The organism is Streptomyces sp. NPDC006261 (genome assembly GCF_040613515.1).
Classification (GTDB): domain Bacteria; phylum Actinomycetota; class Actinomycetes; order Streptomycetales; family Streptomycetaceae; genus Streptomyces.
In genome coordinates, this window is the sequence record NZ_JBEXSI010000019.1 from 1 (window position 1) to 56463 (window position 56463).

Annotated in this window: 55 protein-coding genes, 4 tRNA genes and 1 pseudogene (1 of these 60 only partly in view); 34 read left to right on the forward strand and 26 right to left on the reverse strand. The window is 71.0% G+C overall.

The window, feature by feature from the left end; all coding sequences use genetic code 11:
* Window positions 1-140: 140 nt before the first annotated feature.
* Window positions 141-356, reverse strand: a complete 216-nt coding sequence (locus ABZ154_RS14445) for a hypothetical protein (RefSeq protein ID WP_109164564.1) — start codon at window positions 354-356, stop codon at window positions 141-143.
* A 224-nt stretch (window positions 357-580) separates the two neighbouring features.
* Between ABZ154_RS14445 and ABZ154_RS14450 the strand changes: the two genes are divergently transcribed.
* The 5 genes from ABZ154_RS14450 (at window position 581) to ABZ154_RS14470 (ending at window position 6194) form a co-directional block, all read left to right on the forward strand.
* On the forward strand, window positions 581-1093 hold the full coding sequence (locus ABZ154_RS14450; protein ID WP_356832395.1) for a MarR family transcriptional regulator: 513 nt from the start codon (window positions 581-583) through the stop codon (window positions 1091-1093).
* Window positions 1094-1124: 31 nt separating this feature from the next.
* Window positions 1125-3635 carry a DHA2 family efflux MFS transporter permease subunit gene (locus ABZ154_RS14455; protein ID WP_356832397.1) on the forward strand — a complete coding sequence of 837 codons (2511 nt, stop codon included), beginning with the start codon at window positions 1125-1127 and terminating at the stop codon, window positions 3633-3635.
* Between the two features lie 238 nt (window positions 3636-3873).
* The gene (locus ABZ154_RS14460) at window positions 3874-4689 is read left to right on the forward strand and encodes a YceI family protein (RefSeq protein WP_356832399.1); all 816 of its coding nucleotides are present in this window, start codon (window positions 3874-3876) and stop codon (window positions 4687-4689) included.
* Window positions 4690-4761: 72 nt separating this feature from the next.
* Entirely contained in the window at window positions 4762-5232 is a 471-nt protein-coding gene (locus ABZ154_RS14465; protein ID WP_356832401.1) for a PPOX class F420-dependent oxidoreductase, read from the forward strand.
* A complete protein-coding gene (locus tag ABZ154_RS14470; RefSeq protein WP_356832403.1) occupies window positions 5232-6194 on the forward strand; it encodes an NAD(P)-dependent oxidoreductase in 963 nt (320 codons plus the stop codon). Before ABZ154_RS14465 ends, ABZ154_RS14470 begins: the two co-directional genes overlap by 1 nt.
* Here the strand turns inward: ABZ154_RS14470 and ABZ154_RS14475 are convergent.
* On the reverse strand, window positions 6188-6973 hold the full coding sequence (locus ABZ154_RS14475) for a TetR/AcrR family transcriptional regulator (protein ID WP_356832405.1): 786 nt from the start codon (window positions 6971-6973) through the stop codon (window positions 6188-6190). The two genes, ABZ154_RS14470 and ABZ154_RS14475, sit on opposite strands and share 7 nt — an antisense overlap.
* A 116-nt stretch (window positions 6974-7089) precedes the next feature.
* Entirely contained in the window at window positions 7090-8751 is a 1662-nt protein-coding gene (locus tag ABZ154_RS14480) for an MFS transporter (protein ID WP_356832407.1), read from the reverse strand.
* A gap of 154 nt (window positions 8752-8905) precedes the next feature.
* Between ABZ154_RS14480 and ABZ154_RS14485 the strand changes: the two genes are divergently transcribed.
* Window positions 8906-9751 carry an endonuclease/exonuclease/phosphatase family protein gene (locus ABZ154_RS14485; protein WP_356832409.1) on the forward strand — a complete coding sequence of 282 codons (846 nt, stop codon included), beginning with the start codon at window positions 8906-8908 and terminating at the stop codon, window positions 9749-9751.
* 165 nt (window positions 9752-9916) lie between these two features.
* Window positions 9917-10249: pseudogene (locus ABZ154_RS14490) on the forward strand (serine hydrolase); the annotation flags it as partial.
* A gap of 87 nt (window positions 10250-10336) precedes the next feature.
* On the opposite strand, the gene ABZ154_RS14495 reads toward ABZ154_RS14490, so the two are convergent.
* From ABZ154_RS14495 to ABZ154_RS14520, 6 genes are all read right to left on the reverse strand, one after another.
* The gene (locus tag ABZ154_RS14495) at window positions 10337-11083 is read right to left on the reverse strand and encodes a response regulator transcription factor (protein ID WP_356832411.1); all 747 of its coding nucleotides are present in this window, start codon (window positions 11081-11083) and stop codon (window positions 10337-10339) included.
* A gap of 76 nt (window positions 11084-11159) precedes the next feature.
* Window positions 11160-12041, reverse strand: coding sequence for an amidohydrolase family protein (locus tag ABZ154_RS14500; protein ID WP_356832413.1), 882 nt, complete (start codon window positions 12039-12041; stop codon window positions 11160-11162).
* Window positions 12042-12073: 32 nt separating this feature from the next.
* Window positions 12074-12964 (reverse strand): DUF2797 domain-containing protein, encoded by an 891-nt coding sequence (locus ABZ154_RS14505; protein ID WP_356832415.1) that lies wholly within the window; start codon window positions 12962-12964, stop codon window positions 12074-12076.
* A gap of 59 nt (window positions 12965-13023) precedes the next feature.
* Window positions 13024-13614, reverse strand: coding sequence for a hypothetical protein (locus ABZ154_RS14510; RefSeq protein ID WP_356832417.1), 591 nt, complete (start codon window positions 13612-13614; stop codon window positions 13024-13026).
* Window positions 13615-13715: 101 nt separating this feature from the next.
* Window positions 13716-14396 (reverse strand): excalibur calcium-binding domain-containing protein, encoded by a 681-nt coding sequence (locus ABZ154_RS14515; RefSeq protein ID WP_356832419.1) that lies wholly within the window; start codon window positions 14394-14396, stop codon window positions 13716-13718.
* 670 nt (window positions 14397-15066) lie between these two features.
* A complete protein-coding gene (locus ABZ154_RS14520) occupies window positions 15067-15591 on the reverse strand; it encodes a signal protein (protein WP_356832421.1) in 525 nt (174 codons plus the stop codon).
* A gap of 169 nt (window positions 15592-15760) precedes the next feature.
* On the opposite strand from ABZ154_RS14520, the gene ABZ154_RS14525 reads away from it, so the two are divergent.
* From ABZ154_RS14525 to ABZ154_RS14545, 5 genes are all read left to right on the forward strand, one after another.
* On the forward strand, window positions 15761-16705 hold the full coding sequence (locus ABZ154_RS14525) for an RNA polymerase sigma-70 factor (protein ID WP_356832423.1): 945 nt from the start codon (window positions 15761-15763) through the stop codon (window positions 16703-16705).
* A gap of 105 nt (window positions 16706-16810) precedes the next feature.
* Window positions 16811-18010, forward strand: a complete 1200-nt coding sequence (locus ABZ154_RS14530) for an FAD-dependent oxidoreductase (RefSeq protein ID WP_356832425.1) — start codon at window positions 16811-16813, stop codon at window positions 18008-18010.
* Window positions 18011-18641: 631 nt separating this feature from the next.
* Window positions 18642-20393 carry an AIPR family protein gene (locus tag ABZ154_RS14535; RefSeq protein ID WP_356832427.1) on the forward strand — a complete coding sequence of 584 codons (1752 nt, stop codon included), beginning with the start codon at window positions 18642-18644 and terminating at the stop codon, window positions 20391-20393.
* A gap of 193 nt (window positions 20394-20586) precedes the next feature.
* Window positions 20587-20672: transfer RNA gene (locus ABZ154_RS14540), tRNA-OTHER, on the forward strand.
* Between the two features lie 1218 nt (window positions 20673-21890).
* Complete coding sequence (locus ABZ154_RS14545; RefSeq protein WP_234431512.1) at window positions 21891-22652, forward strand: nuclease-related domain-containing protein; 762 nt, start codon at window positions 21891-21893, stop codon at window positions 22650-22652.
* Between the two features lie 6 nt (window positions 22653-22658).
* Here ABZ154_RS14545 and ABZ154_RS14550 read toward each other — a convergent pair whose 3' ends face one another.
* The gene (locus tag ABZ154_RS14550) at window positions 22659-23123 is read right to left on the reverse strand and encodes an NUDIX hydrolase (RefSeq protein WP_078496328.1); all 465 of its coding nucleotides are present in this window, start codon (window positions 23121-23123) and stop codon (window positions 22659-22661) included.
* Between the two features lie 18 nt (window positions 23124-23141).
* Between ABZ154_RS14550 and ABZ154_RS14555 the strand changes: the two genes are divergently transcribed.
* Window positions 23142-23921, forward strand: coding sequence for a GntR family transcriptional regulator (locus ABZ154_RS14555; protein WP_030718174.1), 780 nt, complete (start codon window positions 23142-23144; stop codon window positions 23919-23921).
* A 134-nt stretch (window positions 23922-24055) separates the two neighbouring features.
* A complete protein-coding gene (locus ABZ154_RS14560; RefSeq protein WP_007452857.1) occupies window positions 24056-24388 on the forward strand; it encodes a hypothetical protein in 333 nt (110 codons plus the stop codon).
* Window positions 24389-24452: 64 nt separating this feature from the next.
* Here the strand turns inward: ABZ154_RS14560 and ABZ154_RS14565 are convergent, their stop codons facing one another.
* On the reverse strand, window positions 24453-24593 hold the full coding sequence (locus tag ABZ154_RS14565) for a hypothetical protein (RefSeq protein ID WP_356832430.1): 141 nt from the start codon (window positions 24591-24593) through the stop codon (window positions 24453-24455).
* Between the two features lie 10 nt (window positions 24594-24603).
* Here ABZ154_RS14565 and ABZ154_RS14570 point away from each other — a divergent pair, with 10 nt between their 5' ends.
* The 10 genes from ABZ154_RS14570 to ABZ154_RS14615 all read left to right on the forward strand — a co-directional run bounded on the left by ABZ154_RS14570 (window position 24604) and on the right by ABZ154_RS14615 (window position 30655).
* Window positions 24604-25740, forward strand: a complete 1137-nt coding sequence (locus tag ABZ154_RS14570) for an FtsK/SpoIIIE domain-containing protein (protein WP_356832432.1) — start codon at window positions 24604-24606, stop codon at window positions 25738-25740.
* 87 nt (window positions 25741-25827) lie between these two features.
* Window positions 25828-26025 carry a hypothetical protein gene (locus ABZ154_RS14575; RefSeq protein ID WP_356832434.1) on the forward strand — a complete coding sequence of 66 codons (198 nt, stop codon included), beginning with the start codon at window positions 25828-25830 and terminating at the stop codon, window positions 26023-26025.
* 79 nt (window positions 26026-26104) lie between these two features.
* Entirely contained in the window at window positions 26105-26791 is a 687-nt protein-coding gene (locus tag ABZ154_RS14580) for a DUF2637 domain-containing protein (protein ID WP_356832436.1), read from the forward strand.
* A 20-nt stretch (window positions 26792-26811) separates the two neighbouring features.
* Entirely contained in the window at window positions 26812-27000 is a 189-nt protein-coding gene (locus ABZ154_RS14585; protein WP_030718186.1) for a mobile element transfer protein, read from the forward strand.
* A gap of 14 nt (window positions 27001-27014) precedes the next feature.
* The gene (locus ABZ154_RS14590) at window positions 27015-27341 is read left to right on the forward strand and encodes a SpdD protein (protein WP_356832441.1); all 327 of its coding nucleotides are present in this window, start codon (window positions 27015-27017) and stop codon (window positions 27339-27341) included.
* A gap of 93 nt (window positions 27342-27434) precedes the next feature.
* The gene (locus ABZ154_RS14595; RefSeq protein WP_356832443.1) at window positions 27435-27620 is read left to right on the forward strand and encodes a hypothetical protein; all 186 of its coding nucleotides are present in this window, start codon (window positions 27435-27437) and stop codon (window positions 27618-27620) included.
* A gap of 5 nt (window positions 27621-27625) precedes the next feature.
* Window positions 27626-27820, forward strand: coding sequence for a hypothetical protein (locus ABZ154_RS14600; protein WP_356832445.1), 195 nt, complete (start codon window positions 27626-27628; stop codon window positions 27818-27820).
* Between the two features lie 2 nt (window positions 27821-27822).
* Entirely contained in the window at window positions 27823-29226 is a 1404-nt protein-coding gene (gene repSA / locus ABZ154_RS14605) for a replication initiator protein RepSA (RefSeq protein WP_356832447.1), read from the forward strand.
* Window positions 29226-29432, forward strand: a complete 207-nt coding sequence (locus tag ABZ154_RS14610; protein ID WP_030562864.1) for a helix-turn-helix domain-containing protein — start codon at window positions 29226-29228, stop codon at window positions 29430-29432. The genes repSA and ABZ154_RS14610 overlap by 1 nt, the downstream gene beginning before the upstream one ends.
* Window positions 29429-30655, forward strand: coding sequence for a site-specific integrase (locus ABZ154_RS14615; RefSeq protein ID WP_356832450.1), 1227 nt, complete (start codon window positions 29429-29431; stop codon window positions 30653-30655). The genes ABZ154_RS14610 and ABZ154_RS14615 overlap by 4 nt, the downstream gene beginning before the upstream one ends.
* 78 nt (window positions 30656-30733) lie before the next feature.
* On the opposite strand, the gene ABZ154_RS14620 is transcribed toward ABZ154_RS14615, so the two are convergent.
* Window positions 30734-30806 (reverse strand) — tRNA-Arg (locus ABZ154_RS14620).
* Between the two features lie 216 nt (window positions 30807-31022).
* A tRNA-Ser gene (locus ABZ154_RS14625) sits at window positions 31023-31113 on the reverse strand.
* Between the two features lie 299 nt (window positions 31114-31412).
* Here ABZ154_RS14625 and ABZ154_RS14630 point away from each other — a divergent pair.
* Window positions 31413-31964, forward strand: coding sequence for an SSI family serine proteinase inhibitor (locus ABZ154_RS14630; protein ID WP_356832452.1), 552 nt, complete (start codon window positions 31413-31415; stop codon window positions 31962-31964).
* 247 nt (window positions 31965-32211) lie between these two features.
* Complete coding sequence (locus tag ABZ154_RS14635) at window positions 32212-36291, forward strand: PAS domain-containing protein (protein WP_356832454.1); 4080 nt, start codon at window positions 32212-32214, stop codon at window positions 36289-36291.
* Between the two features lie 83 nt (window positions 36292-36374).
* Here the strand turns inward: ABZ154_RS14635 and ABZ154_RS14640 are convergent, their stop codons facing one another.
* The 9 genes from ABZ154_RS14640 to ABZ154_RS14680 form a co-directional block, all read right to left on the reverse strand.
* On the reverse strand, window positions 36375-38027 hold the full coding sequence (locus tag ABZ154_RS14640; RefSeq protein WP_356832456.1) for a long-chain fatty acid--CoA ligase: 1653 nt from the start codon (window positions 38025-38027) through the stop codon (window positions 36375-36377).
* Window positions 38028-38161: 134 nt separating this feature from the next.
* On the reverse strand, window positions 38162-38731 hold the full coding sequence (locus tag ABZ154_RS14645) for a SigE family RNA polymerase sigma factor (RefSeq protein ID WP_356832458.1): 570 nt from the start codon (window positions 38729-38731) through the stop codon (window positions 38162-38164).
* Between the two features lie 159 nt (window positions 38732-38890).
* Window positions 38891-40057: a lipid-transfer protein gene (locus ABZ154_RS14650; protein WP_356832460.1), complete on the reverse strand. Its 1167-nt coding sequence runs from the start codon at window positions 40055-40057 to the stop codon at window positions 38891-38893.
* Window positions 40054-40470, reverse strand: coding sequence for a MaoC family dehydratase (locus ABZ154_RS14655; RefSeq protein ID WP_356832462.1), 417 nt, complete (start codon window positions 40468-40470; stop codon window positions 40054-40056). The genes ABZ154_RS14650 and ABZ154_RS14655 overlap by 4 nt, the downstream gene beginning before the upstream one ends.
* Window positions 40467-41513: an acyl-CoA dehydrogenase family protein gene (locus ABZ154_RS14660; protein WP_356832464.1), complete on the reverse strand. Its 1047-nt coding sequence runs from the start codon at window positions 41511-41513 to the stop codon at window positions 40467-40469. The genes ABZ154_RS14655 and ABZ154_RS14660 overlap by 4 nt, the downstream gene beginning before the upstream one ends.
* A 1-nt stretch (window position 41514) precedes the next feature.
* The gene (locus tag ABZ154_RS14665; protein WP_356832466.1) at window positions 41515-42474 is read right to left on the reverse strand and encodes an OB-fold domain-containing protein; all 960 of its coding nucleotides are present in this window, start codon (window positions 42472-42474) and stop codon (window positions 41515-41517) included.
* Entirely contained in the window at window positions 42474-43652 is a 1179-nt protein-coding gene (locus ABZ154_RS14670) for an acyl-CoA dehydrogenase family protein (RefSeq protein WP_356832468.1), read from the reverse strand. Before ABZ154_RS14670 ends, ABZ154_RS14665 begins: the two co-directional genes overlap by 1 nt.
* A gap of 302 nt (window positions 43653-43954) precedes the next feature.
* The gene (locus ABZ154_RS14675) at window positions 43955-44269 is read right to left on the reverse strand and encodes a hypothetical protein (RefSeq protein WP_356832470.1); all 315 of its coding nucleotides are present in this window, start codon (window positions 44267-44269) and stop codon (window positions 43955-43957) included.
* A 243-nt stretch (window positions 44270-44512) separates the two neighbouring features.
* Window positions 44513-44743: a hypothetical protein gene (locus ABZ154_RS14680; protein WP_356832472.1), complete on the reverse strand. Its 231-nt coding sequence runs from the start codon at window positions 44741-44743 to the stop codon at window positions 44513-44515.
* A gap of 176 nt (window positions 44744-44919) precedes the next feature.
* Between ABZ154_RS14680 and ABZ154_RS14685 the strand changes: the two genes are divergently transcribed.
* Window positions 44920-45810 carry a bifunctional DNA primase/polymerase gene (locus ABZ154_RS14685; protein WP_356832474.1) on the forward strand — a complete coding sequence of 297 codons (891 nt, stop codon included), beginning with the start codon at window positions 44920-44922 and terminating at the stop codon, window positions 45808-45810.
* Between the two features lie 146 nt (window positions 45811-45956).
* On the opposite strand, the gene ABZ154_RS14690 is transcribed toward ABZ154_RS14685, so the two are convergent.
* A tRNA-Ser gene (locus tag ABZ154_RS14690) sits at window positions 45957-46046 on the reverse strand.
* 512 nt (window positions 46047-46558) lie between these two features.
* On the opposite strand from ABZ154_RS14690, the gene ABZ154_RS14695 reads away from it, so the two are divergent.
* Window positions 46559-46684: a hypothetical protein gene (locus ABZ154_RS14695; RefSeq protein ID WP_356832476.1), complete on the forward strand. Its 126-nt coding sequence runs from the start codon at window positions 46559-46561 to the stop codon at window positions 46682-46684.
* Window positions 46681-47214: a hypothetical protein gene (locus ABZ154_RS14700; RefSeq protein ID WP_356832478.1), complete on the forward strand. Its 534-nt coding sequence runs from the start codon at window positions 46681-46683 to the stop codon at window positions 47212-47214. Before ABZ154_RS14695 ends, ABZ154_RS14700 begins: the two co-directional genes overlap by 4 nt.
* A 92-nt stretch (window positions 47215-47306) precedes the next feature.
* On the opposite strand, the gene ABZ154_RS14705 is transcribed toward ABZ154_RS14700, so the two are convergent.
* Complete coding sequence (locus ABZ154_RS14705; RefSeq protein ID WP_356832480.1) at window positions 47307-48941, reverse strand: trypsin-like peptidase domain-containing protein; 1635 nt, start codon at window positions 48939-48941, stop codon at window positions 47307-47309.
* A gap of 201 nt (window positions 48942-49142) precedes the next feature.
* On the opposite strand from ABZ154_RS14705, the gene ABZ154_RS14710 reads away from it, so the two are divergent.
* The 3 genes from ABZ154_RS14710 to ABZ154_RS14720 all read left to right on the forward strand — a co-directional run bounded on the left by ABZ154_RS14710 (window position 49143) and on the right by ABZ154_RS14720 (window position 51796).
* Window positions 49143-49979: a glycerophosphodiester phosphodiesterase gene (locus tag ABZ154_RS14710; RefSeq protein WP_356832590.1), complete on the forward strand. Its 837-nt coding sequence runs from the start codon at window positions 49143-49145 to the stop codon at window positions 49977-49979.
* A 106-nt stretch (window positions 49980-50085) separates the two neighbouring features.
* Window positions 50086-50694, forward strand: a complete 609-nt coding sequence (locus tag ABZ154_RS14715; RefSeq protein WP_356832482.1) for an ATP-binding protein — start codon at window positions 50086-50088, stop codon at window positions 50692-50694.
* Window positions 50695-50830: 136 nt separating this feature from the next.
* On the forward strand, window positions 50831-51796 hold the full coding sequence (locus ABZ154_RS14720) for a DUF5926 family protein (protein WP_128848740.1): 966 nt from the start codon (window positions 50831-50833) through the stop codon (window positions 51794-51796).
* 222 nt (window positions 51797-52018) lie between these two features.
* Here the strand turns inward: ABZ154_RS14720 and ABZ154_RS14725 are convergent, their stop codons facing one another.
* Window positions 52019-52381, reverse strand: a complete 363-nt coding sequence (locus ABZ154_RS14725) for a hypothetical protein (protein ID WP_356832485.1) — start codon at window positions 52379-52381, stop codon at window positions 52019-52021.
* A 419-nt stretch (window positions 52382-52800) separates the two neighbouring features.
* Complete coding sequence (locus tag ABZ154_RS14730) at window positions 52801-53484, reverse strand: bifunctional DNA primase/polymerase (protein ID WP_356832487.1); 684 nt, start codon at window positions 53482-53484, stop codon at window positions 52801-52803.
* A 547-nt stretch (window positions 53485-54031) separates the two neighbouring features.
* Between ABZ154_RS14730 and ABZ154_RS14735 the strand changes: the two genes are divergently transcribed.
* The gene (locus tag ABZ154_RS14735; protein WP_356832489.1) at window positions 54032-55519 is read left to right on the forward strand and encodes a PP2C family protein-serine/threonine phosphatase; all 1488 of its coding nucleotides are present in this window, start codon (window positions 54032-54034) and stop codon (window positions 55517-55519) included.
* 106 nt (window positions 55520-55625) lie between these two features.
* On the forward strand, window positions 55626-56463 hold the 5' portion of the coding sequence (locus tag ABZ154_RS14740; protein WP_356832491.1) for an aminopeptidase P family protein. Its footprint extends 644 nt past the window's final position; only the first 838 of its 1482 coding nucleotides appear in the window; its start codon is at window positions 55626-55628; its stop codon lies beyond the right edge, outside the window.

Consider the following 56463-nt stretch of genomic DNA (forward strand, 5'->3'; position numbering starts at 1 on the left):
TCCAGCTGATCTTCCAGGACCCGTTCGCCTCGCTGAACCCGGTGCACACCGTGCGCTACCACCTGACCCGCGCCCTGAAGATCCACGACCGGGCCCCACGGGCGTTCGGGTCGTCCTACGTCGTTCTGCGGGTCCGTGCGTCAGCCCAGTGCGAGCCACGCCACCGCGCCGAGGACGACGACGACCGCGACGACCGCCGCGATCACCCCGACTCTCGGCCCGGACGAGGTCGCGGCCGGCTGCGCCCGGCGCTGCGGCTCGCCGTCGTCGACGAAGGCGCGGAACATCTGCGTGCTGCCCGCCGGATCAGGGGTGCCCTCGGGGCCCGGCTGAGGGGCGTGGGGGTTGTGTGCCATGGGGCAGGACCCTAGCGAACTCGGGCCTTCCGCCCAACCCCCGGGCCGCCCCGCACCCCGTCCGGCCAGGGGCACAGAGCGAGGAAACCGGGCTTGACCGGGACCCTACGGAGGCTTTTGCGTTCCTTTACTTCTGCAAGCCCGTTTTCGTTTGCCTGTAGCAACCAACGGCTTTTATGGTTGCCCTAAGCAACAACATAGGCATCAGTGCGTTGGGGGTACCGGTGGCCGCACGGAGTCGGTACGAGGAACTGGCCCGGCAGCTCAGCGCCGTCGGGGCCGTCAAGCGCGGACTCGCCCGCGCACTGCCCTCGGAGTGTCCCGGTGGCTCCGCCGCCGTGCTGACGCTCCTGGACCGGCACGGCGAGATGCGGATCAGCAGACTCGCCGAGCTGATGGCCGTGGACCTCTCGGTGACCAGTCGCCACGTGGCCCATGTGGCCGAGCACGGCTGGATCGAGCGGTCCCCGGACCCGGCGGACAAGCGGTCCCGCATCCTGCGGCTGACCCCCGGCGGTCGCGCGCAGCTCGACGAGCTGACGCGGCGGACCACCGAGATGTTCGCCCGCAATCTTGTCGACTGGTCCGACGAGGACGTCGGCCGGCTCAACGCGCTGCTGTCCCGGCTGCGCGACAGCTTCGCCTGTCGCAGACCCGGTGGCTGTGCCCCCGGTAGCCACTCCGGCGAGTGCCGGAACGGGCTCGGCGACGACGCGTACACCCGTACACCTGTGTAACAGAAGCAAATACGCACGGATAAGGAACTCAATGGCTACGACCACACCGACCGGTGTGCGGGGCGGCCACGCCAAGCACGGGGGTCACGGAGGCCACAGCGGCCCCGGCGCCTTCGACGGCACGCCGATGACACACCGGCAGATCATGGAGGCGCTGACCGGGCTGCTGCTCGGCATGTTCGTCGCGATCCTGTCGTCGACGGTCGTCTCCAACGCCCTGCCCGAGATCATCTCCGACCTCGGCGGCGGGCAGAGCGCCTACACCTGGGTCGTCACGGCCTCGCTGCTGGCCATGACCGCCACGACCCCGCTCTGGGGCAAGCTCTCGGACCTGTTCAGCAAGAAGCTGCTGGTCCAGATAGCCCTGATCATCTACGTCCTCGGATCGGTCGTCGCCGGCCTGTCGACCAGCAGCGGCATGCTCATCGCCTGCCGCGTCATCCAGGGCATCGGCGTCGGCGGTCTCTCCGCCCTCGCGCAGATCGTGATGGCCGCGATGATCGCCCCGCGCGAGCGCGGCCGCTACAGCGGCTACCTGGGCGCGGTCTTCGCCGTCGCCACCGTCGGCGGCCCGCTGCTCGGCGGCGTCATCACCGACACCAGCTGGATGGGCTGGCGCTGGTGCTTCTACGTGGGTGTGCCGTTCGCGGTCATCGCCCTCGTCGTGCTCCAGAAGACCCTGAAGCTCCCCGTCGTCAAGCGCGAGGGCGTCAAGGTCGACTGGACCGGCGCGTTCTTCATCAGCGCGGCCGTCTCGCTGCTGCTGGTCTGGGTGACCTTCGCCGGGGACAAGTACGACTGGCTGTCGTGGCAGACGTACGTGATGGTCGCGGGCTCGGTCCTGCTCGGCCTGATCTTCGTCTTCACCGAGTCGCGGGCCAAGGAACCGATCATCCCGCTGCGCCTCTTCCGCAACCGCACCATCACCCTGGCCTCGATCGCCTCGCTGTTCGTCGGTATCGCGATGTTCGCCGGCACGGTCTTCTTCAGCCAGTACTTCCAGCTGGCGCGCGGCAAGTCGCCGACGATGTCCGGCGTCATGACCATCCCGATGATCGCGGGCCTCTTCCTCTCCTCGACCATCTCCGGCCAGGTCATCACCAAGACGGGCCGCTGGAAGGCATGGCTGGTCAGCGGTGGCTTCCTGGTCACGGCGGGGCTCGGACTGCTGGGCACCATCCGGTACGACACCGAGTACTGGCACGTCGCGATCTACATGTTCGTCATGGGTCTCGGCATCGGCATGATGATGCAGAACCTGGTCCTCGCCACGCAGAACCAGGTCGCCCCCGAGGACCTCGGTTCCGCGAGCTCCGTCGTCACCTTCTTCCGGTCCCTCGGCGGCGCGATCGGCGTCTCCGCGCTCGGCGCCGTCCTGGGCAACCGTGTCACCCATTACGTGCAGAACGGCCTCGCCGCACTCGGCCCCGAGGGCGCCGCCTTCGGTCACGGCGGTACCGGCGGCGGGGGCATCCCCGACCTGGACAAGCTGCCCGAGCCCTTCCGTACGGTCATGGAGGCCGCGTACGGACACGGCGTCGGCGACGTCTTCCTGTACGCCGCCCCGTGCGCACTGGTCGCCTTCATCGTGACGCTCTTCATCAAGGAGGTCGCCCTGAAGACCAGCGCCGGGAACGACAGCCGGGAGACCGACCCCGTGGAGGCGGAAGTTCCGGCTGCCGTCGGCGCCACCGCTCTCGTCTCCGAGGGCGCGGCCGGGGCCACCTCCATCGACACGGCCACCGTGGCTGACGAAGCCCCGTACGACAGTGTTCCGGGCACCCCCGTACACGGAGTGGTGCGCGGCGCCGAAGGGGCTCCGGTCCCCCGTGCGGCCGTCACCCTGATCTCGCTGGGCGGCCGTCAGCTGGGGCGTTCCGTCGCCCGGGGCGACGGCGGCTACACCCTGGACGCGCCGGGCTCCGGCAGCTACGTCCTGATCGCGTCCGCCGACGGCTTCCAGCCGCAGGCGTCCACGGTGGTCGTCGGCGAGGAGCCGCTGGCCTTCGACATCCTGCTCTCCGGTACGAGCGGACTGGCCGGAACCGTACGGGCCGCCGAGTCCGGAACGCCGGTCGAGGGCGCGATGGTCATCGTCACCGACGTACGGGGCGATGTCCTGGCCACCGGGACGTCCGGCCAGGCCGGGGAGTTCACCTTCGGCGAGCTGGTCCCGGGCTCCGTGACCGTCGCGGTCAACGCGGCCGGGTTCCGCCCGCTGGCGCTGCCGGTGGAGGTCGGCGGCCAGGGTGTCACCCGCGTCGAGGCCGCACTGCGGTCCGGCGCGCTGGTGCAGGGCGTCGTACGGGCCGGGTCCGCCCGGAACCCGCTGCCCGACGCCCGGGTGACGCTGATCGACGCGGCGGGCAACGTGGTCGCCACCGCGACGACCGGCGAGGACGGCGCGTACGCCTTCACCGACCTGGACACGGGCGACTACTCGGTCATCGCGACCGGCTACCCGCCGGTGGCGGGCGCTCTGACGGTGACCGGTACGGGAGTCGACGGGCACGACATCGAGCTCGCCCACCCGGGTGAGTGACCGGTCCCGCGGACTGATCCCTCCAGTACGTGCGCGCGTGCACCTATAGGGAAGCGCGTGAACACGTGAAGGGATCGCGAAGACCCCTGGTCGGACGGCACTTCTTGCGGAGAGGCTGTCGCGACCGGGTGGAAATGGGCCACGGCGGTGGGTACGGCAGGCAGGGGACGGCCTGCCGTGCCCGCCCCGGGGCCCGACTCATGTGACCCGGGGTCATGGAGCTAGGAGAGAGATACGGATGGGACTTCGCGCACAGGTACGGACGCGGGACGGCTGGGCGGTCCAGCACGCCGTCGTGACGGTCACCGACACGACCGGCACCCAGGTGCTGCGGGCCGCGGCCGACGAGGACGGGGCCGTCCGCACGGACGGGTCCCTGCCGGCCGGCGCGTACACGGTGATCGTCACGGCGGTCGGGTACGCCCCCGCCGCCTCCACCGCCCTCGTCACGGCGAGCGGCCGGATCGAGGGCGGGCAGATCGTGCTGGCCCGCCAGGGCGGGGTTCAGCTCCCGCCACCGGGCGCCTGGTCGCTGGACCCGGCCCACTCCTCGGTCGGCGCGGTCGCCCAGCACCTGGGGATCTCCAGCGTGCACGGCCGGTTCACCGAATTCGGCGGCCGGATCGCGATCGCCGAGGACGTCTCCCGCTCCCGGGTCGACGCGGTGATCGGCGCCGCCAGCATCGACACGGGCAACGGCATGCGGGACAAGCACCTGCGCTCGTCCGACTTCCTCGACGTGGACCGCTACCCGGAGATCACCTACCGCTCCGCCGGCCTCACCCCGGCCGGCCCCGACCGCTGGACGGTCCACGGCGAGCTGACCATGCACGGTCTCTCCCGCCCGGTCGACCTGGACCTCACCTACCTCGGCACCGGGCCCGACCCGTGGGGCGGGGTGCGCGCCGCCTTCCACGCCACGGCCGAGCTGCGCCGCGACGACTTCGCGATGAACTACAACCAGGTCGTCCAGGCGGGCATCTCCGCCATCGGCACCACCCTGCGCGTGGAGCTGGACATCCAGGCGGTCCAGGGCGAGGCGCTGCCCGGGTAGCCGGACAGCCGGGTGGGGATGCGGTGGTTCGCTGCCCGGGCGGGGCTCGTGGCCGGTCGTAGGGTGGTGACCATGGCTCCCCACATCGCGACCAACACCGCCGTGAACCTCGATGAGTTGCTGGCGTTCGTACGGCCCCGGCACCGGGCGATCCTGCTGACCGCCCGGGCCGACGGCCGCCCCCAGGGCTCCCCGCTGACCTGCGGGGTCGACGACGCGGGCCGGATCGTCATGTCGACGTACCCGGAGCGCGCCAAGACCCGCAACGCCAAGCGCGACGAGCGGGTCAGCGTGATCGTCCTCTCCGACGCGTGGGACGGGCCGTGGGTGCAGGTCGACGGCGTGGCGGAGGTGCTCGACGCCCCGGATTCGGTCGAGCCGCTCGTCGAGTACTTCCGGAACATCTCCGGTGAGCATCCGGACTGGGACGAGTACCGGGCCGCCATGGTGAAGCAGGGCAAGTCGATCATCCGGGTCACCCCGGAGCGCTGGGGACCCGTCGCCACGGGCGGCTTCCCGGCCCGCCTGGCGCCGGGCCGGTGATGCGCGCGGTGGCGGGGGTGCCCGCGCCGGAACTCCTCGGGCGGGCCCGGCTGCTGGTCGCGCCCGAGCTGAGCGCCCCTCTCGTACGGGAGCTGGAGCGGATCACCGGTCGTGGCGCCGAGCCCCTGGGGGGCGGGGAGCCGGCCGGTGGTCCTCTCCTCTGCGTGGGGGCCGAGCTGCCTGATGCACTGCCTACCGACCGGCTGCTCTGGTTCCACAGCGTCAACGCCGGTACGGATCCGCTGCTCGCCGCCGGGCCCTGGCCCGCCGGGGCGCTGCTGACCCGGACCGTGGGGCGGATGGGCGAGCGGATCGCCCAGTACGTCCTGGGCTGGGTGCTCGCCGAGTGCCAGTCCGTCCCCGAGTACGCCGCCCAGCACGCCCGGGCCGAGTGGCGCCGCCTGCCCTCCGAGCTGGTCGCCGGGCAGACCGCCCTCGTCTACGGCACCGGGCACATCGGCGGAGCCGTCGCCGCACTGCTGCGCGGCTGTGGCGTGCGCACGGTGGGCGTGGCCCGCTCCGCGCGGACCGGGCCGCCTCCGCCGGGCTTCGACCGGGTGATCGGGGCGGACGAGGACGCGGAGGAGCTGGCCGGGGCGCGGTGGGTGATCGCCGCCCTGCCGTTGACCGGGACGACGGAGGGCTTCTTCGGGGCGGGCCGGTTCGCGGCGGTGCGGGGCGCGACGTTCGTCAACGTGGGCCGGGGCGCGACGGTGGACCTGGGGGCGCTGGAGGCCGCGCTGCGGGGCGGTGGGGTGCGGCGCGCGGTGCTGGACGTGCTGCCCGAGGAGCCGGCCGCGCCCGGCGACCCGGTCTGGCGGCTGCTCCGTACGGTGATCACCTCGCACTCCGCGGGGATCACCGCCGACGAGGACGTGGCCGGGGACTTCGCCGCCTGCTGGGACGCCGTGCGGGAAGGGCGCCACCCCGAGCTGACGGTGGACGTGGAGCGCGGTTACTGAGCAGCTGTCGTCGGGGAACCCGTCCGCTCGCACATCGTCTCGATGCCCGCGATCAGCAGGTCCAGCGCGAAGACGAAGTCCCGCTCGCGCATCTCCTCGACCGTGTCCCCGCCCCGGGCCGCCATCAGGTCGTCGGAGGTCTCGACGATCTTCCGCAGGTGCGGCTGGGCCCGGATCGTGCCCATGGCGTGCCGGTGGTACGCGTCCTGGGTGAGCCCGGTCGCGTCGCACCGCGCCTTGAAGTGGCCCTCGACGGTGCCGAATCCGTACACGAACTGGAAGACCGCCGCGAGCGCGCCCGTCTGCCGTTCCAGGGGCAGGCCGGTGGCCCGGATGACATCCATGACGGCGGAGGAGAACAGCATCGAGTTCGGGCCGATGTTGAGGAAGGTCCCGGCCAGGGGGGAGATCCAGATGTGGCGGACGATCAGCTCGCGGTAACTGCGGGCGAGCTCGCGCAGCCGCTCCCGCCAGCCGGTGTCCTCGGGCGGCGGGGCGATCTCCGCGTAGACCGAGTCGAGCGCCAGCTCCAGGAGGTCGTCCTTGGTGTCGACGTACCAGTAGAGGGACATCGCGGTGACGTCCAGTTCGGCGGCGAGCCGGCGCATGGAGAACTTGGCGAGGCCCTCGGCATCCAGCAGCCGCACCGACGCCTCGGTGATCCGGTTGCGGTCCAGGCCCGCCGGGGACTCGGTCCTGCGGGTCCGCGAAGGGGTCCGTCGGTCGAGCCACACGCTGGTCCGCGGGGGGTTCTTCACACGGTCGGACGCGGACACCATGGCGCACTCTCCTCGTCTTGCGGGCACCGGCCCGCCTGTACGGTCCCGCCCTGCCCTTGCCGGTGGGACGGGCCGTACCGGACGTCAACGGTCCGGTACGCGCGTCCCCTCCGATGCTATGCCGCCGGTCCCGCGGAGTCTGCCCGGCCTCCCGCCATCTCAGCCGCGCCGCCCGACTCGGTCTTCCCGGCCGTCGTCTCCGCGTTCCCGCCCGACTCGGTCTTCCCGGCCGTCGTCTCCGCGTTCCCGGCCGTCGCTGCCTTCCCCGACGCTTCCGTCCTTCCGGCCGTCTCGGTCCGTTCGGCCCGGCGCAGCAGCATCGCCGCGAGCAGACCGCCCGCCAGCACCGCGACCGCGCCGACCAGCTGGCTGGCCTCCAGGCCCGACGCGAAGGCGTCCTTGATGGTCGCGCGCTCACCCGGGCCGTCGGCGGCGGCCAGAGCGGCCGGCAGCGAGGCGGCGCCGACGGCGGCCGGTACGAGGGCGGCGAACCGGATGTTCAGGACCGCCCCGAGCACCGCGACGCCGAGCCCGTTGCCGAACTCCGCGAGCGTGCCGTTGATCCCCGCGCCCACCCCGGCCTTGGCCGGCGGAATGGCGCTCATGATGGCGTTGGCCATCGCGGGCATCGCGAGGGAGATCCCCGCGCCCATCACGACCAGGCCGAGCAGCATCCCGGTGTACCCGTCGCGCCCGAGCACCGCGATGGCCCCGAGGCCGGCCGCCAGCGCGCTCATCCCCGCCGCGATCGTGGCGGGCGTCCCCATCCTCCGGACGAGCCGGGCACCCAGGCCCGTCAGGTTGAGGGCGACCACGGTGAGCGCCATCGGCGCCGTACGCAGACCCGCCTCCAACGGCCCGTACCCGAGAACGAACTGAAGGTGCTGCGTGAGCAGAAAGAGGGAGCCGCCCATGCCGAAGGCAACCAGGATCGCGCCCGCCACCGCGCCGATGAACTTCTGGTTCCGGAAGAAGTGCATGTCGAGCATCGGGTGCGGGATGTGCAGCTCCCACAGGACGAACCCGGCGAGCACGGCGACCCCGACGAACGCCGTGAACAGCACCCGGCCCGACGTCCAGCCGTGTTCGGGCCCGGAGATGATCGCGAACACGACCGCGGTCATCCCGATCGTGGAGAGCAGCGCGCCGAGCAGGTCGGGCCGCTCCCCGCGCGGGTTCTTGAACTCCGGTACGAGCCGGACGACGGCGACCAGGCCGATCAGGGCGACCGGGATGTTGATGAGGAAGATCGCGCCCCACCAGAAGTGATCGAGTACGATCCCGCCGACGAGCGGCCCTGCCGCGAACCCGAGGGAGTTGACGGTCGCCCAGAGGCCGATCGCCTTGACCCGCTCGGAGTCGTCGAAGATCTGGACGACGACGGCGAGGGTGGTGGTGATCAGCAGGGCGCCCCCGATCCCCATGCCGGCGCGGGCCGCGATGAGCTGGCCGGAGGACTGCGCGAGGCCGGCCGCCAGCGAACCGATGCCGAACAGGGCGAGGCCCACGACCAGCATCTTCTTGCGCCCGTAGCGGTCGGCGGAGCTGCCCGCGGTGAGCAGCAGACCGGACTGGACGAGCGAGTAGGCGTTGATCATCCACTGCACGTCGGCGGTGGAGGCGTCCAGCTCCGTGGTGAGGGAAGGGATCGCCACGTTGAGGACGGTGTTGTCGAGCAGCACGGTGAGCTGGGCGAGACAGATGACGCCGAGGATCAGCCAGCGCTGCGGGTGCCCTTGAGGGGCGAGGTCGTTCCGCGGTGCGGCGGGCGCCGTCATGCTGGCTCCTGGGTCTCCGGCGCGGCTTGAGGCCTTGCCGGATCGATGGTTCTACGGTGTATAGGACGTGAGCGTTGTACACCGTAGAGCACTCCCTGTACGGCGTACAACTCCATACGGCCTGTGCGCCGCCACCCCTGCTGACCGGAGAGCCATGTCACTGCGTCGCCGTATCCGTCTCCCTCACCTGCTCCTCATCACGGCCCTGTCGGGCGCGTTACTCGGACCGCCCGCCGCCGTTGGGGCGCCCTCCCGCACCGTGCCGCTGCGCGTCGCCACGTACAACATCCACGCCGGTGCGGGCATGGACAACGCCTTCGATCCCGACCGAACGGCGGCCGGACTGCGTGCGCTCCAGGCCGATGTGATCGGCCTTCAGGAGGTCGACCGGCACTGGGGTGCCCGTAGCCAGTGGCGCGACCTCGCGGGTGAGCTGGCCGAACGGCTGGGCATGTACGTGTACTTCGCGCCGATCTACAGCCTGGACCCTGCCGGACCGGGCGGGCCGCGGCCGGAGTTCGGGGTGGCGGTGCTGTCCCGGTACCGGATTGTGAGCGCCGAGAACCACGAGATCACCCGTCTCTCGACCCAGGACCCGAACCCGTCCCCCGCCCCCGCTCCCGGGTTCGGCGAAGTCGTCGTACGGGTGAAGGGACAGCCCGTGCACGTGTACGTGACCCACCTCGACTACCGCCCGGACCCCGCCGTACGGGTCGCCCAGGTCGCCGACACCCGGCGGATCATGGCCGAGGACCGGGGCCCGAAGATCCTGCTCGGCGACTTCAACGCGGAACCCGGGGCCCCGGAGCTGGCCCCGCTGTGGAAGGAGCTCACGGACGCCGATCCGGGGGCGCCGACCTTCCCGGCGCAGGACCCGGTCAAGCGGATCGACTACGTGGCGGTGTCGAAGGCGGCCCAGGTGCGGGGCGTGTGGGTACCGGAGAGCGTCGCCTCGGACCACCGGGCGGTCGTGGCGGACCTGGTGCTGCGGGGGCGATGAGTCCGGAGACTCCGGAGCCTCCTGCACCGTCACACCTCTCTTTCTGCGGCCGCGCCGCTTTCTTTCGGCCACCGGATACGTCTTACAGTCCGAGCAGCGCTCACGGACCGCTGCCCACGGGGGGACGCACCAAGGAGGGCGGACTCACGACCGAACACGCGGTAGCTCGCCGGAGGCCTGACGGACGACGGCCGGCGGGTGCTGAGCGCCGAGTCGGTGCGCCAGATGGTCACCGACCACCTGACTCCGGCCCAGCGCGCCGAGAGCGCCCTGTTCACGGAGGGCCAGGGCTGGGGGTTCGGCGGCTCGGTGGACGTCGAGATCGCCGCCCCGTGGAACGTGCTGGGCCGCTACGGCTGGGTCGGCGGCACCGGCACCACCGCCCACGTCGTCCCGTCCACGGGCACGGTCTCCGTCCTGCTCACCCAGATGGAACTGGCCGGGCCGACCGCGCCCCGCGTGATGCGGGAGTTCTGGACGTACGCGGCCGGGTTCTGAGCCCGGCCGCGTACGCCACGTACGCCCTCCGCCGTCGCCCTCCGTACCGCCGCCCCAAGTCCACCGGGCTGTGCACTGTTCCCCGGGCTATTCACCGGGCTTGATCAGATACCCCGCTCCGCGCCGGGTGTGGATCATCGGCGTCCGTCCGGCGTCGATCTTCTTGCGGAGGTAGGAGATGTAGAGCTCGACGACATTGGCCTGGCCGCCGAAGTCGTAGTTCCAGACCCGGTCCAGGATCTGCGCCTTGCTGAGCACCCGGCGCGGGTTGCGCATCAGGAACCGCAGCAGCTCGAACTCCGTGGCGGTCAGGTGGATCGCGTCCCCGCCCCGGCTCACCTCATGACTGTCCTCGTCCAGCACCAGGTCCCCGACGGTGAGCGTCGACCGGCTCCGCTCGGCCGCGAGCGTCGTACCGGAACGGCGGATCAGCCCGCGCAGCCGAGCCACGACCTCCTCCAGGCCGAACGGCTTGGTCACGTAGTCGTCGCCGCCGGCCGTGAGCCCGGCGATCCGGTCCTCCACGGCGTCCCGGGCGGTGAGGAAGAGGACGGGCACGTCGGAGTGGTCGCGCCGGAGGCGGCCCAGCACGGAGAGCCCGTCCATGTCCGGGAGCATCACGTCGAGTACCACGGCGTCCGGGCGGAAGTCACGGGCCGCGCGGAGGGCCCCGGCCCCGTCAGCGGCGCTGCGCACCTCCCAGCCCTCGTACCGCAGGGCCATCGAGAGCAGCTCGGCGAGCGGCGCCTCGTCGTCCACGACCAGGACGCGCACGGGCGTACGGTCCGGCCTGAGCAGTTCGGTACGCCCCTGGGGCGCGGTCGTCGTCGTCATGGGCACCAGCCTGTGAGGCGCCCGTGAGAGAAGCCTGACCCGTTTCTGTGAATTGCCTGAGAAAGCGGCGCGGCCTCTATGAGGGATCACCGAACAAAGCCTCCGCGTTGCCGTAGCAGACCGCCCGCAGCCAGTCGTCCCCCAGCCCCAGCCGCTCCAGCACCTCCAACTGGTGGACGTACGGATACGGGATGTTCGGAAAGTCCGTCCCCAGCAGGATCCGGTCCCCGAGATCGGCGAGCCGCCCTCGCTGGTGGGCCGGGAACGGGGAGAGCCGCTCGCTGAAGTCGGTGAACGCCATCGTCGTATCGAGCCGCATCTCCGGATACGCCTGCGCCAGCGCCAGGAACTCCGCGTACTCCGGCATCCCCATGTGCGCCACGATCAGCCGCAGCCGGGGATGGCGCGCGAGGAGCCGCCCGATCGGCTCGGGCCCGGTGAACCTCCCCGGCGCGGGCCCGGACCCGCAGTGCATCACCACCGGCACCCCGGCCTCGGCGAGCAGCCCCCACGCCGGCTCCAGCAACGGGTCGTTGGCGTCGTACGCACCGACCTGGAGGTGCGACTTGAAGACCCGCGCCCCGTTCTCGACGGCCTCCTTCACATACAACTCCACGCCCTCCTCAGGGAAGAGGGTCGCGGTGTGCAGGCAGTCGGGCACCCGGGCGGCGAAGCCGACGGCCCAGTCGTTCAGCCAGCGGGCCATGCCGGGCTTGTGCGGGTAGAGCATGGAGGTGAAGCGGAGCGCCCCGAACGACCGCAGCAAGGAAAGCCGTTGCTTCTCCTCGTACCGATAGGTGATCGGCCACTCCAGACCGGTGAGCGGCCCGGCGGAGTCGAAGTAGGCCCACACCTTGCGCAGGACCTGCTCAGGCATGAAGTGGGTGTGCACGTCGATGATCCCGGACAGCCCGAGCCGCTCCCAGAACCGCACGACGTCATGGCTCTCGGCTTCCACGCGCGCTCCTCGCAGAATGGACCAGGGCAGGGTCAGAACAGTCCACCCTGCACGCCGCCGCCCCCGATGTCGATGAGGGGGACGCGTACGTCCCCGGTCCCGTCCGCCGGAACCGCCGCGAGTTCCCACCCGGTGATCAGCCGCGTGTCCAGCACGACCACGCCACCACTCCCGTCCACCGCCAGATGAAGGTCGGGCCCGGCGGCAGCCACCAGCCGCCCCGCCACCACACCCCCGTCGACCAGCTCACGCACCGACCGCGTGGCGCGGGGCGCAGGGTCCAGCCCGAAGATCCCCCCGTGATCGACCACGTCGAGAGGGAGCCGCTCCAACGACTCGGGCCACCCGTGCCCCTCCAGCTCCGCGGCCCGCCCGTACAGCTCGGCCACCTCCCCGTACCGCTCCTCCACGCCGGGGAGTTGCCCGCGTACGGCCCGCTTCCTGGCGTACGGGATCCGGTCCGGCACCCCGAGGGCGGCCCGGAGCACCTCCTCGGTCCGCCGGGCGGCCATCAGGGGCCCGCGCCCCAGCCAGGTGAAGACCACGGCCCCCTGCTCCCGCAGCCGCGCGGCGCCCCGCTCCTCCCGGGTGATCCCGACCTTGACCATGCCGGGCCCGAACCAGGCGAGATAGACGCGGTACGTCCGCGGGTCGTCCAGCAACGTGTCGGCGGCCACCGAGTGGGCCCGGTCCAGCCGCGCACACTCCGGGCACCGGGCCCCGGTACTGCGCACGGGCACCACGGCCCCCAGCGGGCACACGTTCCCCCGGGCCCCCACACAGTGCCGCTCCCCCACCACCCGGAACCCGAGCCCACGCCCGTACGCGAGAACGCTCACCCGCCGCTCCCGGCCCTTGCTCCACCCCAGCTGCGGACCATCCCCCGGCCACGCGACCCCGGTACACCGCCACCCGAAGGCCACCCGCACTCCGCTCTCTCCACCAGGCCCCGACGAGGCCGGCCCGCACGTCTCCGCGCAGGCTAACGGGCGCCGTGGGCGAACCCCTGCGCACCACCGGCCGGGCCGGTCGGCGGGCCACCTCCGACGCCCTCGATCCGCTGCCGCACCCCGGCCATACGGCGGACGAAGCGCCGGTTGAACCAGACCATCCACCCCAGGAACGCGGCACCGAACGCGAGCCCCCACAGGCCCGCCCCCACGTTCCCGGCGGCGACCCAGAACGCCGGAATCCCGAAGAAGACCAGCCCCAGGAGCGGGAAGGCCCACCACCGATTGCGCCGCAGCTTCTCCTCCCGGCGCCCGATCAGCCGGATCATGGCAGCCTGTTCGGCCGGACCCTCGGGCAGCTCGCCGTTCTTCGCGATACGCCGCTCCAGCTCCGGCACGCGCGCGGCATCCGTCCCCACCGCCCGGGCGTCACGACGCCGGCGCCGCATCACGTACCACGTCATGAACCCGGCGTAGACGATCCCGCCGACCAGAATCCCCGGCCACCCCGACCACCCGTCGAAGGCGAGCCGGATCCCGACCCACACAACCAGCACCAGCAGCGCCACCGCCCACCACCGGTCCTGCCACCGCTGCACCTGGCCGTGCCCTTGCGACCCCATCGGTAACCTCCGCGCCGGGCGCGCCCATCACGCCCCGTGCGGTTCCGGTTACCCCGGCACCCGGCAGTGATGCGGCGGGCGCTGCACGCCCGCGCAGCGGCTCAACGGGGGTCCGGCTCGCAGGCGATGCCGTCGCCGTCCGCGTCCAGATGGTCCCCGTACCCGGGGTCGCCCGGGAACAGCGGCGTCACCGTGGCGTCCTCCGCCGCATCGCAGTTCTCGTAGTAAGTCGCCCCCGGCTCGTCGCTCGACGTGGTCCCGTCCTCCGGACCCGTCACTTCCCGGACATCCGCAGCCGTGATCACACCTGAGCGAACCGTGTAGGTCCCCTCGAAGACCTTGAGGCTGCCGTCGGTCTGGAGCGCCTCCAACTCCGCCCGGACCGTGTCCCCTTGCACGCCGAGGACCCGGACGGTGTCACGCTCCGTCCCGGCGAAGCCGTCGACGAAGGCGTCGTAGTCGCCGGCGAGGTTCTTGCCGCCCAGCTCCCAGGCCTCCCGGTAGTCACGGGCGTTGATGGCGTCGAAGTAGGCGACGACGGTCGCCTCCGCACCCAGGGAACTCGACGTGGAGGGCGCCGGAGGCTGCGCGCTCTTCCTCGGGGAGGACGCGCTCTTCTCCGGCGAGGCGGTGACGGTGCTGGTCACCGTGGCGGTCACCTCGGCCGGAGCCGAGGACGTCGAGGCGGGGGCGGCCACGGAGGTGGAGGCGGTCGCCACACCGGTGCCGGAGCCGCCACCCCCGGCGCACGCCCCGGCACCGACGATCCCGACGGCTCCCACGACCACAGCACAGCCCGCACTCCGCAAACCCGACCGAAGAAGCCCGCTCACGCCCATCACCTCGCCGAGGAGCCCCGAGAGGAGCCCCGTGCGGAGCCCCAGTCCCTTCCAGCTTCCTCCCAGCCGGACGCCCCCGCCCCTCGATCTTGGAGAACAGCTCAGGCGCGGTCGGGGGAGTCCCGCCCCGCCCGTCGGCCTGCGTAACGCCTGTGCGACTGGAGCGCGGTCCCCACCGCCATCGACACCCGCATGAGCACAAGGCCGACGGCACGGAGGGGACCCAGTGGCCAGTCCTCCTCCCGCCCGGCCAGGGAGAACCCGCCGAGGGACACCACCGACCGCACACCCCGTCAGCACCCGCCGGAGGGCCCCGCACCGCGGCACCCACAACGGGCCGGCCGACACCGGTGCCGAGCTCTTCCTCCGCCACGACTGCCCGCCGATGACGGCGACCAGCGAACCCTCCCGTCATCAGGAGCACGCCGTGCGCCACATCCGTCACCGGGCTCCGCCACTTACTCGCTCATCCGTGCTTCGCCCGTGACAGGTGCCGTGCCAGTGGCCGGAGCGGGCATCGCCTGCCCCTGGCCGAGCGGGTCCCGCGAGGGCTCCCCGATGGTCAGCCTGTACTCCGCGCCGACGGAGAAGCCGGTCGACCGACCACTGATCTTCAGGATGTGCTGCCCGGCCCAGGTGCGGGCAGTTGGGCCCACAGGCCGCTCCCTGTGGCGGTGAAGCACTCCGCCACTCCTGTGACCGCGTTCCCCTCCAGCCCTCGCACGGTGATCGGTTCGCCTGCGTAGACCTCCGGTTCGACCGGCATGCCATCCAGGAGCGCGGACCCCTCCGCATCACGCATGAAAGCCAGGCAGTCCTGCCCGCTCCCGAACATGTTCACGAGCGGGAACACGATCGGGCGCCCTTCCGGAACCGTGCACGCGCGCTTGACCTCGCCACCGGAGGTGCCCGCCAGGAACCAGACGTCCTCCGGCTGATTTCGGTCGCAGGCGCTTCCGTCCTCGTCGGCGACGGGGTTGGCCTCCTCGGGCTCGGACGCCGCCCACGTCCACCACCTGCCCTGCAACTCGGCGGAGGTGGACACCGGTTCCGCCGCCGTCGACATCGCCGGGCGCAGGCCCGCCGCCGAGACCACCGCCAGGACAGCAAGCCCGACGACTCCCCACGTAGATCTCATACGTCCCCTGGCTCACCGCGCGGCTGCCAGAACCCCTGGCGCTGCGCGACATCGAGCGCACACCTTACCGACACGGCTGCCGGCCCGACTTCCTCGGCGGGCCCCGCACCCGTGACCGTGCTGGCACCGGTTCATCCGCCTCGCGCAGCCCGCAGCTAGGATCCGGGCCATGGCTCTGACGAGGACCCACGCGGACCGGTTCGAGGCCTCCATGCCCCGTCTGGAGGCCATCGCCTACCGCCTGCTCGGCTCGGCGAGCGATGCCGAGGACGCCGTGCAGGACACGTTCCTGCGGTGGCAGGCCGCCGACATCGACCGCATCGAGGTCCCCGAGGCCTGGCTGACGAAGGTCCTCACCAACCTCTGCCTCAACCAGCTCACCTCGGCCCGTGTCCGGCGCGAGTCGTACGTCGGCCAGTGGCTGCCCGAGCCGCTGCTCGCCGGAGACCCGATGCTCGGCCCCGCCGAGACCGCCGAGCAGCGCGAGTCGCTCACGTACGCCGTCCTCGCCCTCATGGAGCGCCTCTCGCCCAACGAGCGGGTGGTGTACGTGCTGCGGGAGGCGTTCGACTACCCGCACCGGAAGATCGCGGAGATCCTCGACATCACCGAGGCCTCCTGCCAGCAGATCTTCCACCGTGCCAGGCAGCACGTCGCGCGGGGCAAGGCCCGTACGGAGATCGACGAGGCCTCCGCCCGGCGGATCGTCGAGGAGTTCCTCGCCGCCGCGACCAGCGGGCAGACCGAGCCGCTCGTACGGCTCCTCACCTCGGACGCCATCGCGATCGGCGACGGCGGCGGGAAAGTACCGACGCGCACCAAGCCGTTCGAGGGTGCGCTCGCGGTCGCGAGGTTCATGCGGGGCCTGTTCAAGCCCAGCAAGGCCAAGCGCCAGCTCGTCGGCGGTACGGCCGAGATCCACGCCACGACCGCCAACGGCGCCCCCGCCGTCGTCGTGGTCGTCGACGGCAGGGTCGCCGGCGTCATGTGCCTGGAGGTCACCGACGACGGCATCGCCGCCTTCCGTAGCCAGGCCAACCCCGCCAAGCTCGAACGCGCGACCCGGCGGTGGGCCGCCACCGACCACGGGGAGCCCCTGTTCCGCGCCTTCTGATCACTACCCGACCAGCCGTGTGACCCAGGCCACAGGCTCCACCTGTCAGGAAACGGCGGGCTGCCCGGTTCAAGGGGCGAACCCGCGCGAGACAGGAGTCAGGTCATGCAGCACCGCATCATCGTCATCGGAGCCGGATACGCCGGAGCGATCGCCGCCGGTCGCCTCGCCAGGCGGCTGCGCCGCGAGGACGTCGCCATCACCCTCGTCAACGCCGAGCCCGACTTCGTCGAGCGGGTCAGGATGCACCAGCTCGCGGTCGGCCAGGAGCTCAGGGCCCGCCCGCTCGGTGAGATGTTCGCCGGTACGGGCGTCCAGCTGCGGCTCGCGAGGGTCACCGCCGTCGACGTCGACCGCAGGGCCGTCGCCGTCACCGACGACAACGGCGCCGAGGAGCTCGCGTACGACACCCTCGTGTACGCCCTCGGCAGCGCCTGGACCACCCACGGCGTCACCGGCGCCGCCGAACACGCCCACGACATCGCCGGCCGCCCCGGAGCACTCCGGCTGCGCGAGCGCCTGGCCGGCCTGGGTGCCGGGCAGCCCGTGGTCGTCGTCGGCGGCGGCCTCACCGGCCTGGAGGCCGCGACCGAGATCGCCGAGGCCCGCCCCGACCTCGACGTCGCCCTCGCCGCCCGCGGCGCGCTCGGCGACTGGCTCTCCCCCAAGGGCCGCCGCCACCTGCGCAAGGTCTGCGACAAGCTCGGCGTCACCGTGCACGAACACACGGCCGTCACCGTCGTCGGGGCCGACCACGTCACCACCGCCGACGCCGAGATCCCGGCCGCGGTCACCGTGTGGACGACCGGCTTCGCGGTCCACCCGATCGCGCGGGCGACCGCGCTGGAGGTCGACGCCATGGGCCGGATCGCGGTCGACGGCACCATGCGCTCGGTGTCGCACCCGGACGTGTACGCCATCGGCGACGCGGCCCTGGTGATGGGACCCGACGACAAGGCGCTGCGCATGTCGTGCGCCTCCGGCATCCCCACCGCGTGGCAGGCCGCCGACTCCATCGCGTCCCGCCTCACCGGCACCGAGCCCACGACCACACCGCTGCGCTACTTCAACCAGTGCATCTCGCTGGGCCGCAGGGAGGGCCTGATCCAGTACGTCACCGCCGACGACCGCGCCCGCACGGCCGCCCTGACCGGACGGACCGCCGCCCTCTACAAGGAGCTGGTCTGCAAGGGCGCCGCCTGGGGCGTCGCCAACCCGACCCTCGGCCTGCCCACCCGCCGGCGCGGCGTCGTACGGGAGGAGGCACGGGAGGCGGCGGAGGCGGCGGCCGCTACAGCCGCTTGAAATTCCGGCCCAGGGCTCCCTGGCGGCCCTGAAGGAAACGACAACGGCATACGCCAGAGGCCCCCAGGATTTCTCCTGGGGGCCTCTGGCCTGCTGTGCACTCGGCAGGATTCGAACCTGCAACCTTCTGATCCGTAGCTCTAGCCGGATCGGTCAGCGGTGGTCATACCAGCCGCTACGAGGCCGTGGGGAGGTGGTGGCGGACGGGCGCGGTTGCCGTGGTTGCGGTACGCCGCTGCTGTACATCAGCTCCAGCCTAAGAAGGACCCTTCGGATCACGTCACCATCGTCAGCGCTCGGTCTCCCCTGTCAAGCCCCGGCTGCGCGCGGCTCCGTCGGGCGCGCTCCCGGCTCCGCTGCGCGCGCCGCTCCTGCCTTCAGCCCGCTTCGCCCGCACTGCGCCGACGCGCGTCCACGAACGGGAAGAGGCGAATCCGTCGTGTACTGAGCACACCGAGGTCGTGGTGGAGGAAGCGCAACCGAGGTTACCGGAAGGCAAGTCATGTTTCCTGACTATTCGCTCACGTCGACGGCAAATCAGACGCTACGCTCACTGGCAGCAAACACCGCGATGATGATCAGCGCTCGCGCTGGCTAGGGGGATGACGTGCACACGCTCACTGGAAAGCGAGTGACCAAGTTTGCGCGAGACTTTGGCTTCGAGGGCGGCGAGGCGAAGCAATTCGAGTTGTACGTCGCAGCCAACTATCTCTTCCCCTACGTGCGGGACGATGTCGAGCAGATTGAGCGCACTGTTCTCGGCGGTGGGACTGACGAGGGCATCGACATCGCTGTCGTCGTAGTCAACGGGCAGATCGTCTTCGAACCCTCAGAAATTGACGATCTTATCTCAGACCAGGCGTCTAATTCAGCGAGGGTACTCTTCATCCAGGCTAAGACAAGCGAATCCTACGACTCTAAGCTCATCGCAAAGTTCCTCCACGGCGTCGAAGCCGTGACGAAGTACGCGATTAAGGCGAAGAGCGTCAAGCTTCCTCCGGCCTTGGTCGACCTGGCTTCTTTGATCGATCGGATCGCAGAGAGCGGCGACAAGTTTCAAGACACGCGAATCCCGTGCGAACTCTTCTACGTCACCACCAGCGGAAATGACGGGAAGAGCGCACAGCAGGAGCTTCAGGTCACAGAAGCGATCGAACGTATTCAATCTCTCGGCATTTATTCAGAATCTTTGCACCTCAACACTCATGGTCACGATGCACTAGCCGCAAAGCTGAAAGAGCGTCACGGGCCACAGAACATTCGGTTCAACTTTGAGAAGCGGCAGACCATTCCTGCAACTGAGCGTGTAAGTGAGGCTTACATCGGGCTCATGTCCGGCACGGAGCTGATGAAGCTGCTCACGGATGAAACTGGCTCCGTACGACCAGGGATCTTCGACGACAACGTGCGTCTCGATCTCGGTAGCCACAACCCAGTGAATACCCGGATCACGAGAACCCTTCGGAGCGACGACCGGGAGCATTTTCCCTTCCTCAACAACGGACTCACGATTATTGCGACATCTCTCCGAGGGTCGGGTGACAGATTCTTCATCTCTGGGTATCAGATCGTAAATGGCGGCCAGACGAGTCACCAGCTCGTTAGATGGGCGGCAAGTGAAGCGGTTAAAACCACGCCGACCCTACTCTCTGACCTTTGGATCCCAGTGAAGATCGTCAGTTCAGACGACGCTGGGGTGCGAACGAGCGTGGCGATCGCTACTAACCTGCAAACTCCCATCGGCTCAACTGACATTCAGGCGAGTTCCCAGATGGCGAAAGATGTGGAAGAGTATTTCGACCAGTCGGGCGTAAACGGCCTGCGTTATCTGCGGCAAAACCAGCATGCGTCCCTTGATTTCCCTCGGACTCGCGTTGTCACGACTCCCGAACTCAACCGAGCGGTCGCTGCTACACTGTTCGGCGATTCTTTCCGAGCGATCGGCGCCCCGAAGGAGCTAGAGGCTGAGGGCTCGTTCGTTTGGGGTGAATACTCTGTTGAGGCTTACTACTACGCGGCCTGGATCTTGTATCGGGTAGACAGATTCTTCGCCCGAACACCCGACTCGACCACTCTCAAAGCCGCGAAGTACCATATAGCAATGATGGTGTCCGCTCTGATCACGCCGGAACTTGTTCCTATCTTCGAAACCCCTGAGACAGACACAGCAAGACGGCTACTGAGGGGTGCTAAGAAGCTGAAGTTTAAGATTTCGGACTCGGAGAAGATTGAAGTAGCGATCACTGCTGCATTCGAGCTTGCCGCCGACGAGTTTCAGTTTGTCTTGGACGAGGGCAGGAGTTTGCGCAAGGATGATGTGCGCAACCGTCGCAACCAGGAGGCTCTGCTACAAAAGGCCAAGGAGTCGAGTGCCGGGGTCTGATGCTCTGCGCGACACGGTGAGTATCGCGATGCACAACCACGACCAACCGTGGACGCCAGCGGACCATAAGCGCGGGCGCAGCAGTCCAGGGACAGCGCGCTTCTCAAGTTGCTATGGGGCGAAGAGGTCCCCGTGGCCATACACGGGTCGGGCGAGGTGTACGAGGGCTTGCGCAGGCCATAGGCGCAATTCAGCGTGGTTTCGTTAGGCACGTGGCACGGTCTCGAAAACCGTCGTGGCAGCGATGTCACCGTGGGTTCAAATCCCACACCCACCGCAGATGAACGGCCCCTGACCAGGGAAGTCTGGTCAGGGGCGTTTCTGGTCGTCGTGACCGCTCTTCACCGCGCTTCCCCCTGGCTTCCCGCCCGGTAGGGCACGGAGGGGGCACGAGGGGGAAGCGAGCAATGTCGGACGTTACGGACTGGCTTTCGGGCTTGGGTGGCGCAGTGGGGGCCATTGGCGGGCCCGCGGGACTGTGGGCTGCATGGAGTGTGCACAGCCAGAACCGAAGACGCCGGTTTGGTCCGCCGCCAGAGCTTCTGGGGCTGATAGGCAAGCTGATTGACACCGCGAAGAGCGTGCCACATACCTACAGGGACTCGGCATGGTTTGCGCGCACTGGCGCTGATATGACCGTGGCGCGAATAGACGAGCTCAGCCACCTGGTCTCCGATGGGAGGCTGCTCCCTGAACTGCGACTGTTGATCACCGTGAGTCAATCGATGATTGAATCTGTGACTCAGGAGTGGCACTCCCCTGAACAGCGGGCTGGCACCGTTGCTCGACAGGTCCGCTATGCGGAGAAGACGCAAGAGGCGGCGAAGGTGGCGCTTAAGACGCTGAGACGCAAGCTTTAAGCGACGCTTTCGGACGAAGCCCGCCTTGCCTCATCCCACCACTCACCCCGGCTCCCATCCCGTCCGCCTTCGACCCACACACCGTGGAGCGGTCGTGGTTCAGGGCGTCAAGGTGGAGCGCGCCACTGTACGAACGACCTTGACGCCCTGGGCCGCGACTGCTCGGCTCTGCCTGGGTCGAAGGTGGTCGGGATGGGAGCCCCACGACGCTCGCCCCGCTCCGGCCGGCACTCGCGAACGGCGCCCCTCCCATCCCGGAGTCTGAGCGCCCCCGCCGGAGGCATCCTCTTGAAGCCGCGGGCTTGGTTCTCGACTCATGCCCTCGGGCCTACACAGCGGGCGCGCGTCGGCGGCGGCAGCGCCGAGCGGGCCGAAGGCAGGAGCGCGGGCGCAGCCAGAGCCGGGAAGCGCGCCCGGCGGAGCGGAGCGCAGCCGGGTGCCTTGATGAGGTAGAGAAACCTGTAACAGCTCGCGGGCCACGGAGAGGGGGCGGTCTTGTGGCGTAGGTCCGCTCCTGGTCCGATGGTGGTTACGGGGCAAGTGGCTGCCGGGGGCGGGCATGGCTGAGTTGCGAGTATCTAGTTGGAAGCGCCATGGGCTGGACCGGCTCTACGTGAACACACCAGATGGAACAGCCGTGGCATGGTTCGATCGACGAACTGGGCATATCGAGATCAAGGACGAGGCGTTACGCCTGCCAATCCTGAACGCCCTTACCCCCTACATGGCCCGTGCGACGACCACGCCCGTTGCAGTCGCATCGACGCCGCTCCCCCCTCCACCCGAATACGACCTGGCCTTGAGACGACCCGGTGACGCACTGCGGGAGAAGATCAAGGAAGTTTCGCCGAGCCTGGTAGAGCGCTACCTCTCATGGATTCTGCGCCGCCCGACTGAGGCCGATCCCTGGAGAGCCGGACTTCGAGGTGAACGCGTCGTCAGTCGAGAGCTGGCGCGGCTGTCCCGCCACAACTGGCGTGCACTGCACTCCGTACCACTGTCTCCGACCTGGGATATTGATCACCTGCTGGTGGGGCCCGGTGGTGTCTTCTCGATCAACACAAAGAACCATCGCAACAAGTCGGTCTGGGTTGGCGACCACGCAGTCCGCATCAACCACGGGAAAGGGCGCCCGTACCTCCGGAGCAGTCGGCGCGAGGCTGAGATCGTGAGGGAGGTACTCGAACGAGGATGTGGCTTCCCTGTCGCAGTCACCCCATTACTCGTCTTCGTTCGTCCGGCCGACCTGACCGTGGTGCCCTCCTTGCGCGACGTAAGAGCCCTCAACGAACGAGCCCTGGCCAGCCTGGCACCCCTGGCCGGAGCCCTGCTGCCTGAGCAGGTGGAAGCCGTATACGCCGTGGCGCGTGACCAACGTTCCTGGTCTGGTGCTCTCTGACGGCTCTCAGCGGCTGGCGAGCTTCCTGCCATCGTGCGCTCGGACGTGGGGCGCATCGTTCAGCAGTGCATCGGTGACGCGGACTGCATAGACCTCAGCCATACGGCTGGTCACCTCGTCCGGGGTCAGCCACTCGACCGCAGTGGACTCCTCCGAAAGCTGCTCCTGTCCGCCCTCAGCGTGGCACCGGAAGACAAGAGCGACGATGCCCCGGGCCGTGTTCTTGTAGACGCCGGTCAGCCTGTCGACCTGGACCTTGATCCCGGTCTCCTCGTATACCTCGCGGCGCACCCCGTCCTCCGGGGCCTCGGACAGTTCGAGCACGCCCCCCGGCGGTTCCCACGTTCCGTTGTCGGCTCGCCTGATCGTGAGGACTCGCCCGTCCTCGCGGACCACCACCCCGGCTACGGACACGGAGTGGAGCGGCGTTGACGGGGTCTCGGGGCGACTGTTACTCATGTACATGAGAATAGGAGACTGAGAAGGACTATGGCGAGTAGTGAAGTGGCCTCTTCGGCCAAGGCGAAGTATCTCCAGATCGCAGACGACCTAGCGGCGCAAATCCGGTCGGGGGCTCTGGCTGCTGGGGCCGCTGTGCCAAGCGAGACGGAACTCATGGGCCGCTACGGCGTGGCCTCGGGGACCGTACGCAAGGCAGTCGCTGAACTGCGTACGACTCAGCTGATCGAAACGCATCACGGGCGGGGCTCGTTCGTCCGGTCTCGCCCTCCGGTGCAGCGCAAGTCTTCGGATCGCTTCCGCCGGTCTCACCGGAAGGCAGGCAAGGCGGCCTACATCGCGGAGACCGAGCAATCTGGCGGCAAGCCGTCCGTGAACGTCCTCTTCATCGGCCCGGTTGAAGCACCGCAGGAGATCGCGGAACGGCTGGACATCCCGGCCGGCACTCAGGTACTCGCACGCAAGCGCCGGTATTTCCGGGACGGTGTCCCGACCGAGGAAGCCACCTCGTATCTCCCCTGGGACGTGGTGAAGGACATCCCGGAGATGTTCGCCGAGAACCCCGGCGGCGGAGGGATCTACGCCCGGCTTGAAGATCGTGGGCACACCCTCTCGGAGTTCACCGAGACGGTGCGGGCGCGACTCGCATCCAAGCCGGAGGCGTCCGCCCTCGCTCTGAGCCCAGGGTCTCCCGTCATCCATCTCGTACGAAGTGCGGAAACGAAGTCTGGCCGCGTTGTCGAGGTGTGCGACACGATCATGGCCGCTGACCAGTTCGTATTGGACTACCGCTTTCCCGCAGGAGACTGACGGGGCACCAACACCGCAGCCCGCCACAAGATTCTTTCTCGTGGCGGGTTGACTCATGTACAGGACTCCTGCACTCTTCTACCTATCACTCATGTACATGAGTGACGGAGATCCTCTCTTCTACAGGAGAAGCCATGCCGTCCTTCAAGATCGATGTTTCGACCGCTGTCGTGTTCGTGGCGACGCCTCCGACGCCGAAGCTCGTGAGCAAGCAGACCGGTGAGATCGCGATCGACCGGGAGACCGGTGCCCCGCTCGCGACGGTGGGTCTGCTGGTCGCGGACGAGGGTGAGGGCAACCTGTACCAGGTGACCGTCCCGAACACGGGCGTCCCGGAGAATCTGGCCCCCGGCACCCCGGTCACGGTGGTCGGCCTCAAGGCCCGGGACTGGGAGAACACGTTCAACGGCCAGACCCGGCACGGGATCAGCTTCCGCGCGGTCGCTGTGACCCCGCTGGGGGCCTGATCATGTCGGACCTGTCCACGGTGATCGAGGTTGCGGGGGCCTTATCGGCTGCCGGTGGCCTCGGTTACGCGAAGGCCCGGTCCCCGCGGGTGTTCTGGTCGCTGGTGGGTGCTCCGGTCGCCCGGGTCCGGTTCTCGGTGACGTATCGGGCGACGATGGATGTGTGCGGGCTGACGGTCCAGCCGTCCCGTCTGCGGGCGTTCATGGTTCGCAACGTGGCCCGTCAGGAAGTTCAGCCGGTTCCCCCGCAGGTCCGCCGGGTCCGCTACTCCACCACGGGCATGCGGGCGACGCTTCGCCTCCCGGCCGGTCTGGAGCCTGCCGACGTGTCCGCCGCCTCCGAACGGCTCCGCCACGCCTGGGGCGTCCACTCCGTCCACGTGGTCGAGGTGAAGCCGGGGTTCGTGGAACTGCGGATGACCGGCTACGACGTGCTGCGCCGCGTGAAGATGCCCCGCCGCCTGCCCCGCAACGTCACCGCCGGTCCGCTGGTCGTGCCGGTGGCGTTGAGGGAGGACGGTTCGGCGTTCGTCCGGGACTACCAGAAGGTCCCGCACGCCCTGACGGTGGGCGCAAACCAGTCGGGGAAGTCGATGTATCAGCGCAACCTCATCTCCGGACTCGCGAAGCTCCCAGTCGGTCTGGTCGGGATCGACTGCAAGCGGGGTGTCGAACAGCGCGGGTACGCACCCCGCCTCTCCGCCCTCGCCATCACCCCGGACGAGGCTGACGGGCTACTGGAAGCCCTCGTTCGGGAGATGGAAGAGCGCTTCGACCTCCTCAGCTCTCACGGTGTCTCGGACATCTGGGGCCTGCCTGCCGCGCTGCGCCCGGTGCCCCTGGTCGTCCTGGTGGACGAGGTCGCGGAACTGTTCCTCGTCGCTGCGAAGAAGGACGAGGAGCGTCGGGACCGGATGGTGATGCGGATGATCCGGCTCGCGCAGATGGCCCGTGCGGTCGGGATCTTCCTGGAGGTGTGCGGGCAGCGTTTCGGCTCCGACCTCGGCAAGGGCGCAACCGCCCTACGTGCCCAGCTCACGGGCCGTGTGGTGCACCGGGTCAACGACAAGCAGACCGCCGAAATGGCCCTCGGCGACATCGCCCCCGAAGCGGTCTTCGCCGCCACCACCATCCCCCCGGACCGCCCCGGTGTCGCCGTGGCTGGGGACTCTTCCGGCGGCTGGTCCCGCATCCGCACCCCCGCCATGAGCCCGGCCGAAGCGGTCGCGGTCTGCCGGGAGTACGCGCACCTCACCCCGCACCTTGCCGCTCTGGAACCGTTCCGGCCGGCCGTTTCCGCCGCCCCGGCTCCGGGCTTCCCGCTCCTCAAGCCCCGCCCGGCCACCGGCTAACCCCCTTACCTGCAAGTGCAGTTGGCGTGACTGTCTCGCGCCAGGTCCCTACCCCGCCCATGCCCGGAACCGGAAGGAACCACCGCCATGGCCACCAAACGGACCACCACCAAGACCCCGAAGAACCCCGCCCCCGCCCCGGTCGAACCGGCGCCGTGCCAGCCGTGCGGCGGAACCGGAAACGTCGCGATCACGGTGCGGGTCGGACGCAAACGCCGCCCGGTCGGCCAGCAGGACGGCCTCTGCCTCAACTGCCTCGGAGAGGGCACCGACCCCGACGCCTGACCCCTTCGCCCCGGTGCCGGGCGGTGAACCCCGTGTCCCGCCCGGCCCCGGCTCCGCCCCTTCGAAAGGAGGTGAACTCGTGTCCCGCATCCGAATCGACGCCGTACTCGTCCAGGCCGTGATCGCCGGTGCCTTGTCCTTCGCCCACCTTCACGACCTGGCCGCAGCTGCCGGACAAGACGGCTGGAAAGCCTGGGCCTACCCCGTCAGCGTCGACCTGCTCCTCGTCGCCGCCTGGCGCCGCATGCGCACCACCGCAGACAACCGCGCCGCCTGGGCCTGGTTCATCATCGCCCTCGCCGCCTCGCTCGGCGCGAACGTCGCCACCGCCGGACTCCTCGACCTGGGCAACGTCCCGGCCTGGCTGCGCATCCTCGTCGCCGGATGGCCCGCCCTCGCCTTCCTCGGCGGAACTCTCCTCGTCCACAGCCCCACCGCCACACCCACCGAGACTCAGCCCGTCGCCGCGGCACCGCTGCCCGCCCCTTCCGCGCCCGAACCGGCCTCCGACGTCACGGTGGAGCGCGCTCCCGAACCGGCCCCCGAACTTCCTCCCGCGCCTGCTCCTGAGGAAGCCGTGGCGCCTGCTCCGGCTCCGGTGTCCACTCCGGTTGCGGCCGTTCCTCCGGCCCTTCTGGATCACGCCCGGAAGCTGGCCGACTCCCACCACGCCACCACCGGCAGTCGGATCGACTCGGCCACTCTGCGCGCTCGCCTCGGCGTCCCCGCGCCCCTCGCCGACGCCATCACCGCCCAACTCGCTTAAACCACAGGGAGGTTCACGTCATGCCGCGTCCGAACCGCTTCACGAACATGGTCCGCTTCGGCCCCGTTCAGGTCGGCACCTACTACGACGGCAGGGGCCGCACCAAGCACGTCGCCGCCTGCACCGCACCCCGCTGCGACTTCTCCGCCGACTACCACGGCCGTCCCGCCGCCGAACTCGCCGCCCGCACCCACCGCTGCAACCCCTAACAGGAGGCCCAACCGTGTTCACCCCGAAGATCCCGCCCCCGGACACCGCCCCCACCCCGGCAACGTCCCTCGTCCAGCCGCTCACCGGCATCACCCACACCCCGGCCTGCACCTGCCACCACACCCCGACCGCCCCGGCCCCGGCTGCGCCGCCCGCCCGGTCGGCCGTTCAGTTCACCCCCGGCTCGCTGATCGTTGCCGCCGCTGGCGGTACCGCCATGGTCCTGGTCATCGGCACGGTCCTGGTCTCGATGCTCCTCGCGACCGCGATCACCGCCGCGTCCGTCGCGATCTGCGCCGTGGTCCTGCGCTCGCTGCTCAACCGCCCGAACAACCGCTGACAGCCCCCGGGGCGGCTTCCACCGCCAAGTTTCCGCCGCCCCGGGCGCCCATTCCACTTCCAGATCCAACGGACCCGAAAGGGAGATCCCATCATGCCCCAGCACACCCCGCCCCGGCCGATCTGCGGCCACTGCGACGGCTTCCCCACCGTCACCATCACCACCGGCCAGACCACCCCTGACGGGCAGCGCCAGACCATCACCGCGAACTGCCCCGCCTGCCACGGCACCGGCCACACCACCCCCGCCGCCCGCGCCCGCACCCGGATGGGGGCCTGAGCGCCATGGCCGACCTGACCCCCACCCCGGACCGCCCCGGCCTCCACGTCAGCAAGCCCACTCCGAACACCCCGGCCACCGGCTCGGCGGTCTGCCACTGCGGAGCCTCGGCCACCGCCACGGGCGACAGCCAGGTCAAGGCCCTGGTCGACGGCTACACCGCCAACCACGGTTCCGCGCACAACCGGGCGGGGCGCTGACGATGACCACCGCTGCGACCGCGGCGGGCCTGGACCCGGCCACCCTGGGCGATCTGCTCCGGGTGGCCGGGTCTCCCGGCTTCGACCGCCTCACCGAACAACTCCGCCGCACCGGCGGCTGTTCCCAGCCCATCCACCTCACCGGAGCCACCAAGACCATCGACCGCACCACCGGCACCCTGCTGCACCACTACTCCACGGACACCGAGCCCGGGGGCCGGTTACGGATCGCCTGCGGCAACCGCCGCGCCACCCGCTGCCCCGCCTGCGCCTGGACCTACGCCGGAGACACCTACCACCTCATCCGCGCCGGACTCACCGGCGATCCGGAAAAGGGCACCCCGACGACGATCCGGGATCACCCCCGGGTCTTCGCGACGCTGACGGCCCCGTCGTTCGGCCCGGTCCACAACCGGCCCGGCAACCGCACCTGCCGCTGCGGTACCCGGCACCCGGAGGACGCCCCGGAGCTGGGCACACCGCTCGATCCGGAGACGTACGACTACGCGGGGGCGGTGCTGTGGAACAACCACGCCTCCGACCTCTGGCGCTACTTCACGATCTACCTCCGCCGCGAGATCGCGAAGCGAGCGGGACTCACCCAGAAAGCCGCCCGCGAACAGTCCAAGGTGTCCTTCGGGAAGGTCGCGGAGTACCAGAAGCGCGGAGCCGTCCACTTCCACGCGGTCATCCGCTTCGACGGACCCGACGGCCCGGACACCCCGCCCCCGGCCTGGGCCACCCTCGACCTGCTGGACGACGCGATCCGCGCCGCCGCCGCCCGCGTCGAAGTCGTCGTGCCGGCCAATCCGGAAGCCGGGATCAGGGACGGCTGGGCTCTGCGGTGGGGCACGCAGCTCGACGTGCAGCCCATCGGGGCGTTCGGCAATGGCGAGGACCTCACCGAACAGGCCGTCGCCTCGTACGTCGCGAAGTACGCCACCAAAGCCGCCGAGACGACCGGGACCGTCGACCACCGGGTCGGGAACAAGGAAGCCCTCGTTCTCCTCGACGTCCCCGAGCACCCCCGGCGGCTGATCGAAGCGTGCCTCGACCTGCACCACGCCTACCCCGAGCGCAAGCTACGCGACTGGGCCCACATGCTCGGCTTCCGCGGCCACTTCTCCACCAAATCCCGTGCCTACTCCACCACGCTCGGCGCGCTGCGACAGGTCCGCGCCGACTACCGCGCCGCCGAACAACGCGCCGCCCTCGGTCTCCCCGACCCCGACGACCACCCGGAGGCCACCACGCTCACGCTCGCGCACTGGGCCTACGCCGGGAACGGCCACACCCCCGGCGAATCCTGGCTCGCCGCCAACATTCACCGCGACATCCAGCACAACCGCGAAACCGCCCGCGAACACCGCGCCGAACTCGAAGCCCTGGAAGGGGAGGAGCGCTGATGCCCACCACCGTGATCCAGCCCAAGTGGCACACCACCGCTGAGGTGGCCGAGATGCTGAGCTTCGGTCTCTCCAAGACGAAGATGCTCGTGCTCACCGGGGAGATCCGCTCCGTGAAGATCGGCCGCAATCGGCGCATCCTCCCGGCGTGGGTTGACGAGTACGTCCAGCGCGTCACCTCCGATGCCGAAGGGCAGGCGGCATGACCGGGAAGCGCGGCAACGGGGAAGGTTCCATCTACCCGTACAAGAACGGCTTCGCGGCGTACGTCTGGGTTACCAAGCCGGACGGGAAGCGGGCCCGGAAGTACGCCTACGGCAAGACTCGCGACGAGGTGCACGACAAGTGGCTGAACCTCCATGCTGAGGCGAAGAAGGGACCGGTGGCCACCCGGCACCGCACCCTCGCGGTCTTCCTCGCCTACTGGCTCGACTCGATCGTGAAGCCCAACCTGGCCCCGCTGACGTACGTCTCGTACGAGGGGTACGTGCGGCTCTACATCGCCCCGCAGCTCGGTGCGAAGCGGCTCGACAAGCTGACCGTGCGGGACGTGCGCGAGTGGCTCACCAAGCTCGCAACGCTCTGCCAGTGCTGCGCCCAGGGAAAGGATGCCAAGCGGGACCCCGGTCGGCGGAAGTGCTGCGCGGTCGGGGACTGCTGCGAGTCCTACCCGTCCCGCCGGGTGGTCCAGGGCTCCCGGGATGCCCTGCGGGCCGCGCTGAGCCACGCGGTCACGGAGGAGGAGATCAGCAAGAACGTGGCCTCGCTCGTCAAGGTGCCCAAGCCTCGCCGCCGCCGGATCAAGCCGTGGTCCGCTACCGAGGCCAGTCTCTTCCTCGCTGACGCTGCGGCCCGGGATGACCACCTCTTCGCGGCCTGGGTCCTCGTGCTGACGCTCGGACTGCGCCGCGGGGAGGTCCTGGGGCTCACCTGGAAGTCGATCGACTTCGAGACCGGCGAGCTGTACGTGGACCACCAGATCCAGCGGGCCGGGCGCGAGATCCTTCACCGCGAGACCAAGACGGAGGACTCCGACGACTTCCTGCCTCTGCCGGCCGTTTGCCTCAAGGCCCTGCGGATGCGCCGTGCCCAGCAACTCGGGGATCGGAAAGCCGCCGGGGAGCTATGGCAGGGCTCGCACGACCTCGTCTTCACGACGAAGTACGGCACCCCGATCGAACCGGGGAACCTCACCCGGATGTTCGCTCTGCGGTCCCGTCGCGCGGGCCTCCGAGTCATCCCGCTCCGGAACACCCGGCACACCACCGGCTCGCTCCTGGTCGTCCTCAAGGTCCACCCGAAAGTCGCCCAGCGCATCCTGCGGCACTCACAGATCGCCATGACGATGGACGTCTACGCGGACGCGGCCGACGAAGAGGTGCGCGAGGCGATCGGCAAGCTGTCCGACGCGATGGGCGGTACCGGCTGACACGGTTGCTGTACTTCGCTGCTGTACGGGCAACGCGAGAGGCCCCCGGGATTTCTCCTGGGGGCCTCTCACCTGCTGTGCACTCGGCAGGATTCGAACCTGCAACCTTCTGATCCGTAGTCAGATGCTCTATCCGTTAAGCTACGAGTGCTTGGCGTTCCGGGCTTTTCTGCCTGGTCGGCGTTGCGGGAACAACATTACATGACCTGCGCCGTGACGCGAAATCCATTGCCCGCACCACCTCTGACCTGCGGAAATGCTCTTCTGGGGCCAATCTCAGCAGCCCTCCTGACCACGGCCGCGCACGCGGCCCGGTGCCGGGAACGGCCGAAGCCCCGTGCCAGGGGCACGGGGCTTCGGGGTGGAGCGGAGGCGGAGGGATTTGAACCCTCGATGGGCTTTAAGACCCAAACCGCATTAGCAGTGCGGCGCCATAGACCGGACTAGGCGACGCCTCCTCCACACACCTCGCGCGGACGCGAGTGGTGCGTGCAGATGATGACACAGTCGAACGTCGTGTCACCAATCGCCGCTCACGTTACTAGCCATGCGGGGGCCAGGGCAAAGCACTTCGGCGTGGTGGCGCAACGTCCGGGCGGCAGACGCGTTAGAGAGGTGTGGAGGCTTCGGCCTCCGCCGGTCGGGAGCGGCCGGGCACGGCCACGAGCGGCCGGCCCGCCGCCCACCACCTCACCGTCCGTCGTCCGTCATCCGTCGCATCCGCGGTCGTCCGTGATGCGGAGATACAGGAGCCCGCATGTTGCGCCGTCTCGCTCTCACCGCCGTCGTATCGCTCGCCGCACTGTCCACCACCGCACCCGCCGCGACCGCCACCGGTCCGGTGCCTTCCGCCGTGCCCACCGCCGGGCCCCTCTCCGCCGCACACCCCGCCCTCGGGCCGCTGCCCGTGCCGCTCCCCCCGCTCCCCTCGTTCCTGGGCGGCGGCAGCGGTGTGGGCCAGGAGAAGCCCGCGGCGCGGACCCGGCTCACCGTGACCGTGGAGCGCTCCGGGGTCGCCGGGGCCGACGGGACGTTCGAGCTGACCTGCGGACCCACCGGAGGCACCCATCCCGAGCGGCAGGGCGCCTGTGACCGGCTCGCGGAGGTCGGGGCGACGCGGACGGGGCCGGACCTGTTCCGGGCGGCGCCCGAAGGCACCATGTGCACCATGATCTACGGCGGCGACGCCTCCGCCCGCATCGTCGGGACCTGGGAGGGCCGTCCCGTGGACACCACCGTGACCCGGGGCGACGGCTGCGAGATCGCCCGCTGGAACAACCTGGTTCCGGTGCTCCCCGACCTCCGATAGGGCCCTCGCCGATCTTCGGCAAGGCCCTCGCCGTCTCGCGTCCGCGCACGTCACGGGGTGCGCGGACGCTCACGTCATAGGCCGGCGGCGTACACGCCGTGCACAGAACCTTGGTGAGAGCTCCCCCTCATCCGCCGCCCCCGGGCCCTCCCCTGGCCTTAGACTCCTCCAGTGACAGTCTGCGGCCCGAGGGGCAAGATGGGGCCCGCTGTCGGCAAGGTGCGGTAATCAGGGAGGAAGCGTCGTCGTGAGCAGCAGGCCATCCCGAGGCACTGCTCGCCTCGCAGCCATACTCGATGCCCTTCCTGACGGGCTTCTGCTCGTCAATTGCAACGGCACGGTCGTCAACGCCAACGCCATCGCCCTCGAAATGTTCGAGACCCCGGGCACCGCGCTCGTCGGTCGCGGACTGCTGGATCTGCTGCCGGAGTTCGACTCCACGCTGATCCCGGGATCGATGCGCCGGCCCGAGGCTGCGGACGAGCAGGGCAGGACCAAGCCGACGCGCATGATCGCGCGCCGCACCGACCGGCACGAGTATCCGGTCGAGGTCACCAGCGCCAGTCTGGACAGCGGCCAGGCCGCCTACAACGACATCCACTCCAGCTACACCGGTGACGAGCTGCTCATGCTCGTCGTACGGGACCTCTCCGGCACCGTCGACACCGAGGCCGAGCTGGCCCGTTCGCAGCGCCAGACCGAGATGATCCTGCGCGCCGCCTCCGAGGGTGTCGTGGGCACCGACACGGACGGGCGCGTCGTCCTCGTCAACCCCGCCGCCGCACAGATCCTGGGCTTCCGGGCCAGCGACCTCGGTGGCCAGGAGCTGCACCCGCTGATCCTGCACTCGCGGGCGGAGGGCGAGCCGTTCCCGTACGAGGAGTCGCCGCTCGCCGACACCCTCAAGTCCGGGCGCAAGCACCGCGTACGCGGCCAGGTGCTCTGGTCCAAGAGCGGCGCCCAGGTGCCCGTGGACCTGACGACCGCGCCGGTGCGCGACGGGGACCAGCTCGTCGGCGCCGTGATGACCTTCACCGACCGCAGGCCGTACGAAGAGCTCTCCGCCCAGCACAGGAACGTCGTCGCCGAGCTGACCACGAGCCACTCCGACGAGGTCACCGCCCTCAAGGAAGCGCACGCGGCCGAGCTGGAGGCGCTCAAGGAGGCCCACGCCGCCGAGCTGGCCGACCGGACCGAGCGGTACGCCGCCGAGGCCGAGAAGCAGGCCGAGCTCCTCGCCTCTCTGAGCGCCCAGCACTCCCAGCTCACGGCCGTCCTCGGCGGTTCGCTGCGCGGGCCCCTGGAGGAGCTGCGCGGTGAGCTGTCCATGCTCGCCGCCGATCCGGCCGGGCAGCTGTGGCCCGAGGCCAACCAGATCCTGCACCACCTCGCCGCCGGGTACGCCCGGATGACCACCCTCGTCGACAGCGTGCTGAGCTACCAGCGCCTCGACGCCGGCGTGGAGGGGCTGCACAAGGTTCCCGCGATGGTCGACGGGATCGTGACGGGCGGGATCGACGGGGCGGTCGAGCTGATCGGGCCCGGGCGCGCCCAGTTCGCCGTGCACGCCCCGCCGATCGAGGCCGAGGTCGACGCACCCCGGCTCGCGACCGCCCTCGCCCACCTCGTCGCGGACGTCTGCGGAGTCGACTCGACCGGCAAGACCCGGGCCGTCCCCGGCGGCGGATACGTCGACTCGACCGTCGTCGTGGCCGCCGCCCAGCGCGGTGACGTGGTCCGGATCGAGGTGCGCGGCCCGTTCGCCGGGGGAGACCCGGTGCACGAGCCGATCGTGCGCGGCATCGTCCAGGCGCACGGCGGTGTGCTCCAGACGCACGAGATGCCGGGGATGAGCGGCAGTGCGTACGTTCTCGACATCCCGATCGGCGCCGGCTCGGGCGCCATCGAGCCACCTGAAGTGCCGGTGGAGACATCCCTGGCTCCGCCCGCCCCCTCCGAGGGTGTCGGGGCTCCGGGCGTCACCAGCGGCGGGCGGCGGCGGGCGCGCCGGTCGTCGACCGACGCGTTCCTGGACAGCCCCGCCGGTGCGTCCGAGGCCGGGGTCGCGGTCGCGGAGATCCCGGAGGACGGGCAGCTCGCCGAGCCGACCGGGCGCCGCCGTGCGCGCCGTGGGCCGGCGGCGGACGAGGAACAGGCGGTTCCCGAGCTGATCCCTGCCCAGCAGGGTGAGGGGTCGGGTCGCAGGCGCGGAAGGCCCAGCCCGGCGGAGAGTGGTCCGCCGCAGATCGGACCGCCCCAGACCGCTCAGCAGCAGACTCAGCAGCCGCAGCGGCAGGCCCTCGCGCTGACCTCCGCCGCGCCCGCCGCGCCGTCCGAGGGCTCAGTCGTCACCGCGGCCGAGGGTGCCCAGGGTGCCGGACGTCCCCAGCGCGGGCAGACCGTGCCGCCGCAGGGTGTACCGGCGGACCCGCAGCAGCCCGTACCGCCCGCCGGACGGCGGGCACGGCGCGAGGGCGAGCACCGCCCGGCGCTCCCCGCCCTCGCGGCCGGCAACGGCGGTACGGGCCCGGAGCAGGGCCCGGGCAGCCAGAACGGCCCGAACCAGCAAGCCCAGCTCCAGGCCCAGCAGCCCGGGGGCCGTCGGGCCCGCCGAGCGCTGGCCGCCGCCCAGGAGCGCACCGCCGCCGAGGCCGGTCCGCGTACCGCCTTCGCCCTGCCGCCCGCCGACGCGGACCGGACTCCGGCCGCACCGCACGCACCGGCCACCGCTCCCGCGGCCGTCCAGGCACCGGGCACCGCCCCCGTACCCCCGCCCGGTGACGAGAGCCACCACGGGCGCACCGCCCCGGAGGCCGGCCACACGCCCCCGCAGGCCCACCCCGTGGCGCCGCACGCCGACTGGTCGGGTGCCCCGGGCCCGGACGCGCCCCTCCACGGCGACGCGGCACCGGACGACCAGTCCTGGGGCGGCGTACCGCAAGCCCCGGGCTCCCCGCGCCCCGCACCGGACGACCGGTCCTGGGGCGGCAACGGGCAGACCGCCCACACCACCGGCACCGCGGCCGTCCCGGCGGCGCACCCGGCGGACTCCGGCGCGGGCGTTCGGGTGCCGGACGCGCGGCGGCAGCCGCTGCCCGCCGAGGAGCCGATGGCGGGTGTCAACCCGGACTCCACCCAGGGACGCGCGTTCAGCGTGCGGACGCTGGGCCAGGGGGTGCCGTTCGCGCAGCACCTCACCCAGCAGCAGAACCAGCCCGCCCAGCCCGCTCCGCCGAACCAGCAGCAGAGCCTCGGCGGAGCCGGCCGTCGCCGCAAGCTCACCGCCCCGCCGGAGGGCGAGCGCCCCTCGGCCCAGCCGTCTGCCGCAGGCCAGGACCCGGCCGTCGACGCCACACAGGGACAGCAGCCCCAAGTACCCCATCAGCCCCTCACTCCTCAGCCTCGGTCCCCGGAGGCTCAAGGGCCCACCGACGCCACCAACCCCGGCTCCGGCCAGTTGCTGCCGCCTCCGGTGGCCGAGGGGCGCGCGTACGCCATAGGGGCGCCCGACGAGGGCGCCGAGGGTCCCGAGCCACTCGACGGGCCCGGCGGCGCGGTCGAGGTCGCCAACCGTCCGCAGCCCCGCCCGCTCGACGACGAGCTGCCCCCCGAGCCGCTGGACAACCCGCGTCGGCTGCTCGTCTGGCCCGCCCCCGACGTGCCGACCCAGCAGGCACTCAGCGACCGGGGCTACCGTCCGGTGATTGTCAACTCCCGTGAGGAGGTCGACGCCCAGATCGCCGCGTTCCCCGCCGCGCTCTTCGTCGACCCGCTGACCGGGCCCATCACCCGTACGGCGTTGCAGTCGCTGCGCCAGGCGGCCGTCGCCGCCGAGGTTCCGGTGCTGGTCACGGCCGGCCTGGGGCAGGCCACCCGGGAGGCCGCGTACGGGGCGGACCCTGCCGTCCTCCTCAAGGCACTGGCCCCCCGCGACAGCGAGCAGCACCCGCCCCGCGTTCTTCTGATCGAGGAGCACGAGGAGATCGCGGCGGCGCTGGCGCAGACCCTGGAGCGGCGCGGGATGCAGGTCGCCCGGGCGGCGACCGACAGCGAGGCCGTCGACCTGGCGGGCCGGATGCGGCCCAACCTGGTGGTCATGGACCTGATGCAGGTACGCCGTCGGCGCGCCGGAATCATCGACTGGCTGCGCGCGAACGGGCAGCTCAACCGCACCCCGCTGGTGGTCTACACGTCGGCCGGGATGGACTCCTCGGAGCTGCCGCGGCTCGCTTCCGGGGAAACCGTTCTCTTCCTGGCGGAGCGGTCGACCAGCGACGAGGTGCAGTCCCGGATCGTCGACCTGCTGGCGAAGATAGGCACCAACTGACCGCGCACAAAGGGCGGGGGCGGTACGGATTTCCCGTACCGCCCCCGCCCTGTTTCACGTGAAACCAAGACAGGACCGACGCCTCAGAGCTGGGTGACGTCCAGCTCCCCGGCCGCGTACTGCTTCCGGATCACCTTCTTGTCGAACTTGCCGACGCTCGTCTTCGGCACGGCGGCGATCACCGACCAGCGCTCCGGCAGCTGCCACTTCGCGATGCCCGACTCGGCGAGGAACGCCTTCAGGGCCTCGTAGTCGGTACCGGTGGTGCCCTCCTTGAGGACCACCGTCGCCAGTGGCCGCTCGCCCCACTTCTCGTCCGGTACGGCGACGACGGCCGCCTCCGCGACGTCCGGGTGGGCCATCAGCGCGTTCTCCAGCTCCACGCTGGAGATCCACTCGCCGCCCGACTTGATGACGTCCTTGGCCCGGTCGGTGAGGGTGAGGTAGCCATCGGTGCTGATCACGCCGACGTCACCGGTCTTCAGCCAGCCGTCCTCGCTGAACTTGTCCTCGGGCCGCAGGTGTTCGCCGTCGGCGCCGCCGTAGTACGCGGCGGCGATCCAGGCGCCGCGGACCTCCAGCTCCCCGGCCGACTCGCCGTCCCACGGCAGGTGCTCGCCCGCCGGGCCGACCAGCCGCGCCTCCACACCGGCCGGGAAACGGCCCTGGGTGATGCGGTACGGCCACTCCTCCTCGGCGCTCAGCCCGGCGGGCGGGTGAGCCATGGTGCCCAGCGGCGAGGTCTCCGTCATACCCCAGGCGTGGCAGAGCCGGACGCCGAGCTTGTCGTACGCCTCCATCAGCGAGGGCGGGCACGCCGCGCCGCCGATGGTCACGTTGGCCATGGAGGTGAGGTCGCGCGGGTTGGCGGTCACCTCGGCGAGGAGGCCCTGCCAGATGGTGGGCACCGCGGCGGCGTGGGTCGGGCGCTCGCGCTCGATCATCTCGGCAAGCGGGGCCGGCTGGAGGAAGCGGTCCGGCATGAGCATGTTGACGCCGCTCATGAAGGTGGCGTGCGGCAGCCCCCAGGCGTTCACGTGGAACTGGGGGACCACGACGAGCGTGGTGTCCTTGTCGGTCAGCCCCATCGACTCCGACATGTTGACCTGCATGGAGTGCAGGTAGATCGAGCGGTGGGAGTAGACGACGCCCTTGGGGTCCCCGGTGGTGCCGGAGGTGTAACACATGGCGGCGGCCTGGCGTTCGTCCAGATCAGGCCAGTCGTACGTGGTGGGGCGGCCCGCGATCAGCTCCTCGTACTCGTGCACGCGCGGCGCGACCCCGGCGAGCGCCGAGCGGTCGCCCGGCCCGGAGACGACGACGTGCTCGATGCTCGGCAGGTGGGGCAGGAGCGGCACGAGGAGCGGCAGCAGCGTGCCGTCCGCGATGACCACCTTGTCGTCCGCGTGGTTGACGATCCAGGCGAGCTGTTCCGGCGGCAGCCTGAGGTTGAGGGTGTGGAGCACGGCCCCCATGGAGGGAATCGCGAGGTAGGCCTCCACATGGACGGCGTGGTTCCACATGAGAGTGGCGACCCGCTGGTCGCCGTCGATGCCCAGCTCGTCGCGGAGCGCGTTGGCCAGCTGGGTCGCGCGGGTGCCGATCTCGGCGAAGGTGCGTCGGTGCGGCTCGGGTTCGCCGGTCCAGGTCGTGACCTGCGACTTCCCATGGATCGTCATCCCGTGGTGCAGGATGCGGGTGACAGTCAGCGGTACGTCCTGCATGGTGCTCAGCACGGCGTCCTCCCGGTGGGCGCTACGCGGCAGTAAGGTTGCGCTGATTCTGCGCACATACCAAGCGGTATGTCACTACTCGCGGGAGGAAATTCCTGTCCGGGGGCCGACGGGGGACACTTCCCAGATCGCTGGGCTCAGCGCACCGGCGTCAGCTCCGGGTCCTCACGGAGCTTGCCGAGGGCGCGGGAGACGGCGCTCTTGACCGTACCGATCGACACCCCGAGCACCTCGGCCGTCTGGGCCTCGCTGAGGTCCTCGTAGTACCGCAGGACGACCATCGCGCGCTGGCGGTCCGGGAGCTTGAGCACCGCACGCCACATCGCGTCGTGCAGCGACTGCTGCTCGGCCGGGTCGGGCGCCGCGACGCCGCCCTGCTCGGGCAGCTCCTCGCACGCGAACTCGTCGACCTTGCGCTTGCGCCACTGCGAGGTCCGGGTGTTCAGCAGCGCCCGCCGGACGTACCCGTCCAGCGCCCGGTGGTCCTCGATCCGCTCCCAGGCGACGTACGTCTTGGCGAGCGCGGTCTGCAGCAGGTCCTCCGCGTCGCACGGATTCGCGGTGAGCGAGCGCGCGGTGCGCAGCAGGACCGGGCCACGGGCCCGGACGTACGAGGAGAACGACGCGTACGGCGCGTGGGTGTGGTGCGGGCCGGCGGCGGTGGCGGAGGCCGCCCTGGAGGCGCCCGTGCAGACTGGCGTGGTCATGTACTCAACGCTAGGAGCGGGGCCCGCCCGGGGGATCGCCCCCAGGTCCCGAAGGGCCGTCCGCCTCAGGTTGTAGGGCCGGCTCACCCTCCACCTCCTGAAGGTGGACGGGCCACCGCGGCGCCGTAAGGGTCCGCCCCCGACTCCGTCCGGGGTGGTTCAGCCGTCCGCGCCGAGGATCAGCCCGGACGTCGGGACCCCCGCACCAGCCGTGACCAGGGACCTCGCCGCCCCCGCCACCTGGTTCACCGACGTACCGCGGAGCTGCCGGACGGCCTCCGCGATGCCGTTCATCCCATGGAGGTACGCCTCCCCCAGCTGACCCCCGTGGGTGTTCAGGGCCAGCGCGTCCGCCGCGACGAACGCCCCGCCCTCCCCCGGGCCGCAGAAACCGAACTCCTCCAGCTGCATCAGGACGAACGGCGTGAAGTGGTCGTAGAGGATGCCCACGTCGATATCGGCCGGGGCCAGCCCCGAGCTCCGCCAGAGCTGCCGGGCGACCACCCCGGTCTCGGGCAGCCCGGTCAGGCCGTCCCGGTAGAAGCTCGTCATCTGCTCCTGGGACCGGCCCGCGCCTTGCGCCGCCGCGACGACGACGGCGGGCGGCCGGGGCAGGTCGCGGGCGCGCTCCACGCTGGTGACCACGAGGGCCTGGCCGCCGTCGGTCTCCTGGCAGCAGTCGAGCAGCCGCAGCGGTTCGACGATCCAGCGGGAGGCGGCGTGGTCGGCGAGCGTGATCGGCTGCCCGTGGAAGTACGCCGCCGGGTTCCGCGCCGCGTGCCGCCGGCCGACCACCGCCACCTGCCCGAAGACCTCCGGTCCGATGCCGTACGTGTGCAGATAGCGCTGGGCCGCCATCGCCACCCAGGAGGCGGGGGTGAGCAGCCCGGACGGCAGGTTCCAGCCGAGCGCCGCGCCCTCCGCGGTGGGCTCGCGCCGCTGGACACCGGAGCCGAAGCGCCGACCGGAGCGCTCGTTGAACGCCCGGTAGCAGACGACGACGTCGGCCACCCCGCTCGCCACCGCGAGGGCGGCCTGCTGGACGGTGGCGCAGGCGGCGCCGCCCCCGTAGTGAACACGGGAGAAGAAGGACAGCTCCCCGATCCCGGCGGCCTGGGCGACGGTGATCTCGGGGCTGGTGTCCATGGTGAAGGTGACGAGGCCGTCGACATCGGCGGGGGTGAGGCCCGCGTCGTGGAGGGCGGCGCCGACGGCCTCGACGGCGAGTTTGAGTTCGCTGCGGCCGGAGTTCTTGGAGAACTCGGTGGCGCCGATGCCGACGATGGCCGCTTTTCCGCCGAGGGTGTCGGCCCGCCGGACGCTCATGCGCCGCCCTCCCTGGTGATCGCCACGGTGACCTTTCCGGTGACGTGACGCCCTGTACGGTTGTCGCCGACGACAGCGACCTCTATAAGAGGGTGTTGTCCGTCTCTCAGGGATGTGATGTGGCCGGTCAACCGGATGACGTCCCCCGGGTAGTTGGGAGCACCGAGCCGGATGGCCACCTTCCGGAGAACGGCGGCGGGCCCGAAGTGATCGGTGATGTAGCGGCCGACGAGCCCGTTGGTGGTGAGGATGTTCATGAAGATGTCCGGTGAGCCCTTCTCCCGGGCCAGTTCGGCGTCGTGGTGCACGTCCTGGTAGTCCCGGGAGGCGATGGCGCCCGCGACGATCAGGGTGCGGGTGACGGGGATCTCCAGGGGCGGCAGTGCGTCGCCGACGCGGTACGTCCCGTTCACGACACGCCCTCCTGACAGCCGTCGCCCGCTATCAACAGGCCCAGCTCCGAGAGAAGTTCGGTGCCGCAGCCGAGGTACGCGTCGAGCTGACGGCCCCAGAGGAAGTGCCGGTGAACCGGGTGGTCGAGGTCGGCCCCGGAGCCGCCGTGCAGGTGCTGCCCCGCGTGCACGACCCGCCGGCCCGCCTCCGAGGCCCACCAGGCGGCCGTCAACGCCTGAGCCCCACGGCTCAGTTGCTGGTCCCGCCGCCAAGCGGCCTCGTACACCGTGACCCGGATGGCTTCCGTGTCCATGTGGGCGTCGGCGGCACGGAGCAGGACGCCCTGGTTGGTGGAGAGCGGCCGCCCGAACTGCTCGCGGCTGGTGGTGTGCTGGACCGCCCGGGCGAGGGAGCCCGCGCAGACGCCCGCCTGGAGCCCGGCGAAGGCGGTCCGGCTCGCGGCGAGGACCGCGGCGCAGGCCCCCGGGCCCGTACCGAGGGGCTCTCCCCGTACGCCGTCGAGGCCGAGCCGCCCCGCCGACCAGGGCGCGGTCGTCTCCACGGGCACCACGGTCACGCCCGGCGCCCGCACCTCGGCGAACCACAACTCCCGCTCGGCATCCGCGACCAGCACATGGGTGGCGTCCCGCAGCCACGGCACCCAGGGCACGACCCCGTACAGCGCCCCGTCCACCGCCCGCACTCCGCCCCGCGCCGGAAAGGCCCCCGTCGCCACCGCCGTACCGTCGCGCAGGGCGGGCAGCAGGCGCTCCCGCTGCTCCGCCGTACCGTGCTCGACGACCGCGAGGAGCCCGTACACGCAGGTCGCCGCCAGCGGGACCTGGGCCGTGCTCCGACCCTGTTCCTCCAGGAGCAGGACCAGACCGAGGAGCCCGATGTCCTCCACCGCGCCGGGTAGCCCGGCGGTGCACAGCTCCTTCCACAGCCCCGCGTCCGTACCCGTTCCGGCCGCCACCAGCCGCTCGTGCGTCGACAGGTCACCGAAGATCCGCGCGGCCAGACCCTGCGCCGCTGCCTGCTCCTCGCTCGGGGTGAAGTCCATCTCAACCGCCTTCGCTCGCCCGGAAGACCGGAAGTTCCAGATCGGGGTCCGCACGCAGGAACTCCAGCCGTACCGGCAGGCCGACGCGGACCTTGTCGTACGGCACCCCGACCACGTTGCCGACGATCCGGACGCCCTCGGCGAGCTCGATGAGCGCGACGGCGTACGGACCGCCCTCGCCCGACGGGTCGAAGGCGGGGAAGGACGGGTGGTGCATCACGACATGGCTGAAGACCGTGCCCTCGCCGCCCGCCTCGACCGTGTCCCACTCCTGGCCGGCGCAGGCGTTGCAGCCGGGGAGCCAGGGGAAGCGGAGGGTGGCGCAGCCCGTGCAGCGCTGAATGAGGAGGCGGTGCTCGGCGACCCCGGCCCAGAATCCGGCGTTGTCGCGGTTGATGACGGGGCGGGGGCGGAGGGGCGGTTCCGGCTTCGCGGGCTTTTGTTGCGCGGGGCGGTACCTGAGGATGCGGAAGCGGTGCGTCCCGGCGGGTTCGCCGTCGGCGCGGACGTCCATGCGGGTGGTGACGAAGTACCCGGTGCCGAGCTTGGTGGTCTTGCGGCGGGAGACGGACTCGATGACCGCGTCGAAGGTGATCAGGTCGCCGGGCCGGAGCGGCCGCAGATATACCTGCTCGCAGTCGGTGGCGACGACGGAGGTGTACCCGGCGCCGTCGAGGAGCCCGAGGAGTTCGTCGTACGCCGCTGAGCGGCCCGTACCGTGGGGGTGCCCGGTCAGCCCACCCATGGTCCAGGCCTGAAGCATGGTCGGCGGGGCGACGGCGTCGGGCCCCCGGTAGGCCGCGGAGGCGTCCCCCATGGCCTCGCACCAGTGGCGGATCATGGGCGCGTTGACGGGGTCCTTGCCGGTGCCCGCGGTGGCGGCGGGGCGGCCGGCGTAGGAGGTGAGCCGGTCGTACAGGGGGTCCGGGACGTCGGCCCGCACCGCCCGGTCGCCCGGCATCACCGCTTGCCCCGCGTCATCCCGAGACGCATCGTGGCGACGATCTCGCGCTGCACTTCGCTGACGCCGCCGCCGAAGGTGTTGATCTGCGCGGCCCGGTTCATCCGCTCCAGCTCACCACCACCACCGCCGTCCGTGCCGAAGCAGCCGGGCGACCCGCCCCGGAGGAGGGCTGCCTCACCCACCACCTCCTGGCACATCCGATAGACCTCCACCGCGCTCTCGGTCCCCGCGAACTTCACGCCGCTCGCCTCCCCGGGGGCGAGCGCGCCCGCTCCCACGGCGCCGACCAGCCGCCAGTTCAGCAGCCGGGTCGCCGCGAGCCGGGCGTACGCCTCCGCGAGCCGGGCGCGTACCCACGGCTCGTCGATCCGGCGGCGCCCTGTGGCGGGGTCGGGGGTACGGGCGTGGGCGAGGGCCTCCTCGTAGAAGTCCTCGGCCTGCATGCCGATGGCGGCGAGGGCGACGCGTTCGTGGTTGAGCTGGTTGGTGATGAGCCCCCACCCCTGGTTCTCCTCACCGACGAGGTTCGAGGCGGGGACGCGTACGCCGTCGTAGTACGTGGCGGCCGTCGTCAGCCCGCCCACGGTCTCGATGGGCGTCCAGGAGAAGCCGGGGTCGCCGGTCGGCACGAGGATGATCGAGATGCCCCGGTGCTTGGGCGCCTCCGGGTCCGTACGGCAGGCGAGCCAGATCCAGTCGGCCTGCTGGGCGCTGCTGGTGAAGATCTTCTGGCCGTCGATGACCCAGTCGCCGCCGTCCCGCACAGCGCGGGTCCGCAGGGCCGCCAGGTCCGTACCGGCTTCGGGTTCGCTGTAGCCGATCGCGAAGACGAGGTCGCCGCTGAGGATGCGGGGCAGGAAGTACGCCTTCTGCTCCTCGGTGCCGTACTTCATCAGGGTCGGGCCGACGGTGTTGAGGGTGACCATGGAGACGGGGGCGCCGGCCCGGTACGCCTCGTCGAAGAAGACGAACTGCTCGTCGGGTCCCCGGCCCTGCCCCCCGTACGCGACGGGCCAGCCGAGACCGAGCATCCCGTCGGCGCCGATCCGCCGGAGCAGCCGCCGCTGCTCACCCCGATCGTCGCGCCAGCTTCCTCCTTCGGGCAGCGCGGCCGCGAAGTACGCGCGCAGTTCGGTACGCAGCTGCTGCTGGCGCTCCGTCGGGGCGAGGTGCACGGCGGACCTCCAGAGGCGGGAAGCATGGCAGCCGGACGGTTGCTGACTGTCCGTCAGGTTTGCTTCCCCTGTCAAGGGTCCAACAACCAAAGGCAACGGCGACAGCCCGCGCGGGGCACGGAAGTGCCGCCGCACGGGCTGCTGTTCGGACGGCCGGGACCCACCCCCCGGGAGGTCCCGGACACCTGATCGCCGAAGTGGCGTCACGGAAGCGGCGTCACGGAAGCGGCGTCACCGCCGGGCGCCACCGCCGGGCACCCACCGCCGGGGCATCACCGCCAGGGCATCACCGCCAGGGGGCATCACCAGAAGAACGGGGTGAAGTTCACGGCGACGCTGTGGTCCGACTGGTCGATGGCGGTGAAGGCCGAGCCGCTGACCTGGGCCGAGGTGTTCTGGTTCGACGCACCGGATCCGACGGCCTGCTGCTGTGTCGTCGAGGAGTTGCCGGTGTTGTTGCCGCCGACGCCACTGCCGCCGATCGTCGCCACGGCCGCGTTCGATCCGTCGTTCGCGAAGGAGCCGTTGTCCGCCAGGGCCACACCGCCGCAGAGGGCGACGGTCAGAGGCAGCGCGGCGACTGCGGCGAGAACACGAGCGGTACGGATGCTTGCCATGTCAATTCCTCCAGGAACCGGAAGTCCGGCTTCATAGCTACATGTGCGGCTGGTTCCGGGAAAGTTGGCCGACCGCCCCGGTGCTGGTCACGACGTCGCGAGACCAGAGTTGCCCAGCACATCCCCGGCGAACCGTGCTGTGCCGTCGGATTCCCTCGCAAGCATGAAGAAGAGGCGATAAACCTCCTCTGCGACAACGACCCCGGCCGAGCGCCGCACCCGCATCTACGAGCAGGAGGCCCGCTAGAAGGTGTACCGGGCATGACTGAACACCTGGCCGTCGTGTCCGAGGCCGTACGCCGTGATGGGTGCCACGGCGAACAACAGGTCTCTGTCCTCGCGGATGCTGTCGCCGAAGCCGAAGAAGGCGCCCTCCGGCGAGGTGATGGGGTCCCCGTACTGCGCCTCGAACGCGGCGATGACCTCGTCCTGCCGCACCGGATCCGTCACCTGCTCCGCCGTGCCCTCGACCACGATGTCGAGGCCTCCCGAGAGTTGGCCGCGCCGACGCCGAGGACTTCGGGAAGGGCGAGGGTCTCGTGCGAGTCCTGCGGACCCACCTCCCGCTCCTCAAGACGAAGCTACGCAGCCTGGCCCGGCAGCGCTCAGCCCCACTTCCTTTATTCGAACGAATGTACGAAACTGGGGTCATGGCCACCATCGACCGGCAGACCGCCACCCTGGCCCTCGCCCACGCCCTCTCCGCCGCCGGGCGCGGGCTTCCCGTCTTCCCCCTGTCCGCCACCAAGCTCCCCGCGCTGCGCTCCCCCCACCGCGGCGAGCAGCCGCCGGTCCGCTGCCGGGGCGAGTGCGGGCTGCCGGGCCACGGGGTGCACGACGCCACCACCGACCCCGCGACCGTCCGGGCGCTCTTCGCCGCCGCGCCCCGGGCCACCGGCTACGGCATCGCCTGCGGGCTCGCCCCGCACCAGCTCATCGGCATCGACCTGGACGTGGACATCGCGTACGGCAACGACTCGGTGGGCGCGCTCCGGCAGCTGGCCCTCCAGCACCTGTTCACGATCCCGCCCACCGTCACGGTGCTCACCCCCAGCGGCGGCCGCCACCTCTGGCTCACCGGCCCCGCCGACACCACGGTCCCCAACTCGGCCGGCCGCCTCGCCCCGGGCATCGACATCCGCGGCAACGGCGGCTACCTGGTCGGCCCTGGCTCGGTCACCGCCCACGGCCGCTACCGCCTGGCCCCCGGCACCGCCCACCTCACTCCGGCCCCCTGCCCCCGCGCCCTCCTCCGCCTCCTCACCCCTTCACGTCGCCCGGCCGGAACGGCCATGGGCAGCGCGGGCACCCCGGAGTCCCCGGGCCGCCGGGGCGAGGGCCTGATCCAGTTCGTCCTGGCGGCCCACGAGGGCCAGCGCAACACCCGCCTGTTCTGGGCGGCCTGCCGCGCCTACGAACACGGCTTCGGCGACGCCCTGGCCGACGCCCTCACCGCCGCAGCGGTCCGCACGGGCCTCACGGAGCAGGAGGCCCGCGCGGCGATCGCGTCGGCGGAACGGCTGACGCGGGGGCGGGGGTGACGGAGTCCGGGCAGCAGCGCTCACCGGGCTCCGTGACCCAAACGCCGGTGGCACTGAGGGCGCTTGGACCCCTCCGGGCGGACCACCGCATAGAGGGCGGGTCTCCATTCCGGAGACCCGCCCTCTGACCTGCTACTTCTCTCACCTGGCGGTGGGTGTGGGATTTGAACCCACGGTGACATCGCTGCCACGACGGTTTTCAAGACCGTTCCCTTAGGCCGCTCGGGCAACCCACCTTCGCCCTGCTTCACGTGCTGCGGAGCGGTCAACAGCCTACCGGCTGGGCGCCTCGTGCAGGGCAGTCCGGCCACAGGTCGGCCATAGGGATGGGAGTTGACCGCGGAGGCGCCTCTCACGAGGCTGCCGGGTGGCGCTCCGGGTGCTGCTCAGCGGACATGAGGACAAGACCGCCCGCGGGGCGTGCCGTTGACACGCAGGGCAACCAGAGGCCGTCGTGCCCCTGGACGGGGAAGGCGTCGCGCTCTCCGGGCTCCGAGGTTCCTCCGAGGTAACTCCGCGCTCGCACTGCGCAATTCGGATCCCGTACGTGATCTGCACCACTGAGCGATTGCCCTTCCCTTCCGCAGCACGGTAGAAACGGCGTAACAAGATCACTCGGAGCGTCTGGAGCCTCCTCTGGACATCGCTCAGCGTGACTGGTCTCGGCTCTCTGACCAGGGGCCCTCCCGACCTGCATAAGAAACGGAGACACTTGAACCGCATCGCCATGCGTACCGCACTGCCTCTCATGACCGCCAGCGCCGTCCTACTCGCAGGGGCCGGCACGGGTACCGCCGCTCCGGCGGACGAGCCGGTTCCGGCCGACGGCGCGGAGATCGTGCCGTACATGCCGATCGGCCGGCAGAACTCATGATGTGGGCCAGGGGTGCGGACGGCAGGGCTGTACGGCGAGTCGCCGTCGCCCTGTCCGTCGCGGCGTTGCTCGGTGCCGGGGCGTGCGGGCCGAGCGACCAGGCCGAGCCGTCCTCGGAGAGCCCGAGCGTGACGGGGCCGGGCTCGGCCACTGCGGAAAAATCATCCGCCGCCGAAGCGGCGAAGTCCGTGCTGGAGAAGGGCATCGTCAACATCGAGTCCCTCGGCGAGGGGGACGGTGTGCTGCAGCGGCAGTTCGGCAACACGCTGGCCTCCGTGCCCGAGGACGTGCTGAGCGTGTCGTTCGCGTTCACCTGTACGGGTGGCGCCAAGGTGGCACTGGCCTTCCGCCTCGCGGGCAAGGAGGTGGCGTCGGCCGCGGGCACCCACGTGTGCGACGGCGCCACCATCTTCCAGCGGAGCATCGGCACGGCCGAGTCAGGTCCTCTCGGCTTCTCGGCCGTCGCCACCGGCGCTGAGAGCGGCGGCTACGCCTACGCCTACCACTCCGAGAAGAAGCAGCTTCCGTAAGCAGCTTCCGTGTAAGCGGCCTCCGTCAACGGCCGGAGCCCCCGCACTCTGTGCGGGGGCTCCGTCGATTCCGGACCGGGCGATCCGGCCGGTCAGCTGTCGCCCTCGCGCTGGCCAAGGGTGACCTCGGCCGTCGCCGACTTGCCGTCGCGCTCGTACGTGAGGGTCACCTTCTCGCCCGGCTTGCGGGTCCAGATCTCGCCGATCAGGGTCGGGCCGCTGTCGATCACGGTGTCGTTGAACTTGGTGATCACGTCGCCCGGCTTGAGGCCCGCCTTGGCCGCCGGGCCGTTCGGGGTGACGGCGGGGGTGCCGCCCGCGCCCTCGGAGGAGATCGCGGCGCCGCCGGTCTTCTCCTCCATCGTCACCGTCGCGCCGATCACCGGGTAGACCGGCTTGCCCGTCTTGATCAGCTGCTCGGCGACGTTCTTCGCCTGGTTGATCGGGATCGCGAACCCGAGGCCGATCGATCCGGCCTGGGACTGGCCGAGGCCGCCGCCCGTCGACTGGATCGCGGAGTTGATGCCGATGACCGCGCCCGTGGCGTCCAGCAGCGGGCCGCCGGAGTTGCCCGGGTTGATCGAGGCGTCGGTCTGCAGGGCGCTCATGTACGAGTTCTTGTTGCTGGAGCCGTCCCCGGAGGCGACCGGGCGGTTCTTCGCGCTGATGATGCCCGTCGTGACCGTGTTGGACAGGCCGAAGGGGGCGCCGATCGCGATCGTCGAGTCGCCGACCGCCACGCTCTCCGAGTTGCCGAGAGGGAGGGGAGCCAGGCCCGACGGCGGGTTCTTCAGCTTCAGCACGGCCACGTCGTAGCCCTGCGCCCGGCCGACCACCTCGGCCGCGTACTTCTTGCCGTCCGAGAACGTCGCCGACAGCTCGCCGGACTCCGCCGCGGAGGCCACCACGTGGTTGTTGGTGAGGATGTGGCCCTCCTTGTCGTAGACGAAGCCCGTGCCCGTCCCGCCCTCGCCCTCACCACCCTGCGCGTCGATCGTCACCACGCTGGGGAGAGCCTTCGCCGCGACCCCGGCCACGGTGCCCGCCGGGCGCTTGAGGTCCCTCGGGCTGTCCGACGCCGCGACCGTGGTCGAACTGCCGGAGGAGCCGTTGTCGTTGCGGTCGGCGGCCCAGAAGCCGAGCGCGCCGCCGATACCGCCCGCGACCAGAGCCGCCACCGCGACCGCCGCGACCAGGCCGCCGGCGCCCCGGCGCTTGCCGTTGCCGTGGGAGGGGTCGTGGCCGGGCTGCGGGACCGGGGCGCCCCAGACCGGGCCGTGGCCGCTCCCGTTGCCCATGCCGCCGCCGGGCGGGTGGGCCGCGCCGCCACCGGCGTACGAGGGGACCGCGGGCGGGGGCGGGGGCCAGGAGGCGGCGCCCGCGGGGGGCTCGGGCGCCGCCACGTACGGGGTGTGCGGGGGCTGGTGGGGCTGCTGGGGGGTGTGGGGCCCGGCCTGGTGGTGCGCGGGCTGGCCGGAGTACGCCGCCGAGTCCTGCGGGGCGCCCGGGTGCACCGGCGCGCCCTGGGCCGTGGGGGTGTGGCGCGGGGCGTCCGCGTGCGCCGGGGTCGCCGGGGGCGTCGCCTCCGTACCGGAGCCGCTCCCGGACTCCTCGCGTGCGCCGTCCGCCGCCGCGTCGGGAGTGGTGGCCGGCACGGGAGGTGCGGGCGGAACGGACGGCACGGCCGGTACCGCGTTGCCCTCGGTGCCCTCGTTCTCGGTGCTCACAGCTCTTTACTCCTCGGTTCCACTCGGCATCCAGTCGGCGTTCGGCAAGAAATCCGCTGTGCACGTGTCTGCAGTCAGCTTTTCCCACGGCACGTCGGGCCACTGTAAGCAGGACCTGTGCATCCGCACACCAATCTTTACATCAGACAAAACGGTCCTCCACGGTGACATGTGTTCGCCTACCCCCACAGCGGTGACACCATGGCCCGGGTGACCCACGCACGGCAGCGCAGCCCGCACAGCTCGATCCAGGTCGTCGCCCATCGCGGGGCCTCCGACGACGCCCCCGAACACACCCTGGCCGCCTATCGCAAGGCGATCGAGGACGGTGCCGACGCCCTGGAGTGCGACGTCCGGCTGACCGCCGACGGCCACCTCGTCTGCGTGCACGACCGCCGGGTGAACCGTACGTCGAACGGGCGCGGCGCCGTCTCCGCCCTGGAGCTCTCCGCCCTCGCCGCCCTCGACTTCGGCTCCTGGAAGGACCGCGAGGAGTCGCCGGACTGGGATCCGGTGCCGGGCGAGCTCACCTCCGTACTCACCCTGGAACGGCTCCTGGAGCTCTTCACCGAGGTACGGGCCACGGGGCGGCCGCTGCAGCTGGCCATCGAGACGAAGCACCCCACCCGTTGGGCCGGACAGGTCGAGGAGCGGCTCCTGCACCTGCTGAACCGCTTCGGTCTGGCCGCTCCTTCGGCCGACGAGCCCTCCCCCATCCGCATCATGAGCTTCTCCGGCCGCTCCCTGCACCGCGTCCAGGCCGCGGCGCCCAGCCTGCCGACCGTCTACCTGATGCAGTTCGTGTCACCCCGACTGCGGGACGGACGGCTGCCCGCCGGTTCCCGGATCGCCGGACCCGGCATGCGGATCGTGCGCAGCCACCCCGGGTACATCGAACGGCTGCACCGGGCGGGCCACCGGGTGCACGTGTGGACCGTGAACGAACCTGCCGACGTGGAGCTCTGCGCCGAACTCGGCGTCGAAGCGATCATCACCAACCGCCCGAAGCAGGTTCTGTCCCAACTGGGGCGCATTTAGCACACAATGGATCGCCTCTGGCACGCCCCTGGCAGGCGAAAGTGCCCCCGCCATCACCATGACGGGGAGTACACCGGCGCATTCACTGCGCGTTCAGTCGTGTCGAGTGCGTCACCGACAGCGCCCTGGCCGGTTTCCGGCGCAGCTCAGTGGGGCATCCAACCCGTGGCGTGGGGCAAAGGAGGTCTCGGGGGTGGCGTTGGTGGTGGCACAAGAGGTGCCTGCGTCGTCGAGCATGGCCGTTCCCCATGGCCCTGCGGGCGTGGGGCAGGCACGGCACCGGATGCGTGCGCAGTTGCGCAGCAACGGGGTGTCCGACGCGGTCGTGGATGACGCTGTTCTCATTCTTTCCGAACTGCTCAGCAACGCCTGCCGGCACGGCAGGCCGCTGGGGCGGCACACCGATGTCGGTGACGGCGACATCCGGGCCGCCTGGCGGGTGGACACGGGCGGCGGCCTGACCGTGGAGGTCACGGACGGCGGCGGGCCCACCCGGCCCGTTCCGGCCACCCCTTCGGTGACGGCACGAGGCGGCCGGGGGCTCAACATCATCAGCGCCCTGGCCCAGGAGTGGGGCGTACGGGACGACTCGTCGGGCGAGGTCACCGTCTGGGCCCACGTCCCCTCCCCGAAGCCGCCCGAGCTCGGCGCGGTCGACGGACTCACCGGGTTCGAAGGGCTCGACTTCTCCGACGTCCTCGACGACGCGAGCTGAAGCGGCTGCCCCATCGGCGACACCGCTCGGTGGGGGCGGCCTGTGAGGGCGGCGGCAGGCACGTGTGCCGTGGTGGTGTCCCGGGCGGCTAGGCTCGCGCCGAGACCGCACTGTCGCAATCGGGAGAATGCCCACCATGGCCAAGAAGCGCCCTCAGACCAAGGCCGGGAAGCAGCAGCTCAAGGACGGTGAGATCCCGGTCGTCGGGGCCCGTGAGCCCTGCCCGTGCGGTTCGGGCCGTCGCTACAAGGCGTGTCACGGACGCGCCGCCGCCCAGGCCGTGACCGAGCTCGTCCACCGCCCGTTCGAGGGACTCGCGGGCGAGTGCGACTGGGTCGCCCTGCGCGAGCTGGTGCCCGCCGCCACGGTCGAGCTGACGCTGAAGGGCGGGCTGCCCGAGGGCGTTCCGTCGGTGACGCTGGCGACCGTCCTGCCGATGGCCTGGCCCGCCCTGCGCCGCGACGACGGTTCCGTCCTCCTCGCCCTGCAGAACGACACCTCCTCCGGCGACCTCAGCCGCGACCTCGCGGACACGCTCCAGCGGGCGCTGGAGGTCGAGCCCGGCACCCCGGTCACCGCCCGCCGCGTACCGGCCGACGGGCCGCGCCTGCAGGATCTGCTCGACCCGGACGCCGCGTTCGAGCCGGTCGTCCACACCGGGTTCGAGTTCTGGGTGCCCGACGCGGAGAACGCCACACCTGAGGTGTCCGCCTCCCTGGAGCGCGCGAACGCCGCCGCGATCCCGACGGTGCTGCTCTCCGGCGCCGACGCCGCGTACTGGTGCGAGACCCCGGAGAAGAACCACCTGCGCTGGGTCATGCCGCACCCCGAGGAGCAGCTCCTCGACGCGCTCGCCCGGCTGCACGCCGCCGGCACCTCCTCGCTGGGTGAGGACACCCGGCTGGTCGGCTCGTTCCGGGCGCACGGTCTGGTCGTCCCCGTCTGGGACCTGCCGAGCTCCATGGGGGCCGAGGCGTGCGAGAAGCCCGCCGTCGCGTTCGCCGAGCGGCTGGCGACGGCGCTCGCCTCGGACGCCCCGCTCACCGCCGAGGAGCGACGTGCCCGCGGCGGGCTCACCAACCGCCAGGTGACGCTCAGCTGACCCCGTCGAGACCCGCCCCGAGTCGGTGACTCGCGTCACAACTCACCGTACTGACAAGTAAATCGCCGCCCCCGCAGGCGAGATCGAATTTGCGAACGGCAGATCTCTTGTTACCGTTCTAGAAGCCCGGTCGCTGGTGCATCCCCCGTCGCCAGCGACCGGGCGTCTTCGTTTCCGGCTGCGGCACGCTCCGGCCGGCCGCCCCGAGACCCGCCCCCGGACTCAGTCCGGTGCGCCCGGCGCGCGATGTGATCCGGCCCGGAGCAGCAGCGGCGCCTCCTCCACCGGCCCCGCGCCCGCGTACTCCGCCACCGCCGCATACGCGTCGGGGCCACCCGCCGAGGCGCTTCGCGGTGTCTCGCAGCTGCCCGGCTCGTCGTGGGCCGCCAGGACACAGTGCAGCTCCACGGTGCGCCCGCCCGGCCCCATCAGCGTGAGTACGGAGCGGAGTTCCCTACCGGAGGTGTTGCGGTAGTAGGCGCGCGCCCAGGTCTCGCCGCCCCCGGTCATGACACAGGTCTGCGCCTCGATGCCCTCCGGCGAGACGAGCTCGGGACCGCACCGGGCGGCGCCCTCGCGGCTCATTTCCGATGGCGATGGCCATGGCGCTTCCGACGGCGACGACGACGAAGGGGAAGAGGATTCGCCCCCGCTCCCGGATGGGTCATCAGAAGGCCTTTCCGCACGGCTTTCTGATGATCTGTCCGGGGATTCCTCACCTGTCGATACACGAGCCGGGGAGCCACCGGGATCCGCGGAAGCAATGATCGGAATCAGGCACGCGAACGCGGTGACAGCTGTGAGGCCGATCATGCGGAGATTCATGGTGGCCCCCTTGCCCGGCCGCGCGGGCACTCGCCGGACGCGGGTACGCGGGTATTCGGGGCGACGATATCGACGCGAGGCACGCTGCCGGGCCGTCCGGCGCCCGTTTACCGCGCATACGGCCCGGCTCCACACCCGTACGAGTGAGACGTACGAGTGAGGGCCGGGCCGCCCGCCCGTCAGTACGCGAGCCGGCTGCCACCGTCCGGAGCGCTCGTGCTCGCCTCGACCAGGGCGTCCAGGACCGCCTCGACGTCCGGGAGCCAGGGAGCCGCCGCCCCCGGCGAGGGGGCCCGCTCCCAGCGCACCTGGCCCGCGCCGGTCTCGGACGGGGGCAGGACGAGATAGCCGCCCTCCCCGTGGAACCGGAGCGAGCTGGGCACCCAGTCCTTGCTGTGGAGCAGCTCACCGAGCCTTTCCAGCGTGTACGGGGCCACCAGCAGCGACCACCGGGTGGGCGTCGCCACGACGGGGCCCAGCCGCATGCCCATGCCGTCCAGGGCGACCAGAGCTCGCGCCCCGGCCAGGGCGGGCAGGCTCACCGCGCAGGGGGCACGGCCGCCGGTCGCCAGCATCACCGGGGCTGTGGGCCGGTTGGTCCACCACCAGCGCACCATGCGCTCGTCCGTGGTGGCCGCCAGAAGCCCGGGGTCGAAGGGGTGCGCGCCGGGAACGGCGCAGTCGGGGTCGGGGCAGGCGCAGCCGAGGCCACGCCCGTCGGGCAGGGCGGCCGGCGCGGTCCCGGCTCCGGGGAGCACGGGCCACTGCCATGCGGTGGCGAAGGTCAGGGCCGCGTCGAGCCGGGCGGCACCCTCCTTGCGCCGGAGCCGGAACCTGCGTCGCCTTCCGAGGATCTCGCGCATGAGCGCTCGTTCCTTTCCGTTGAACGCCGAGTCCACATGACGCACGCGTGTGTGGGACCTCGCGCGAGCGTCTCTTCGCTGTGCATACGTGCTCATCAGGTTCTGCGGTACGGGGCGTGCCTTCGGTACCGAGCGTGAGCCGAGCCGAGCCGAGTGGAACCGATCCGAGTGGAACCGATCTGGGGTGGTGCCGAGCTGCGTGGAGCCGGGGGCGCCCGCCACGGGCGCCTCGTGCCTGCCGGCCGGGCCCGAACCCCGCCGCGTGGGGCGGAGGCGTGACCGTCACTGATCGCGACCGTCACGGGTAAGGACGTCCGGACCCGCTGTCAGGTTCCTGAGCGATCACATCCGCCCGTGAGCGTCTGCCCCGGGCATCGCCGATTACGTACCCAGCCTGCCCGGAATGACGCCGCCCCTGGGATTTCCTCCCGGGGACACCCCTTGTTGAGCTGCCCCAGTCGACCGCAAATAGCTGCCGGAGGGTGCATTTTTCGGCCAAGTTGACTAACACTGGAGGGGAGCGAATCCGGCGAGCCTCCAGGGGACAATGCTGGACATCAGGTTACTTGTGCGTGTACATGTGGATGCATTGATAGTGGCGCAGAATCACATGGGGGTTTGCGATGCTATTCGACGAATCGCACCGGCCCGAAAGCTGGCTGCCATGAGCGCCCCGCACCTGCCGAAAGTGGCTGGAATCGATCCAGAAGTTCCGGTTTCAACGCACACTGCCGCCCCCCTGCGGGAGGTTCCGGCAGCTCCCGGAGCCTTCATCCAGGACCGGCTCGCGGGCTGGGTCTCGGATCTCACGACCCTGCACGAACTCACCGAGCGGCTGGCCGGCACCACCACCCTCGACGCCGCCCTGAACGAGTTGCTGCACGCCGGAGCCGCCCTCGTGGGCGCCCGCCGCGGACTCCTCGTCCTGGAACCGGCGGGCGGCGGGACGCCGTCCACCACCCTCGGACTCGGGCTCAGCCACGCCGATCTCGGCCACATCGAGACCGTGGAGCGCGCCGCCACCGCCCTGGGCCGCGTCCTCGACGGGCGGCCCGGCACCGCGGACGGGCTCACCACGCCCGACCTGCTCGGCGACCCGGAGCTGGACCCCCGCCATCGCGAGGTCGCCACCCGCCTCGGCTACGCCGCCAGTTATGCCCTGCCCCTCGCTTCCGAGGCCGCCGGACGGCTCGGCGGCGCCGTCTGGCTCTACGACGAGCCCGGGGAGCCCTCGGAGAAGCAGCGCCACCTAGTCGGCCTGTACGCGCGCTACGCCACCGAGCACCTGGCCCGCCTGGCCGAGCTGGAACGCGCCCGCGCCGACGTCGCGACCGTCGCGGCGGAGCTGCTGCCCAGCCGGCTGCCCCGCATCCCCGGTGTCCAGCTGGCCGCCCGGCACCGGACCGGCCCCCGAGGCGGCGGCGACTGGTACGACGCGCTGCCGCTGCCCGACCAGGCGCTCGGGCTCGCGGTCGGCTCGGTGGGCGGATCGGGGCCGAGCGCGATGGCCGCCATGGGACGGCTGCGCGCCAGTCTGCGGGCGTACGCCGTGATGGAGGGCGAGGACCCCGTCGCCGTACTCTCCGATCTCGAGCTCCTGCTCCGGCTGACCGAGCCCGCGCGGACCGCCACCGCCCTCTTCGCCTACTGCGAACCCGCCGCCCGCAAGGTCGTGCTCGCCGGGGCCGGGCACACCCCGCCGCTGGTGCTCGGCGAGAGGCGCTGCGAGTTCGTCGAGACCACGCTCTCCGCCCCGCTGGGGATGCTCGCCTGCTGGGAGGCGCCGAGCGTGGAGTTCTCCCCGGCGCCGGGAGAAACGGTGCTCCTCTACACGGACGGCCTGCTGCGCCGCACCGGCGACGCGATGGACCGTGCCTTCGCCCGGCTGCACTCCGCCGCCGCTTCCGTACCGAAGGCGGGGCGGCACGATCCGGCCGCCGTCGCCGACCACGTCCTGCGCACGATGCTGCCCGACGGGCTCGACCGGAGCGACTCCACCGAGGACGTGGTGGTCCTCGCCGCGCACTTCGACTGACCCCCCCCAACTACCTCTCCGGTAACAGGCCCTTCGGCCCTGGGCCCCCTTCCGTACGCCCGTACGATGGGTGATGGCCCAGTGTCGTAACAAGGAGAATCACATCGTGTCTGAGGAGCTCATCCCGGAGACCCCGGAGCAGGAGACCGAAGAGAACGAGGCAGCGGAGCCGATCAAGCAGCGGAAGAACGGCCTGTACCCGGGCGTCTCCGACGAGCTCGCCGAGAACATGAAGTCGGGCTGGGCCGACACCGAGCTGCACGGGCTCGCACCGATCGCCCAGGCCGAACACACCGCCGCCCGCCGCGCCGCTCTCTCCGCGCGCTTCCCCGGTGAGCGCCTCGTCATCCCCGCGGGCAACCTCAAGACCCGCTCCAACGACACCGAGTACGCCTTCCGCGCCTCCACCGAGTACGCGTACCTCACGGGTGACCAGACCCAGGACGGCGTCCTCGTCATGGAGCCGACGGGCGAGCGCGGCCACCAGGCCACGATCTACCTGCTGCCCCGCTCGAACCGGGAGAACGGCGAGTTCTGGCTGGACGGCCAGGGCGAGCTGTGGGTCGGCCGCCGGCACTCCCTCGCCGAGGCCGAGCAGCTGCTGGGCATCCCCGCGAAGGACGTCCGCGAGATCGCCGCCGCGCTGACCGAGGCCACCGGCCCGGTCCGTAGCGTGCGCGGTCACGACGCGTCCATCGAGGCCGCCCTCACCGACAAGGTGACCGCCGAGCGCGACGAGGAGCTGCGCGTCCACCTCTCCGAGGCCCGCCTCGTGAAGGACGCCTTCGAGATCGCCGAGCTGCAGAAGGCCTGCGACGCCACCGCGCGCGGCTTCGAGGACGTCGTCAGGATCCTGGACAAGGCCGAGGCGACCAGCGAGCGCTTCATCGAGGGCACGTTCTTCCTGCGCGCCCGCGTCGAGGGCAACGACATCGGCTACGGGT

Bases quoted from the DNA above. Each gene is read 5' to 3' on its own strand.
- ABZ154_RS14660 (WP_356832464.1), bottom strand. From the start codon at position 41,513: ATGGACTTCACCCCGAGCGAGGAGCAGGCAGCGGCGCAGGGTCTGGCC.
- ABZ154_RS14600 (WP_356832445.1), top strand. From the start codon at position 27,626: ATGGCCGACCTGACCCCCACCCCGGACCGCCCCGGCCTCCACGTCAGC.
- ABZ154_RS14685 (WP_356832474.1), top strand. From the start codon at position 44,920: ATGGCCACCATCGACCGGCAGACCGCCACCCTGGCCCTCGCCCACGCC.
- ABZ154_RS14495 (WP_356832411.1), bottom strand. From the start codon at position 11,083: ATGACGACGACGACCGCGCCCCAGGGGCGTACCGAACTGCTCAGGCCG.
- ABZ154_RS14630 (WP_356832452.1), top strand. From the start codon at position 31,413: ATGTTGCGCCGTCTCGCTCTCACCGCCGTCGTATCGCTCGCCGCACTG.
- ABZ154_RS14510 (WP_356832417.1), bottom strand. From the start codon at position 13,614: ATGGGGTCGCAAGGGCACGGCCAGGTGCAGCGGTGGCAGGACCGGTGG.
- ABZ154_RS14650 (WP_356832460.1), bottom strand. From the start codon at position 40,057: ATGAGCGTCCGGCGGGCCGACACCCTCGGCGGAAAAGCGGCCATCGTC.
- ABZ154_RS14645 (WP_356832458.1), bottom strand. From the start codon at position 38,731: ATGACCACGCCAGTCTGCACGGGCGCCTCCAGGGCGGCCTCCGCCACC.
- ABZ154_RS14695 (WP_356832476.1), top strand. From the start codon at position 46,559: ATGACCGCCAGCGCCGTCCTACTCGCAGGGGCCGGCACGGGTACCGCC.
- ABZ154_RS14445 (WP_109164564.1), bottom strand. From the start codon at position 356: ATGGCACACAACCCCCACGCCCCTCAGCCGGGCCCCGAGGGCACCCCT.
- ABZ154_RS14730 (WP_356832487.1), bottom strand. From the start codon at position 53,484: ATGCGCGAGATCCTCGGAAGGCGACGCAGGTTCCGGCTCCGGCGCAAG.
- ABZ154_RS14665 (WP_356832466.1), bottom strand. From the start codon at position 42,474: ATGCCGGGCGACCGGGCGGTGCGGGCCGACGTCCCGGACCCCCTGTAC.
- ABZ154_RS14485 (WP_356832409.1), top strand. From the start codon at position 8,906: ATGTCACTGCGTCGCCGTATCCGTCTCCCTCACCTGCTCCTCATCACG.
- ABZ154_RS14610 (WP_030562864.1), top strand. From the start codon at position 29,226: ATGCCCACCACCGTGATCCAGCCCAAGTGGCACACCACCGCTGAGGTG.
- ABZ154_RS14555 (WP_030718174.1), top strand. From the start codon at position 23,142: ATGGCGAGTAGTGAAGTGGCCTCTTCGGCCAAGGCGAAGTATCTCCAG.
- repSA (WP_356832447.1), top strand. From the start codon at position 27,823: ATGACCACCGCTGCGACCGCGGCGGGCCTGGACCCGGCCACCCTGGGC.
- ABZ154_RS14455 (WP_356832397.1), top strand. From the start codon at position 1,125: ATGGCTACGACCACACCGACCGGTGTGCGGGGCGGCCACGCCAAGCAC.
- ABZ154_RS14525 (WP_356832423.1), top strand. From the start codon at position 15,761: ATGGCTCTGACGAGGACCCACGCGGACCGGTTCGAGGCCTCCATGCCC.
- ABZ154_RS14675 (WP_356832470.1), bottom strand. From the start codon at position 44,269: ATGGCAAGCATCCGTACCGCTCGTGTTCTCGCCGCAGTCGCCGCGCTG.
- ABZ154_RS14700 (WP_356832478.1), top strand. From the start codon at position 46,681: ATGATGTGGGCCAGGGGTGCGGACGGCAGGGCTGTACGGCGAGTCGCC.
- ABZ154_RS14520 (WP_356832421.1), bottom strand. From the start codon at position 15,591: ATGAGATCTACGTGGGGAGTCGTCGGGCTTGCTGTCCTGGCGGTGGTC.
- ABZ154_RS14530 (WP_356832425.1), top strand. From the start codon at position 16,811: ATGCAGCACCGCATCATCGTCATCGGAGCCGGATACGCCGGAGCGATC.
- ABZ154_RS14720 (WP_128848740.1), top strand. From the start codon at position 50,831: ATGGCCAAGAAGCGCCCTCAGACCAAGGCCGGGAAGCAGCAGCTCAAG.
- ABZ154_RS14585 (WP_030718186.1), top strand. From the start codon at position 26,812: ATGCCGCGTCCGAACCGCTTCACGAACATGGTCCGCTTCGGCCCCGTT.
- ABZ154_RS14475 (WP_356832405.1), bottom strand. From the start codon at position 6,973: ATGGTGTCCGCGTCCGACCGTGTGAAGAACCCCCCGCGGACCAGCGTG.
- ABZ154_RS14565 (WP_356832430.1), bottom strand. From the start codon at position 24,593: ATGAACGCCCGCAGACGGGACGGCTGGACCGTCAGCCCGCACACATCC.
- ABZ154_RS14725 (WP_356832485.1), bottom strand. From the start codon at position 52,381: ATGAGCCGCGAGGGCGCCGCCCGGTGCGGTCCCGAGCTCGTCTCGCCG.
- ABZ154_RS14560 (WP_007452857.1), top strand. From the start codon at position 24,056: ATGCCGTCCTTCAAGATCGATGTTTCGACCGCTGTCGTGTTCGTGGCG.
- ABZ154_RS14465 (WP_356832401.1), top strand. From the start codon at position 4,762: ATGGCTCCCCACATCGCGACCAACACCGCCGTGAACCTCGATGAGTTG.
- ABZ154_RS14615 (WP_356832450.1), top strand. From the start codon at position 29,429: ATGACCGGGAAGCGCGGCAACGGGGAAGGTTCCATCTACCCGTACAAG.
- ABZ154_RS14595 (WP_356832443.1), top strand. From the start codon at position 27,435: ATGCCCCAGCACACCCCGCCCCGGCCGATCTGCGGCCACTGCGACGGC.
- ABZ154_RS14710 (WP_356832590.1), top strand. From the start codon at position 49,143: ATGGCCCGGGTGACCCACGCACGGCAGCGCAGCCCGCACAGCTCGATC.
- ABZ154_RS14735 (WP_356832489.1), top strand. From the start codon at position 54,032: ATGCTGGACATCAGGTTACTTGTGCGTGTACATGTGGATGCATTGATA.
- ABZ154_RS14575 (WP_356832434.1), top strand. From the start codon at position 25,828: ATGGCCACCAAACGGACCACCACCAAGACCCCGAAGAACCCCGCCCCC.
- ABZ154_RS14470 (WP_356832403.1), top strand. From the start codon at position 5,232: ATGCGCGCGGTGGCGGGGGTGCCCGCGCCGGAACTCCTCGGGCGGGCC.
- ABZ154_RS14460 (WP_356832399.1), top strand. From the start codon at position 3,874: ATGGGACTTCGCGCACAGGTACGGACGCGGGACGGCTGGGCGGTCCAG.
- ABZ154_RS14480 (WP_356832407.1), bottom strand. From the start codon at position 8,751: ATGACGGCGCCCGCCGCACCGCGGAACGACCTCGCCCCTCAAGGGCAC.